At 61.6% G+C, this 57,671-nt stretch carries 48 protein-coding genes and 1 tRNA gene (2 of these 49 cut by a window edge); 35 read left to right on the top strand and 14 right to left on the bottom strand.

The genetic code is table 11. From position 1 onward, the window contains the following. Positions 1 to 557: the 5' end (the start) of a PAS-domain containing protein gene (locus tag IP85_RS04330; RefSeq protein WP_197277982.1), read on the bottom strand. Its footprint begins 3,430 nt before the window's first position; only the first 557 of its 3,987 coding nucleotides appear in the window; it begins with the start codon at positions 555 to 557; the stop codon falls past the left edge of the window. A gap of 242 nt (positions 558 to 799) precedes the next feature. Here IP85_RS04330 and IP85_RS04325 point away from each other — a divergent pair, with 242 nt between their 5' ends. Next, positions 800 to 2,386 (top strand): trimethylamine methyltransferase family protein, encoded by a 1,587-nt coding sequence (locus IP85_RS04325; RefSeq protein ID WP_054148418.1) that lies wholly within the window; start codon positions 800 to 802, stop codon positions 2,384 to 2,386. Between the two features lie 124 nt (positions 2,387 to 2,510). Here the strand turns inward: IP85_RS04325 and IP85_RS04320 are convergent, their stop codons facing one another. Together IP85_RS04320 and IP85_RS04315 are read right to left on the bottom strand one after the other, a co-directional pair. Then, positions 2,511 to 4,334: a methyl-accepting chemotaxis protein gene (locus IP85_RS04320; RefSeq protein WP_054148417.1), complete on the bottom strand. Its 1,824-nt coding sequence runs from the start codon at positions 4,332 to 4,334 to the stop codon at positions 2,511 to 2,513. A gap of 107 nt (positions 4,335 to 4,441) precedes the next feature. Beyond that, positions 4,442 to 5,119, bottom strand: coding sequence for a YafY family protein (locus IP85_RS04315; RefSeq protein ID WP_054148416.1), 678 nt, complete (start codon positions 5,117 to 5,119; stop codon positions 4,442 to 4,444). Positions 5,120 to 5,204: 85 nt separating this feature from the next. Between IP85_RS04315 and IP85_RS04310 the strand changes: the two genes are divergently transcribed. From IP85_RS04310 to IP85_RS04295, 4 genes are all read left to right on the top strand, one after another. Further along, complete coding sequence (locus tag IP85_RS04310; RefSeq protein ID WP_054148415.1) at positions 5,205 to 5,504, top strand: hypothetical protein; 300 nt, start codon at positions 5,205 to 5,207, stop codon at positions 5,502 to 5,504. 6 nt (positions 5,505 to 5,510) lie between these two features. Beyond that, the gene (locus IP85_RS04305; protein WP_054148414.1) at positions 5,511 to 6,626 is read left to right on the top strand and encodes a DNA alkylation repair protein; all 1,116 of its coding nucleotides are present in this window, start codon (positions 5,511 to 5,513) and stop codon (positions 6,624 to 6,626) included. Continuing rightward, positions 6,623 to 6,925, top strand: coding sequence for a DUF1905 domain-containing protein (locus IP85_RS04300; protein WP_054148413.1), 303 nt, complete (start codon positions 6,623 to 6,625; stop codon positions 6,923 to 6,925). The genes IP85_RS04305 and IP85_RS04300 overlap by 4 nt, the downstream gene beginning before the upstream one ends. A 294-nt stretch (positions 6,926 to 7,219) precedes the next feature. Continuing rightward, positions 7,220 to 8,632 (top strand): DEAD/DEAH box helicase, encoded by a 1,413-nt coding sequence (locus IP85_RS04295; RefSeq protein ID WP_054148412.1) that lies wholly within the window; start codon positions 7,220 to 7,222, stop codon positions 8,630 to 8,632. A 64-nt stretch (positions 8,633 to 8,696) separates the two neighbouring features. Here the strand turns inward: IP85_RS04295 and IP85_RS04290 are convergent, their stop codons facing one another. Further along, positions 8,697 to 9,593 (bottom strand): DMT family transporter, encoded by an 897-nt coding sequence (locus IP85_RS04290; RefSeq protein ID WP_054148411.1) that lies wholly within the window; start codon positions 9,591 to 9,593, stop codon positions 8,697 to 8,699. Between the two features lie 381 nt (positions 9,594 to 9,974). Between IP85_RS04290 and IP85_RS04285 the strand changes: the two genes are divergently transcribed. The 4 genes from IP85_RS04285 to IP85_RS04270 all read left to right on the top strand — a co-directional run bounded on the left by IP85_RS04285 (position 9,975) and on the right by IP85_RS04270 (position 13,782). Continuing rightward, on the top strand, positions 9,975 to 11,384 hold the full coding sequence (locus IP85_RS04285; protein WP_054148536.1) for a circularly permuted type 2 ATP-grasp protein: 1,410 nt from the start codon (positions 9,975 to 9,977) through the stop codon (positions 11,382 to 11,384). Between the two features lie 7 nt (positions 11,385 to 11,391). Then, the gene (locus IP85_RS04280; protein WP_054148535.1) at positions 11,392 to 12,333 is read left to right on the top strand and encodes an alpha-E domain-containing protein; all 942 of its coding nucleotides are present in this window, start codon (positions 11,392 to 11,394) and stop codon (positions 12,331 to 12,333) included. 14 nt (positions 12,334 to 12,347) lie between these two features. Continuing rightward, positions 12,348 to 13,169, top strand: coding sequence for a transglutaminase family protein (locus IP85_RS04275; protein WP_054148410.1), 822 nt, complete (start codon positions 12,348 to 12,350; stop codon positions 13,167 to 13,169). 112 nt (positions 13,170 to 13,281) lie between these two features. After that, positions 13,282 to 13,782, top strand: a complete 501-nt coding sequence (locus IP85_RS04270) for a hypothetical protein (RefSeq protein WP_054148409.1) — start codon at positions 13,282 to 13,284, stop codon at positions 13,780 to 13,782. Positions 13,783 to 13,785: 3 nt separating this feature from the next. On the opposite strand, the gene IP85_RS04265 is transcribed toward IP85_RS04270, so the two are convergent. Next, positions 13,786 to 14,193 carry a MarR family winged helix-turn-helix transcriptional regulator gene (locus IP85_RS04265; RefSeq protein ID WP_054148408.1) on the bottom strand — a complete coding sequence of 136 codons (408 nt, stop codon included), beginning with the start codon at positions 14,191 to 14,193 and terminating at the stop codon, positions 13,786 to 13,788. 398 nt (positions 14,194 to 14,591) lie between these two features. Between IP85_RS04265 and IP85_RS04260 the strand changes: the two genes are divergently transcribed. From IP85_RS04260 to IP85_RS04250, 3 genes are all read left to right on the top strand, one after another. Then, positions 14,592 to 14,668: transfer RNA gene (locus tag IP85_RS04260), tRNA-Arg, on the top strand. A gap of 264 nt (positions 14,669 to 14,932) precedes the next feature. Next, positions 14,933 to 16,669, top strand: coding sequence for an AMP-binding protein (locus tag IP85_RS04255; protein WP_054148407.1), 1,737 nt, complete (start codon positions 14,933 to 14,935; stop codon positions 16,667 to 16,669). Positions 16,670 to 16,681: 12 nt separating this feature from the next. Further along, positions 16,682 to 17,581 carry a bile acid:sodium symporter gene (locus IP85_RS04250; protein ID WP_054148406.1) on the top strand — a complete coding sequence of 300 codons (900 nt, stop codon included), beginning with the start codon at positions 16,682 to 16,684 and terminating at the stop codon, positions 17,579 to 17,581. A 267-nt stretch (positions 17,582 to 17,848) separates the two neighbouring features. Here the strand turns inward: IP85_RS04250 and IP85_RS04245 are convergent, their stop codons facing one another. Then, entirely contained in the window at positions 17,849 to 22,984 is a 5,136-nt protein-coding gene (locus tag IP85_RS04245; protein WP_054148405.1) for a hypothetical protein, read from the bottom strand. Between the two features lie 599 nt (positions 22,985 to 23,583). Here IP85_RS04245 and IP85_RS04240 point away from each other — a divergent pair. From IP85_RS04240 to IP85_RS04220, 5 genes are all read left to right on the top strand, one after another. Continuing rightward, positions 23,584 to 25,617: a glycosyl transferase gene (locus IP85_RS04240; RefSeq protein ID WP_054148534.1), complete on the top strand. Its 2,034-nt coding sequence runs from the start codon at positions 23,584 to 23,586 to the stop codon at positions 25,615 to 25,617. A gap of 97 nt (positions 25,618 to 25,714) precedes the next feature. Next, positions 25,715 to 26,923, top strand: coding sequence for a hypothetical protein (locus IP85_RS04235; RefSeq protein ID WP_082347577.1), 1,209 nt, complete (start codon positions 25,715 to 25,717; stop codon positions 26,921 to 26,923). A gap of 114 nt (positions 26,924 to 27,037) precedes the next feature. Next, positions 27,038 to 28,195, top strand: coding sequence for a UDP-galactopyranose mutase (gene glf, locus IP85_RS04230; protein WP_054148403.1), 1,158 nt, complete (start codon positions 27,038 to 27,040; stop codon positions 28,193 to 28,195). 13 nt (positions 28,196 to 28,208) lie between these two features. After that, on the top strand, positions 28,209 to 29,198 hold the full coding sequence (gene galE, locus IP85_RS04225; protein ID WP_054148533.1) for a UDP-glucose 4-epimerase GalE: 990 nt from the start codon (positions 28,209 to 28,211) through the stop codon (positions 29,196 to 29,198). A gap of 129 nt (positions 29,199 to 29,327) precedes the next feature. Continuing rightward, on the top strand, positions 29,328 to 30,128 hold the full coding sequence (locus IP85_RS04220; protein WP_054148402.1) for an ion transporter: 801 nt from the start codon (positions 29,328 to 29,330) through the stop codon (positions 30,126 to 30,128). 27 nt (positions 30,129 to 30,155) lie between these two features. On the opposite strand, the gene IP85_RS04215 is transcribed toward IP85_RS04220, so the two are convergent. Continuing rightward, positions 30,156 to 31,778 carry an ABC-F family ATP-binding cassette domain-containing protein gene (locus IP85_RS04215; protein WP_054148401.1) on the bottom strand — a complete coding sequence of 541 codons (1,623 nt, stop codon included), beginning with the start codon at positions 31,776 to 31,778 and terminating at the stop codon, positions 30,156 to 30,158. Positions 31,779 to 31,948: 170 nt separating this feature from the next. On the opposite strand from IP85_RS04215, the gene IP85_RS04210 reads away from it, so the two are divergent. Beyond that, positions 31,949 to 32,338, top strand: coding sequence for a globin (locus IP85_RS04210; RefSeq protein WP_054148532.1), 390 nt, complete (start codon positions 31,949 to 31,951; stop codon positions 32,336 to 32,338). 5 nt (positions 32,339 to 32,343) lie between these two features. Then, on the top strand, positions 32,344 to 32,709 hold the full coding sequence (locus tag IP85_RS04205) for a DUF423 domain-containing protein (RefSeq protein ID WP_054148400.1): 366 nt from the start codon (positions 32,344 to 32,346) through the stop codon (positions 32,707 to 32,709). A 45-nt stretch (positions 32,710 to 32,754) separates the two neighbouring features. On the opposite strand, the gene IP85_RS04200 is transcribed toward IP85_RS04205, so the two are convergent. Together IP85_RS04200 and IP85_RS04190 are read right to left on the bottom strand one after the other, a co-directional pair. Further along, a complete protein-coding gene (locus IP85_RS04200) occupies positions 32,755 to 33,150 on the bottom strand; it encodes a glyoxalase (protein WP_054148399.1) in 396 nt (131 codons plus the stop codon). A 308-nt stretch (positions 33,151 to 33,458) separates the two neighbouring features. Continuing rightward, the gene (locus IP85_RS04190; RefSeq protein ID WP_054148397.1) at positions 33,459 to 33,854 is read right to left on the bottom strand and encodes a DUF2325 domain-containing protein; all 396 of its coding nucleotides are present in this window, start codon (positions 33,852 to 33,854) and stop codon (positions 33,459 to 33,461) included. A gap of 289 nt (positions 33,855 to 34,143) precedes the next feature. Between IP85_RS04190 and IP85_RS04185 the strand changes: the two genes are divergently transcribed. The 3 genes from IP85_RS04185 (at position 34,144) to IP85_RS04175 (ending at position 39,707) form a co-directional block, all read left to right on the top strand. Beyond that, entirely contained in the window at positions 34,144 to 35,505 is a 1,362-nt protein-coding gene (locus tag IP85_RS04185) for an NAD(P)-dependent oxidoreductase (RefSeq protein WP_054148396.1), read from the top strand. A 27-nt stretch (positions 35,506 to 35,532) separates the two neighbouring features. Continuing rightward, on the top strand, positions 35,533 to 36,846 hold the full coding sequence (preA, locus tag IP85_RS04180; protein WP_054148395.1) for an NAD-dependent dihydropyrimidine dehydrogenase subunit PreA: 1,314 nt from the start codon (positions 35,533 to 35,535) through the stop codon (positions 36,844 to 36,846). Between the two features lie 167 nt (positions 36,847 to 37,013). After that, the gene (locus IP85_RS04175) at positions 37,014 to 39,707 is read left to right on the top strand and encodes an EAL domain-containing protein (protein WP_054148394.1); all 2,694 of its coding nucleotides are present in this window, start codon (positions 37,014 to 37,016) and stop codon (positions 39,705 to 39,707) included. Between the two features lie 19 nt (positions 39,708 to 39,726). Here the strand turns inward: IP85_RS04175 and IP85_RS04170 are convergent, their stop codons facing one another. After that, complete coding sequence (locus tag IP85_RS04170; RefSeq protein ID WP_054148393.1) at positions 39,727 to 40,359, bottom strand: exopolysaccharide biosynthesis protein; 633 nt, start codon at positions 40,357 to 40,359, stop codon at positions 39,727 to 39,729. Between the two features lie 139 nt (positions 40,360 to 40,498). On the opposite strand from IP85_RS04170, the gene IP85_RS04165 reads away from it, so the two are divergent. Then, the gene (locus IP85_RS04165; protein ID WP_054148392.1) at positions 40,499 to 41,440 is read left to right on the top strand and encodes a DMT family transporter; all 942 of its coding nucleotides are present in this window, start codon (positions 40,499 to 40,501) and stop codon (positions 41,438 to 41,440) included. Here the strand turns inward: IP85_RS04165 and IP85_RS04160 are convergent. After that, positions 41,430 to 42,083, bottom strand: a complete 654-nt coding sequence (locus tag IP85_RS04160) for a TetR family transcriptional regulator C-terminal domain-containing protein (RefSeq protein ID WP_054148391.1) — start codon at positions 42,081 to 42,083, stop codon at positions 41,430 to 41,432. The genes IP85_RS04165 and IP85_RS04160 overlap by 11 nt on opposite strands. Positions 42,084 to 42,368: 285 nt before the next feature. Between IP85_RS04160 and IP85_RS04150 the strand changes: the two genes are divergently transcribed. The 4 genes from IP85_RS04150 to IP85_RS04135 all read left to right on the top strand — a co-directional run bounded on the left by IP85_RS04150 (position 42,369) and on the right by IP85_RS04135 (position 46,523). Then, entirely contained in the window at positions 42,369 to 43,622 is a 1,254-nt protein-coding gene (locus tag IP85_RS04150) for a Zn-dependent hydrolase (RefSeq protein ID WP_054148389.1), read from the top strand. 219 nt (positions 43,623 to 43,841) lie between these two features. Further along, positions 43,842 to 44,261, top strand: coding sequence for an endonuclease domain-containing protein (locus tag IP85_RS04145; protein ID WP_054148388.1), 420 nt, complete (start codon positions 43,842 to 43,844; stop codon positions 44,259 to 44,261). 337 nt (positions 44,262 to 44,598) lie between these two features. After that, complete coding sequence (gene hydA / locus IP85_RS04140) at positions 44,599 to 46,056, top strand: dihydropyrimidinase (RefSeq protein WP_054148387.1); 1,458 nt, start codon at positions 44,599 to 44,601, stop codon at positions 46,054 to 46,056. Between the two features lie 26 nt (positions 46,057 to 46,082). Next, positions 46,083 to 46,523, top strand: a complete 441-nt coding sequence (locus IP85_RS04135; protein ID WP_054148386.1) for a hypothetical protein — start codon at positions 46,083 to 46,085, stop codon at positions 46,521 to 46,523. Between the two features lie 8 nt (positions 46,524 to 46,531). On the opposite strand, the gene IP85_RS04130 is transcribed toward IP85_RS04135, so the two are convergent. Beyond that, positions 46,532 to 46,945, bottom strand: coding sequence for a cupin domain-containing protein (locus IP85_RS04130; RefSeq protein ID WP_054148385.1), 414 nt, complete (start codon positions 46,943 to 46,945; stop codon positions 46,532 to 46,534). 124 nt (positions 46,946 to 47,069) lie between these two features. On the opposite strand from IP85_RS04130, the gene IP85_RS04125 reads away from it, so the two are divergent. From IP85_RS04125 to IP85_RS04090, 8 genes are all read left to right on the top strand, one after another. Next, positions 47,070 to 47,858, top strand: coding sequence for an ABC transporter ATP-binding protein (locus IP85_RS04125; RefSeq protein ID WP_054148384.1), 789 nt, complete (start codon positions 47,070 to 47,072; stop codon positions 47,856 to 47,858). Between the two features lie 24 nt (positions 47,859 to 47,882). After that, positions 47,883 to 48,218, top strand: coding sequence for a hypothetical protein (locus IP85_RS04120; RefSeq protein WP_054148383.1), 336 nt, complete (start codon positions 47,883 to 47,885; stop codon positions 48,216 to 48,218). Further along, complete coding sequence (locus IP85_RS04115; protein ID WP_054148382.1) at positions 48,218 to 49,105, top strand: ABC transporter permease; 888 nt, start codon at positions 48,218 to 48,220, stop codon at positions 49,103 to 49,105. The genes IP85_RS04120 and IP85_RS04115 overlap by 1 nt, the downstream gene beginning before the upstream one ends. Next, complete coding sequence (locus tag IP85_RS04110) at positions 49,102 to 49,968, top strand: ABC transporter permease (RefSeq protein ID WP_054148381.1); 867 nt, start codon at positions 49,102 to 49,104, stop codon at positions 49,966 to 49,968. Before IP85_RS04115 ends, IP85_RS04110 begins: the two co-directional genes overlap by 4 nt. Positions 49,969 to 49,998: 30 nt before the next feature. Next, complete coding sequence (locus tag IP85_RS04105) at positions 49,999 to 50,991, top strand: ABC transporter substrate-binding protein (RefSeq protein ID WP_054148380.1); 993 nt, start codon at positions 49,999 to 50,001, stop codon at positions 50,989 to 50,991. Positions 50,992 to 51,313: 322 nt separating this feature from the next. Next, the gene (locus tag IP85_RS04100; RefSeq protein WP_054148379.1) at positions 51,314 to 52,498 is read left to right on the top strand and encodes an efflux RND transporter periplasmic adaptor subunit; all 1,185 of its coding nucleotides are present in this window, start codon (positions 51,314 to 51,316) and stop codon (positions 52,496 to 52,498) included. A 14-nt stretch (positions 52,499 to 52,512) separates the two neighbouring features. Next, complete coding sequence (locus tag IP85_RS04095; protein WP_054148378.1) at positions 52,513 to 55,836, top strand: efflux RND transporter permease subunit; 3,324 nt, start codon at positions 52,513 to 52,515, stop codon at positions 55,834 to 55,836. A gap of 276 nt (positions 55,837 to 56,112) precedes the next feature. Beyond that, entirely contained in the window at positions 56,113 to 56,796 is a 684-nt protein-coding gene (locus tag IP85_RS04090) for a Crp/Fnr family transcriptional regulator (protein ID WP_054148531.1), read from the top strand. 32 nt (positions 56,797 to 56,828) lie between these two features. On the opposite strand, the gene ureG is transcribed toward IP85_RS04090, so the two are convergent. Then, positions 56,829 to 57,440, bottom strand: a complete 612-nt coding sequence (gene ureG / locus IP85_RS04085; protein ID WP_054148530.1) for an urease accessory protein UreG — start codon at positions 57,438 to 57,440, stop codon at positions 56,829 to 56,831. Positions 57,441 to 57,468: 28 nt separating this feature from the next. Continuing rightward, positions 57,469 to 57,671, bottom strand: the 3' portion of a protein-coding gene (locus IP85_RS04080; RefSeq protein ID WP_054148377.1) for an urease accessory protein UreF. It continues 493 nt past the right edge of the window; the window shows 203 of its 696 coding nt (coding positions 494–696); its start codon lies off the right edge, out of view; its stop codon occupies positions 57,469 to 57,471.

Below are 57,671 nucleotides of genomic sequence, written 5' to 3'. Positions count from 1 at the left end.
TCGAAATACTCCTGGCCGAGCTCGGGGAAATTTTCCTGCTCGGTCCGCCCCAGGAGATCCTGGATGGGCCGTCCTACCATCTGCGAATAGACGCTGTTGGCAAAGAGCAGCCGGTGGTCAGAGCTGCGCACATAGGTCGCAATGGGATATTGCTCGAGCACGGCCTGGAAGAGGGCAACAGAGGGCAGCGTCCCCAAGACCGATGGGTCGGACGGTGTTACCGTTCTTTGCTCCTCCATGAAACCGAAGAGATAGAGCCGGTCGTCGTCGTCGAAGAAACGTTCGATATGCAGGACCCGCGTCGGTCCGCCGGGCTCAGCCCGCAGCTGCAGCGCTTCCTCTTCCCCGAACACCAGGACCCGCCGCTCGCGATCGTCGCGCAAGGCGTCCAGATCGCTTCCAAGGATTTCGCGATCGCTGCGACCGACGAAGCTTTCGGCCGACAGGTTGTGCAGGTCGGCGAAGGCCGCATTGACGGCGACGTAACGAAGCTCGCTGTCCTTCACGTAGGAAGGCAGATCGAGCACCGCGATCTTGTCGCAGACCAAGTCCAGCAAGTCGCTTCCCCGGATCAAATCAGTTTCTCCCTCCTCCGATCAATGACGCGGAATGGTAAACAGCGGGTAAGCGAAGCACCATCCAAAGCTTTAAAAGCGAAGCAGAATGAACGCGTATCCCTGACGGATCACTCCAGCCGCACCACTGTTCCAGATGAGCCGGTTTTTCGTCGCAAACGGCAATGCCTTTTGGCTTCCGAACCTGCGAGACTTGATGTCGAGATTGACACAATGGATCGACCATGAGCGACATTACGACCTCCGCCTTGTCCGAGACTGAAACCCAATCCGGTGGCGGCGAGCGCCGCAGGCGCACGGGTGGTCGGGGAGCCGAACGTGTCCGCACCGGTGCGGCCGGCAAGTACCGCAATCTCGTCAATCGCCTGACCAAGACCGAGCTTCTCGACCCGTCGGCCCTCGACGACATGCATGAGGCATCGCTCACCATTCTCGAAGAGATCGGCATGGACATCATGCTGCCCGAGGCGCGCGCCATCATGAAGGCGCATGGCGCAGAGGTGACGGAGGGATCCGACCGCGTCCGCTTCGACCGCGGCCTGATCATGGACATGATCGCGTCGGCCCCGCGCGAATTCCAGATGTTCGCCCGCAATCCCGAGCGGAACGTCAAGATGGGCGGCAACAACCTGGTATTTGCCCAGATCGCCTCTGCCCCCTTTGTCGCAGACCGCGAGGGCGGCCGCCGCGCCGGCAACCAGGAAGACTTCCGCAAGCTGGTCAAGCTTGCTCAGTGCTACGACGTGATCCACACGACCGGCGGCTATCCGGTCGAGCCGATCGACATCCACGCCTCGGTGCGCCATCTCGACTGCCTCTCCGACATGGTGAAGCTGACCGACAAGGTCTTCCACTGCTACTCGCTCGGCAAGCAGCGCAATCTCGACGCGATCGAGATCGCCCGCATCGGCCGTGGTGTCTCCATGGAGCAGATGGAAAGCGAGCCCTCGCTCTTCACCATCATCAACTCGTCTTCGCCGCTCCGCCTCGATGGGCCGATGCTTCAGGGCATCATCGAAATGTCGTCGCGCGGCCAGGTCGTCGTCATGACGCCGTTCACGCTCGCAGGCGCCATGGCGCCCGTCACGATCGCCGGTGCGGTCGTGCAGCAGAATGCCGAAGCGCTGTGTGGCATCGCCTTCACCCAGATGGTCAAGCGCGGCGCCCCTGTCGTCTATGGCGGCTTCACCTCGAATGTCGACATGAAGACCGGTGCGCCTGCCTTCGGCACGCCCGAATACATGAAAGCCGTCATTGTCGGTGGCCAGCTCGCCCGCCGCTACGGCATCCCTTACCGTACCTCGAACACCAATGCAGCCAACACACTGGACGCCCAGGCAGCCTATGAGAGCGCCTTCTCGCTCTGGGCCCTGACGCAAGGGGGCGGCAATTTCATCATGCATTCGGCCGGCTGGTCAGAGGGTGGGCTGACTGCCTCCTTTGAAAAATTCATTCTCGACGTCGACATGCTGCAGATGGTCGCCGAGTTCCTGACGCCCCTCGACGTCAGCCAGGATGCGCTGGCGCTGGATGCCGTGCGCGAAGTCGGCCCTGGCGGCCACTTCTTCGGCACGGCTCATACGCTCGCCCGCTATGAGAGTGCCTTCTATTCGCCGATCCTCTCCGACTGGCGCAATTTCGAGACCTGGACGGAAGCCGGCCGCCCGACAACTTATGACCACGCCAATCGTGTCTTCAAGGAAAAGCTTGGCTCCTACGAGCGCCCGCCGATTGACCCGGCCGCCGAGGAAGAACTCGACGCCTTCGTGGCGAAACGCAAGGCCGAGGGCGGGGTTGCGACGGATTTCTGAGGAATGGAATCCGACCAGGAAACGCGGAGATCCCGACAGACAAAAGCCCCGACCCGTTAAGGTCGAGGCTGCATGGTTTTGAAGTTCGAAAACGGGCTTCCTCCTGACGGAGGTCGCCTGCCCGCTATGCGGAGCGACGCATCCCGGATGCATAGCCTCTGTCGACTTGGGCATTGCTGTTGACGGCACTGATCTCGAAACGCTGAACCAGTTGGCGCAGGCGCGTACTTTCAGTGGCAAGGCCTGCACTCGCAGCACTCGTCTCTTCGACCATGGCCGCGTTCTGCTGAGTGAACTGGTCCATTTGATTGACGGCCGTGTTTACTTCGGCCAGTCCGGTCGCCTGTTCCTTTGCAGATGTGGCAATGGCGTTCATCTGGACGTTGACGGTCGTGATGAAGCTCTCGATCGTCTTCAACGCGGCACCGGTGTCGCTGACCAGCTTCACGCCTTTGGACACTTCCTCCGTCGAAACCCGTATCAGGTCCTTGATTTCACGAGCAGCTTGCGCTGACCGCTGTGCAAGTTCGCGGACTTCCTGGGCGACAACCGCAAATCCCTTGCCGGCGTCGCCGGCACGGGCCGCTTCAACGCCCGCATTGAGGGCCAAGAGGTTGGTCTGAAAGGCGATCTCGTCAATCACACCGATGATGTTGGAAATCGACTGAGACGACTGCTCAATACGTCCCATGGCTTCAACGGCGCTGGCAACGACGGTGCCGGAAGTCTCGGCACTGTGTGCTGCATCCGATGCAGCGGCGCGCGCCTCCTCCACGCGGTTTGAAGCATGACGGACATTGACCGTAATTTCGTCGAGCGCTGCAGCTGTCTCTTCGAGCGATGCAGCCTGCTGCTCGGTGCGTCGTGACAGATCATTCGTGCTGCCACTGATCTCGCGGCTACCAGTGTCGATCGAGTTGGTGGTGTGAGCGACGGCGGAAAGTGTCTCGGCAAGCTGCGAGACAGCTTCATTGAAGTCATTGCGCAATGTCTCGAATTCCTCGGCGAAAGGCTGCTCCAGGCGGACCGTGAGATTGCCCTTTGCGAGTTCCGCCAGACCGCCTGCCAAGGTTGCGGTTGCCTGGGTCATCGTCTCGGAGCGAGCCTGATCCAGTCTTGCCCGCTCGGCGCGTTCGGCCTCGGTCAAGGATTGCTGCTGCTTCGAATCGGCCTCGAGTTTCCGGGCAGCGATTGCGTTGGCCCGGAATACTTCCACTGCGGCGGCCATGGAGCCAAGCTCATCACGACGCCCCATCGCAGGAGTGTCGATGGCGGTGTCACCTTCAGCCAGCTTGCGCATGGCGACAGTCATGCCGCGAAGCGGGGCTGCGAGGCTGCGCGTCAGGAGGATGCCCATGGCAACGGCGATGAGGGCAGCGGTCAACCCCCCGGCAATCAGGGTCTTGGTACCCGTCTCGAACGCCGCGTTCTGCATAGCTGTTCGCTCGTCGGCAACTTTCTGGCTCGCTTCGTCGAGAGCCGTGAGCGCCTTGCGGATATCGCTCAAGCGCGCGGTCGTCGCAATATTGCTGCGGGTCTCTTCAATCTTTGCCGGATCGCGTGCGTTGGCGACCGTCGCATCGAGCTGAGCGTAGAACGTCTGTATCGCCTGGCGTGCCGGGGGGAGATAGGTTTCGGCTTCCGCTTTGCTAAGCTTCTGCTCAAGTTCACTCATGAGCGGCGGCACGGCATCGCCATACTTTGCCATGCGCTCGATGAATTCCTCATTCAGACTGGCGACAAAGCCTCGCATGGCATTCTGGTGCTCGACCAGCGTCGCAAGTATCTGACCTGATAACTTCAGGACCGACTGCGTCTGCTGATTGGCCAGCGTCGCGTCATGGATCCGCTGCATCGACACAAATGCCACGGAGCAGAAGGCGATGACAACGAACAGGACAGAGGCGAATGCCAGGGTCAGCTTGCGGGATACTCGGAGGTTTTTCATAGCCGTCTTTCAGAAGTTGCTTTCATACCTCCACCTATCGCCTCGACCCCTTAATATTTATGGAATTTAGGAGAACGGCATAAAAAAAATCCGCTCCACAGCAAAACTCAGCTGAGCTGCTTCAGGTACGCCTGATAGGTCTGATGGGGCTCCGGCTCGAAACGGTCCGGCATGACTTTCCAGTCCTCGACCCGGTCGAGGCGGAAGTCGCGGAAGCCGGCGCGCATCTCGCACCAGGCGGTCATCACCCAGATCGCCCCGAACGCGGCGAGCCCCAGCGGCCAGACGACACGCTGGCTGCGCTCGCCGGGCAGCGAATGATAGGCGATCCAGACCTTGCGCTTGGCCGACAACGCAGAACGCACGTCGCCCAAACAATCCGGCACGACCGGTTGGGCCGATGAGCGGAAAGCGTGGATCGGCGCGGAGATCAGCCGCTCGGCATGATCCTTCGGCAGCATCGCCAGCATCTTGTCCTTCGCCTCGCGCGCCGCCTGGCCGAGCCTTGGATCCCCCAGCATCTCGACGGCGCGAAGCCCGAAGGCGAGCGCCTCCAGCTGCTCGAAGGTGAAAGTGAGCGGCGGGGCATCGAAGGCCTCGCGCAGCATGTAGCCGACGCCGCGCTCTCCTTCGATCGGGGCGCCCGAGGCGATCAGGTGATCCATGTCACGGTAGATGGTCCGCGGCGCAACCTCCATCTTCTCGGCAATCTCGGCGGCCGTCATGGCGCGGCCCGTCGAGCGCATCAACTGGATGATCCGGAAAAGGCGGTCTGCGGGGCGCATGCGATACCTCCGGCAATAGCTATGGCCACAAGGTTGTCAGTTGGGTCGTGGTAGGTCAAGCCGTCAACAGCAAAGGGAGACCCTCATGACCACCACCACCGTCCTCGAACTCGCCGTCTGCACCGTCACCGACAGGCCCGCAGCAGAACAGGCAAGACGTGCCGCCATGGCGGCGGTAAACACCTATCCGGGCTTCGTCAGCTGGCGGGCGCTGACCGCCATCGAACAGGGCGACATGATCGCCGATCTCGTCGAATGGGCAGACAAGGAAAGCGCCGACGCAGCAGCCGCGAAAGTTCAGGCCGACCCCGCCTTCGCACCTTACATGGCAGCAATCATGGGTGTTACCCTGATGCAGCACTTCGAAACCAACGGAACGATCTGAGCGATCATGGCCGAGCCACTGAAACACCTGATCGGCCTACACACCGCCCGCGATACGGCTGATGCCGTGGCGCGGGCCTGGGGAACCTTCGATCACGCCGCCTTTGTCGCGGACATCCTGCCCGTCATCGACGGGCTGGAACTGATGCAGCGCGGCCAATGCATCGCGGATGCGCTGCACCGCCATCTGCCGGACGATTTCGAGAACGCGGCTCCGATCCTGCACGCCTGCCTGCCGGCACCGGATCGGGCGGGCCTCAACGGTTGGGCACTCCTCTCTTTCAACCAGTATGTTGCCGCCCGTGGCCGCGGCCATCTGGAAACAGCTCTCCACCTCCTGAAGGCTCTCACCCCGCATTTCACCGCAGAATTTGGCATACGCCCGTTCATCGCCAAGGAGCAGGATGCAGCACTTGCCATCATCTCATCCTGGGCCCTCGACCCGAACCACCATGTCCGTCGCCTCGCCTCGGAAGGCACCCGCCCCCGCCTGCCCTGGGCCATGCGCCTGCCCGCCCTGGTGAAGAACCCGACACCGATCCTGCCGATTCTCGAAGCCCTCATCGACGACCCCGAGGACTACGTCCGACGCTCGGTCGCCAACAGCCTCAACGACATTGCCAAGGATCACCCGGATCTGGTCGCTGATTTCGTGGAGAGGCATTCCGCGGGCGCTTCGAAAAACCGGCTCTGGCTGCTCAAGCACGCCTCGCGCACGCTGATCAAGAAGGGCCACGGCAAGGCGCTCGCCAATTTCGGCTTTGCGCCGCTGGACGACGTGACGGCGACGCTCACGCTGGAGAGCCAACAGATCGACTTCCCCGGCGAACTCGAATTCGAGATTCTTCTCTCCAATACGGGCAAGGACTTGCGCACGGTGCTGGTCGACTACGCCATCCACCACCAGAAGAAGGATGGCTCGCTCTCACCGAAGGTTTTCAAGGGCAAGAGCCTTCAGCTCAAGCCGGATGAAAGCGTGACCATCGCAAAGCGCCATGCCTTTCGGCCGATCACGACGCGTGTCTATCATCCGGGCACTCATAGGCTGGAGATCATGGTGAACGGGACCAGCGCCGCGAGTGCCGATTTCGACCTCGCCACGCCCCGGGATGGGGCAGAATGAGCGAGGACGGGCACGCCATTCGCTTCGAGGCGAAGGTGGTCCGCTTTGACGGCCCCAGCGGATGGCACGGTGTCTTCCTGCCGGCGGAGGCTGCTGCCGAGGCGCGCTTCTTTGGCCGTGCCAATGCACTTGGGGCCATCGCCGTCCAGGCACGGATCGGCGAGAGCCGGGTGAAGACCTCCCTCTTCCCAGACAAGCGACGCGACAGCTTCCTCCTGCCCTTGAAGGCGGAGTTGCGGCGCCGCGAGGCGATCGCCGCCGGCAGCCAGATTCTGGTTCATCTTACGCTCGACACTTGAACCGCGCAGCTACGCCTTGACGCTGCACCGCAAACAAAGCCTTGACTTTCGGAACAAATAAGCCCATCTGCAGATCAGCTTTTACCTTCCGGCCGCCGCGTGAGCGTGCCCAGCGACATCTGAGACGCGACGAAGGATAAAGCGCATGACATCCGGGCGGACCTTCCGCCGATGCGCTTGGAAAGCTTTTTTCCAACTTACAAGTTCCCAAATCACGCGGGGTTCTTGACGCCAATGCCAACCGGCTCGCGAAGAACGCGTTCCGGGTTATGTGCATTTGGCGCCCCGAAAGGTATGACTTTGACAACTTTCGATGATCTTGGCCTCTCCAAGAATATCGTCGCGACGCTGACGACGCTTGGCTTCACGACCCCGACCCCGATCCAGGAAAAGGGCATCCCCGTCGTTCTCGGCGGCCGCGACCTCATTGGTCTCGCCCAGACCGGCACCGGCAAGACGGCCGCTTTCGGCCTGCCGATGATTGAGATGCTTCTCAAGGATGAGAAGCGCCCTGATAACCGCACCACCCGCGCCCTCATTCTTGCCCCGACCCGCGAACTGGTGAACCAGATCGGCGACAACCTGCGCTCTTACCTGCGCCGCCTGCCGCTGAAGATCAACCAGGTCGTCGGTGGCGCCTCCATCGGCAAGCAGCAGCTGCAGCTCGAAAAGGGCACCGACATCCTCGTCGCGACGCCTGGCCGCCTGCTTGACCTGATCGCCCGCAACGCGATCTCGCTGCGCGCCGTGCGTTACCTGGTTCTCGACGAAGCCGACCAGATGCTGGACCTCGGCTTCATCCACGACCTGCGCAAGATCTCGAAGATGGTCCCGCCGAAGCGTCAGACGCTTCTGTTCTCGGCCACCATGCCATCGGCAATCGCCGATCTCGCATCTAGCTTCCTGACCGACCCGCTCAAGGTTGCCGTCTCCCCTCCGGGCAAGGCTGCCGACAAGGTCGAACAGCACGTGCATTTCGTCGCCGGCCAGAACGCCAAGACGGAAATGCTCAAGAAGATCCTCAACGACAACCCGGATGGCCGCTCCATCGTCTTCCTGCGCACCAAGCACGGCGCGGAAAAGCTGATGAAGCACCTCGACGCCACCGGCTACTCGGTCGCCTCTATCCACGGCAACAAGAGCCAGGGCCAGCGCGAGCGGGCACTCAAGGGTTTCCGTGACGGCGAGATCAAGACGCTGATCGCCACCGACGTTGCCGCCCGCGGCATCGACATCCCGGCCGTCTCCCACGTCTTCAACTACGACCTGCCGGAAGTCCCGGACGCCTACGTCCACCGCATCGGCCGTACGGCCCGTGCCGGCCGTGACGGCATCGCGATCGCATTCTGCGGTCCCGATGAAGGTCGCCTGCTGCGCGACATCGAAAAGCTGATGAGCATCGACATTCCGGTCGCTTCTGGCGAACCGCCGGCAAACCTCGCACGCCCGGCCCGTCCGCAGCGTCGCGCTGGCGGCGGTGGCGGCGGCAACAACCGCAACCACCAGGCCCCGGGCCAGGGTCGCGGCAAGTCCGAAGGCGGCGCCAAGGCCGACGGTCGCCCCGCCAAGTCCGGTCACCGCAAGGGTGGCAATGGCGGCGGTCAGAACCGTAGCGCCAATGGCGGCCAGGGTCGTCCGGGCAATGGCAGCGGCCAGGGCCGTCCAGCCCGCTCGGGCACTGCCGGCGGACGCCGTCGCGAAGCCTGAGCCACGGCTCGAGTCTGTTTGAATTTGAAATGGCGCGGTACCCACCGCGCCATTTTTCATAGCGTCAGTCTTTGACGATGATCGGCTCGACCGCACTCTTGCGGTTGATCAGATAGACCCCGACCATGACGACGCAGGTGCCGACCATCATCGGCACGGTGAGCTCTTCGCCAAAGGCGATCGCCGCTTCTAGCGCCGCGAGCGGCGGCACGAGATAGATGAGCGACGCCGCCTTCGACACGTCCCCGCGGCGGATGAGGTAGAGCAGCAGCGCTACCGCCCCCATCGAGATGCCGACCACCGACCAGGCGAGCGTAGCGAAGAAACCGAGGCTCCAGTCGACTCGTAGGTTTTCCAGAGCGACTGCCGCCGGAATGGTGACGATCAGCGCACCGACATATTGCAGCGTCGCAACAGCCCTCAGATCGCCCTCGCGGACGAAACGTTTCTGGTAGAGCGTGCCGGCGGTCACGCAGGCCATAGCCAGCACGTTCACCGCAACCGCATAAGCCGGAATGCTCGTGGCATCGATGATCAACACCTTCGGCAGCACGGCGATTGCCACACCAAGGAAGCCGATGACGAGACCGACCCGCTGTCCGCTATTCAGATTTTCCCCGATCAGATAGGCCGCGGCAATCCCGGTCATCAACGGCTGCAGCCCTGCGATGATTCCGGACAAGGCGGCCGGCACTCCCTGCCCGATCGCCCACCAGACCATGCCGAGATAAAGCCCGTGCAAAAACATGCCGGATACGATGGCATGCAGCCACCCGGATCTCTGCTTCGGCCAGGAAACGCCGCCCAGCCGACAGACGACATAGAAGAGGACGACGGCCGTCCCGTAGCGCACCACGAGGAAGGTCAGCGGATCCGCGAAGAACGTCGCGTATTTGGCCGAGATCCAGCCGGTCGACCACAGGAGAACGAAGAGGACGGGCGCAAGCCGGGCAAGGGTCATGGAGAACTGTCTTTCATGGACCGGATCGCAGCAGCCGGCAGCAAGCTTCGATACTGCGGCACCGGGCGGCGGTCAAAAGAGTTTTCATGCAGGCTGCCGTCAACTCCATTCAAGCATGCCGCAAAAAATCTCGCAGGCTCATCTGCTCATTTTTTCAGCAATCGCGACCAGGTTACGCTTGCCGAATTTCAGAAGATGCCAAATCACGCGGGAGTAGAGCCGTCTGGAACTGCAAAACATCTATCATTCTGCACAGAGTTTGCGCGAATGCTCTGATTTCAATCACATTCGGCAGACTGCAATTCTGCGACCGAAGCCAGTGATCCAGCTTGCATTGCCCAATTGGTTGTATTCAAATGAACAAAAAAGGGGATGGCGCCATTGGCATTTGATGAAATGATCACTGCGGACAACGATCCGCGTGCACCGTACCAGAACTACTTCGATTGGTATTCCAGCCAGGATCCGGCAAGGCTTTTGGCGAAATCGCGAGATGCTGAGAACATCTTCCGCAAGACCGGCATCACCTTCGCCGTCTATGGGCATGCCGACAGCGCCGAAAAGCTGATACCCTTCGACATCATTCCGCGGATCATTTCCGGCCGTGAGTGGCGCAAGCTCGCCCAGGGCATCGAACAGCGCGTGCTGGCTCTCAATGCCTTTCTCGACGACATCTATCACAAGCAGGAAATCATCAAGGCCGGCCGCATTCCCCGCGAGCTGATCGAGAAAAACGTCGCCTTTCTGCCCGAGATGATCGGCTTCCGCCCGCCAGGTGGCGTCTACACCCATATCGTCGGCACCGATATCGTGCGCACCGGCGAAGACCAGTTCTACGTTCTCGAAGACAATGCCCGCACCCCCTCCGGCGTCTCCTACATGCTGGAGAACCGGGAAACCATGATGCAGATGTTCCCGGAGCTCTTCCAGCTCAACAAGGTGCAACGCGTCGAGGACTATCCCTATCTGCTGCGCCAGTCGCTGGCCTCGCTGGCCCCTCCCGGATGCAAGGGCAAGCCGCGCGTCGCGGTGCTGACGCCCGGCATCTATAACTCGGCCTATTACGAACACTCCTTCCTCGCCGACATGATGGGCGTCGAACTGGTCGAGGGCTCGGACCTGCGTGTCATCGATGGCAAGGTGAAGATGCGCACCACCCGCGGCTACGAGGCGATCGACGTGCTCTACCGTCGCGTCGACGACGACTTCCTCGATCCGCTCACCTTCCGCCCCGATTCGGCGCTAGGCATCCCTGGCATCATGGACGTCTACCGCGCCGGCAACATCACCATCGCCAATGCGCCGGGCACTGGCATTTCCGACGACAAGGCGATCTACTCGTACATGCCGGAGATCGTCGAATTCTACACCGGCCGCAAGGCCCTGCTGGAGAACGTGCCGACCTGGCGCTGCTCGGAAGCCGACAGCCTGAAATACGTGCTCGAGCACCTGGAAGAGCTCGTGGTCAAGGAAGTCCACGGCTCCGGCGGCTATGGCATGCTGGTCGGCCCGACGGCCACGAAGAAGGAGCGCGCTGACTTCGCCGAAAAACTCAAGGCGCGGCCCTCCAACTACATCGCCCAGCCGACGCTGTCGCTCTCGACGGTGCCGATTCTCGTCAACAAGGGGATCGCGCCCCGCCACGTCGACCTTCGTCCCTATGTCCTCGTCTCCGACAAGGTGCAGATCATTCCCGGCGGCCTGACCCGCGTGGCCCTCAAGCAGGGTTCGCTGGTGGTCAATTCCAGCCAGGGCGGCGGCACCAAGGACACCTGGGTACTGGAGGACTGACATGGTCATGCTCGGAAGAACTGCCAACGGCCTCTTTTGGATGTTCCGGTACATCGAGAGAGCCGAAAACATCGCCCGTCTCGTCGATGCGGGCCTTCGCATGTCGCTCACCCGATCCGGCGCCTCGGACGAGGACTGGGACGCCGTCCTGAAAAGCGCCGACGTCCGCCCGCTGTTTGCCGAACGGCACGGCAAGGTGACGGCCTCTGATGCCATCGACTTCATGCTGCGCGATCCAGCCAACCCGTCGAGCGTCATGTCCTGCATCGACGCCGGCCGCAACAATGCCCGCATGGTGCGAACCGCGCTCACTCGTGAGACCTGGGAAGCCACCAACGAATGCTGGATTGAATTGAAGCAGATGCTCGCCCGCAAGCTGAAGTCGGCAGACCTGCCCGAGGTCATCGACACCGTGAAGCGCCGCGCCGGTCTGATCCGTGGCGCCTTCCACGGCTCGATGCTGAGAAACGAGCTCTACAACTTCGCTCGCATCGGCACCTTCATCGAGCGGGCCGACAACACCAGCCGCATCCTCGATGTGAAATACTACGTGCTCCTGCCGGCGATCACCCATGTCGGCTCCTCGCTCGACAACATGCAGTGGGAATCGATCCTGCGCTCGGTCTCCGCCCATCGCTCCTATCGGTGGGTGTATGACGGGGAATACAAGGCGAGCAACATCGCCGACTTCCTGATCCTGAGCGGTCAGATGCCGCGCTCGCTTGCCTATTGCTACGAGAAGATCGTTTCCAATCTCGGCTACATCGGCAAGGACTACGGCGAGCGCCTCGCCGCACACGAAACCGCCGATACGGTCTTTGCAACTCTTCGGGCGACCAGCATCGATCAGATCATGGATCAGGGGCTGCACGAGTTCCTCGACAATTTCATTGCCCTCAACAACAAGCTGGGCAGCGAGATCACCGAGGGCTACAGGTTCTACAGTTGAGCAGGATTGAGCGCATGCGTCTCCGGATTACCCATACCACCGAGTATCGCTACGACGATCCCGTTCAGTATTCGCTGCAGCGCCTGCGACTGAGCCCCCAGGATAGCCCGGGCCAGAAAGTGCTGTCGTGGAACATCGTCGTCGATGGCGCGAAGGTCGAAGCGGGCTTCAACGATCAGTTCGGCAACCACACGCACCTCGTCTCCACCGAAGGCGATAGCCACAGCGTTCATATCGTCGCTTCGGGTGAAGTCGAGACGGAAGACCGGGCCGGAGTCTTCGGCCCGCATCAGGGCTATGTGCCGCTCTGGCTCTATCTGCGTGATACGCCCCTGACCAAGCCAGGCAAGCTCATCCGCGAGCTTGCGCGGAGCCTGTCGGGCGGCGATGAACTGGCGAAGATGCATGACCTGATGGGCAAGCTCAACGCACAGATCGCCTATGAAACCGGATCGACCGGCACGGAAACCACCGCCGAACAGGCGCTGGAAGCCGGCCACGGCGTCTGCCAGGACCATGCCCATGCCTTCATCGGCGCGGCAAGGGCCTTGAGCCTGCCGGCCCGCTATGTCTCAGGCTATCTCCTGATGGACGATCGGCTGGAGCAGACCGCAACCCATGCCTGGGCGGAAGTCTATCTACAGGGCCTCGGCTGGGTAGGTTTCGACGCCGCCAACAACCACTGCCCCGACACCCGATACGTCCGGATCGCAACAGGCCTGTCTTATGCAGATGCAGCTCCAGTCTCCGGCATGCGCATCGGGCTCGCCGGCGAGGACCTCACAGTCAAGCTGATGGTCGAGGCGACGCAGAGCCAGAGCCAGTCTCAAAGCTGATCCTTCCTCTGACGGGTTCCTGCTGACGTGCAACGCAAGCCCCACACCACGTCGGGCTGCTCTTGTGCCGAGAAAGCGCGGCGAGGTGACCGCAGCGGAGGTCTTGGCACGCATGCTGTTTGGAAAGTCGCTCTTCCAGTCGGTCGTTGACCGGCTCGACGCGGAAGCCGAGGAGCAGCCGCCGGCAGACGAACCCACCTTCCGGATCAACGGCCTGTCGACGAGCTTCCTGCCCGAAACGCCCGAGCAGGACCCGGGCCCTTCTCTGTCGGAATCGGGCGCAGATCCCAGGCTCGATGCCTATCTGTCCCTGATGTCTGATGAGATCCCGCCGGCAGAGCCTGAACCGCCTGCCGAACCCCTTGAGACCCTCCCTCCGCCACCACCGGTCTGGCTGGATCGGCTTTCTCCCGAGGAGGTCGTCGAAGATCTCGGCCTCGAGCCATCGGACGATCGCGAGCGACTTCAGGAGCGCAGGCGGGCATTCGCCCGCGACAATCATCCGGACCGTCTGCCCGCAGATTTCCGCGAACAGGCAACAATCCGGATGAAAATGGCGAATCGCCTGATCGACGAGGCGATCAAGCGATATGATCTGGGATTTGGACGCTGACTATCAGTCGTAGAGGCGCCTGAGGAGACGGTTCACCGTATCGCGCTCGGCAACGCCGCCAAGTTGCTCCAGCACCCAGCGCTCGTGATCGATCCAGATCGGCATCAGCTCTTCGAGATAGGCCTCGCCGGCCGGCGTCATGTAGAGCGACTGCACCCGACGGTCGGTTTCCGACTTGCGGCGCTCGATATAGCCCTTGTTCTCCAAACCATCGACAATCGCGACGAAGTTCGCCCGCTGGATGCCAAGCGCCTCAGCCACTTCGCTCTGCTTGGCGCCCTGGTTGTCGGTCAGAAGAAGCAGGGTTGCAAAATCGGTCGGCCGAAGACCTTTCGAAGAAAAGGCTTCGTTGAAATGCTGAAAGACGGCAAGCTGCGCACGCCGCAGTCGATACCCAACAGCATCGTCCATGACTGAAAAGTCTAGACCAGACGTGTTGGGTAACAATTCATCCATAGTAATTTCAGGCATTTCCCCGCCATTATCATTATTGCCCCTCGGGCGACCGCTGCCCCCGACAACGACCTTCCTGTAACGATACTAACCGTTTAAGCCGTTGCCACAAGGGCACAATCGGCTCCGGAACGGAGAGACGAGCAGTTTTTGAACGTCTAACGTTCATTCCCCCCAGGTTTGGTCTCGGTCACAAATGCTCGGGCGAGCATTTGACCGGCATTCGCCCATTTCGCCCGCCTTCAAGCCGGCGCGTCTTGATTTACCCTGAGCCGCCGGCTGTTTTTTCGGATTGATGCGCGCGAGCGACTGCGCTATGACCGCTTCTGGAACGGCGAGTCACATCGCCTTCGGATGCACCCGTAGCTCAGCTGGATAGAGTGTTGGATTCCGATTCCAAAGGTCACAGGTTCGAATCCTGTCGGGTGCGCCATTTTCCACAAGCCGCAAGCAGTGTGTCAGCATAGCCAGTTTCAAGCATGGCTTCATCAGCGGCATGCAGCTGAATAACGCGGACGTGATGGGAAATCGCTGTTCCATGCGGCACTCCCCGGCCCCATTACTTTGCCAAGCCCCCGAAAACGCTGGACTTTGACCAAGGAGAAATCCATCCTCGACCCGTTAAAGGGAGCCGGAATCGCATATGCACCCGGCCCCGAACAGTGAAGCGCCGAAGAGCGCTCCGGGGGGAGACGATATGGAACACATTTTCACGCCGCCACGACCGTGGCTGGCGGCTTACGGCACAGGCATCCCGCAGGAACTGGGCGATTTGCGCTACCGCAGCATCGCCGAACTGGTGGATCGGTCCTGCGCCGAGAACGGCCCGCGCAAGGCTTTCACCTGCGTGGTACCGAACGGCATGAATGGCAGCCTGACCTATGACCAGGTCGGCGAGATGTCGGATGCCTTCGCCGCCTTCCTGCACCACGATTGCGGCTTGCGTGCCGGCGACCGGGTCGCAGTGCAACTGCCGAACGGCCTGCCCTATCCCGTGGTCGCCTTCGGTGTGTTCAAGGCTGGCTGCATTCTGGTCAACACCAACCCGCTCTACACGCCGAGCGAAATGATCCATCAGTTCAACGATTCCGGGGCCAAGGCGCTGGTGATCGTCGACATGTTCGCCGACAAGCTGTCAGAAGTCGTGCCGAAGACGGGTATCAAGACCGTGGTTCTCGCCGGCGTGCCGGAATTCTTCCCCAAGCTACCCGAGATCATCATTCGAGGTGTCCAGAAGGTCTGGAACAAGGTTCTCCCGCCTATCCCGAACATCGGCGTTCCCGTTTTGCGGATCAAGGAAGCGCTCGCCAAGGGCCGGGTTCACGGCGCTGACGTGAAAGCCATGTGGGCCGCGTCGGGGCCCGATGACCTCGCCCTGTTGCAATACACGGGTGGCACCACCGGCGTCGCCAAGGGCGCCATGCTCACCCATGGCAATATTCTGACCAATCTCGACCAGGTGCGCGCGGTATCGGGCGGCGTGATGGCCCGCGAAGATCAGGTGCTGACGGCGCTTCCGCTCTATCACATCTTCGCCTTCACCGCGAACCTGATGACCTTCTTCGAACTTGGCGCACGCAACATTCTGATCCCCTCGCCCCGCCCGGTACAGAACCTGCAGCGGGCGATCGAAAACTATCCGATCACTTGGATCACCGGCGTCAACACGCTGTTCAACGGCCTGATGAACGAAGAATGGTTCGCAGCCTACCCGCCCAGGAAGTTGCGCGCAGCGATCGCCGGTGGCACGGCGCTGCATGAGGCAGTTGCAACCCGCTGGCGGGTGATGACGGGGACCCCCATCGCCGAAGGCTACGGGCTCAGCGAAACCTCGCCGCTGGTCAGCTTCAATCCCCTCGATGATCGTGCCAAATCCGGCAGCATCGGCATTCCTGTACCAGGCTGTGACGTCATTCTGGTGGATGGCGACGGCAAGCTCGTTTCATCAGGCGAGCCGGGTGAACTTCTGGTTCGCGGCCGCCAGGTCATGCTCGGCTACTGGCAACGTCCCGATGAGACGGCGACGGCCCTGCAGAATGGCTGGTTCGCGACTGGCGACATCGCCGTCATGGACGACGAGGGCTTCCTGAAAATCGTCGACCGCAAGAAGGATCTGGTTCTCGTCTCAGGCTTCAACGTCTACCCCAACGAGGTGGAGGACGCGCTCGCCAAGATGGATGCGGTCCTCGAGGCCGCCGTCGTCGCCATTCCAGACGCTAAGACCGGCGAAGCCGTCCGGGCCTATGTCGTCAAGAACCCGGATCACGACGGCGAGCTCACAGAGGAGGCGATCCGCAGCCACTGCAAGACCCTGCTCAGCGATTACAAGGTGCCGAAATCCATCGTCTTCCGGGACACGCTGCCAAAGACGCCCATCGGCAAGATCCTGCGCAAGGATCTGAAGGCCGAAGTGCAGAGCGAATTCAAGAAGTGAGGGGCAGACAGCATGTTGACGGAACTTGAAACCACCCTTCTCGGCATCATGATGATGGTGATCATGCTCGGCATGGGCGCCTCCATGACCTGGCGCGACTTCTTCATCGCCTTTCGCAAGCCCAAGGGCATTCTGGTCGGGCTGTTCAGCCAATACCTGATCATGCCCTTCCTGGGTTATGCCCTGGCACTCGCCCTCGGCCTGCCGGCCGGCATGGCGGCGGGCCTGATCCTGATCGCCTGCATGCCAGGCGGCACCACAAGCAACATCTTTGCCTATTTCTCCAAGGGCGTTCTGGCACTCTCGATCATGATGACGACGGTCTCGACGCTGGTTGCCGTGGTCACCGTCCCCTTCCTGCTCAGCTTCTACAGCGGCCTCGCCGGCCTCGGCGGGGACTATGTGATCCCGGCCGGCAATGTCGCCCAGGTACTCGTGGTGCTGCTCGTGCCAACCGTGCTTGGCATGTTCCTGCGCAAGATGAACGCCAATGTCGGCGCCACGATCGAGATGATCGGCTCGCTGCTCGGCGTTGTCGTCATCCTCTTCCTGATCGGCTCCTGGGTGCCGCGCAATTACCAGATGCTGCTCGACACCCCCTTCCCCGTCTATATCGCGGCAGTCGGGATCGGCTTGACGGGCATGTTGCTCGGCTACTGGCTGGCCAGGGCGCTCCGCCAGGACAGCAACCGTGCCCGCACGATCAGCCTTGAAACCGGGATCCAGAACGGACCGCTCGCAGCACTGATCGTGACACTCTCCTTCACCGGTATTCAGCAGCAGGAGGTTCTGTTCATCCCGATCCTCTACAGCCTGTTCATCGTCATCACCTCGTCGTTCATCACCATGTGGTATCGACGGAGCGCAACAGCCGAGGCTTTGGCCCGCGATGCCGCAAAGGTTCGCGTCTGATGGCATGAGGGCCGCTGGAGATACCGCCGACTGGGATACTACTTTCCCATAGATAGCATCCAGAGTGACGCCCGCCAGCTGTCCGAGTTGGCGGGCTTTTCCGTGCCGCGCGAATACACCTGTCTTCACAGGCACGGCGATATGGACGTCGCCCCCCAGGACCACCTCGGCCAAATCCGAGAGAGCAGCCCAAACGAAAAGCCCCACCGCAATGGGTGGGGCTTTCTAAAGCTATCTGTGAGAAGAGGCGCCGAGCGCCTCCCCCGATCAGAGCGACTGGTAGGCTGCGATGATCGCAACAACCTGCTCGTCGTTCAGCGCGTTGATCTGCGCTGTGGTGAACGATTGCAACTGATCGCTGCTCAGATCGTCGATGTCCTGTGTGGACAGACCGGCCAGCGCCGAGGTGCTGATCGCAGCAATGTCGTCGGTCGAGAATTCGGCCAGGTCTTCGCTCGCCAGGGCACTGATACCCGCCGAGTTCAGAGCCGCAACCTGCGTCGACGTCAGAGCTTCGATCTGGTCCGTCGTCATTGCAACCAGTTGGTCGGTCGTGAGGGCCGCAATGGCGCGGGTGCTCAGAGCCACCACCTGGTCGGTGCTGAACGAGGCGACATTATCGGTCGACAGCGAGCGGATCTGGCTCGAGGTCAGCGCCGCGATCTGGCCTGTTGAGAGACCGTCGATCTGGTCGGACGTCAGGGCACCCACTTGAGCGGAGCTAATCGCAGCCACCTGAGCGGCGCTGAGACCGGTCAGTTGAGCCGAGGTCAGTTCGGCAAAGTTGTCGGTCGACAGGGCCGCAATGGTCCGCGTGCTCAGAGCACCGAGTTCAGCCGACGAGAAGGTCGCCATGTCTGCCGTTTCAAGGCCACCAATCGCTGCGGTGCTCAGCAATGCCAGCTGACCGGACGACAAGACGTCGATCTGGGCGGTCGAGAGCGCCGTCACCTGCCCCGAGCTGAGGCTTGCGAAGACCCGGCTCGAGAGTGCCGCAATCTGATCCGTCGAGAAGGAGGCCAGATTGTCGGTGGACAAGGCAGCGATCTGGGCCGACGTCAACGCACCCACCTGCCCCGCAGTCAGACCGTCGATGTCATCCGTAGTCAGCACACCGATCTGGGCGGTCGTCAGGGAGGCAACCTGAGTGGTGGTCAACCCGGCGAGCTGCGTCGAATTGAGAGTAGCGAACTGATCGGTCGACATTGCGCCCAAGGCTCGGGTGTTGAGTGCCGCGACCTCCTCCGACGACAGACTGCTGATCGACGTTGTGGTCACACCGGCAATGCCCTGAGAGCTGATGGCGCCAAGCTGTGCCGTTGTAAGACTGGTAAACGGTATCGCGGGCATTGCGATAATCTGGTCCGAGCTCCAGCTAGCGATACCGCCTGTGGCCAGGCTTGGGATCTGCAAAGAGGTCAGAGCGTTAATCGCTGCAGTCGTCAGAGCCGCAACCTGTGTGGACCTGAGCGCCGCAAGCTGGGTCGAACCCAGGCCAGCTACCGTATCGCTTCTCAGCGTAGCAACCTGTGCAGTCGTAAGTGCAGCGATCTGGCCTGTCGTGAGACCCGAGAGCTGGGTCGAGGTGAGAGCCGCGAAGTTGTCGGTGCTGAGAGCTGCAATGGTGCGGCTCTGCAGGACAGCAAGCTCGGTGGAGTCGAGAGTTGCGAGGTCATCGGTTCCGAGACCGGCGACCGCGGCGGAGCTGATCTGGGCCAACTGTGCCGTCGAGAGGGCTGCAAACTGGTCCGTATCAAGTGCTCCGATCTGGGCCGAGCTGAGGGCACCGACCGAGCGGCTGTTGATCGCAGCGACCTGGGCCGTATCAAGACCTCCGATCGCATCTGCCGACAGGCCGGAGATTGCGGCCGAGCTGATCACCCCGATCTCGGCTGCCGAGAAGGTGGCGATATCGTCAGACGACAGGGCAGCGAGGTCGGCCGAGCTCAGCGCGGTGATCTGGGCCGAGGTCAGTGCTTCGACCTGGTCGGTGCTCATCGCGGCGAGCTGTGCCGATGTCAGGGCGCCGATGGCTCTGGAATTCAGCGCAGCAACCTGATCGGTCGACAACGATGCGATGTTGTCGGTCGACAGAGCGACGATCTGGGCGGATGTCAGTGCCGCAGCCTGGTTCGCCGAGAGACCATCGATCTGATCCGAGTCGAGGACACCAAGCTGGCCAGTGGTCAGGGCGACGATCTGGCCGGTCGTCAGACCGCTCAGCTGGAGCGAGTTGAGGGCGGCGATGTTGTCCGTCGACAGTGCAGCCAGAGCGCGAGAGTTAAGCGCCGCCAGATCGGTCGATTCGAAGACTGCCACGTCATCGGTCGCAAGCCCGGCAACAGCTGCGGATGTCAGGGCCGCAAGCTGGTTGGTCGTCAGCACACCGATCTGATCGGTGGACAGGGCAGCGATTGCGCCAGAGCCAAGGGCGCCGATGGCGCGGCTGCTGATCGAAGCCACCTGGTCCGTGTCAAGCGAGGCGAGGGCATCGGTGGTCAGCGCCCTGACCTGCGAGCTGGAGAGCATCCCGATGAGGGCGCTCGTCAGACCATCCAGCTGATCGCTGACGAGGGTCTCGATCTGAGCGGTGGTAAGGGCCGTCACCTGACCTGTCGTGAGGCCAGCCAACTGAGCCGAGTCGAGCAGTGCGAAGTTGTCGGTGGTCAGCGCCGCCAGAGCTCTGGAGTTGAGCGCCGCGAGTTCGACAGATGTCAGCGTATCGATGGCGGAGCTATCGAGACCGACGATGGCCGAAGACGTCAGGGCCGCAAGCTGACCGGTCCCAAGCGCGGCGAACTGGTCGGAGTCGAGCGCCCCAAGCTGGCTGGACGACAGGCTGGCGATGGCGCGTGAGCTGATAGCGCCGACCTGATCCGTGGAGAGGGAAGCAATCGCATCCGTATCGAGGGCGCGGATTTGTACACTGCTCAGTGTCGCGATCTGTCCGGCAGTCAGACCGTCGATCTGACCGGTCGAGAGGCTGCCGACCTGCGTGCTGGTCAGCGACGCCATCTGTCCGGTGGTCAGGCCAGCAATCTGGTCAGAGCTGATCAGGGCCAGATTGTCGGTCGACAGCGCGGAAATCGCACGGGAGTTAAGAACCGCGAGTTCAGCCGAAGTCAGGGTGCCGATGGCATCGGAGTTGAGGCCGCGGATGGCCGCAGACGACAGGACCGCCAACTGTCCGGTTCCAAGTGCCGCGAACTGGTCGGAGGTCAGCACGTTCAGCTGTTCCGACTTGAGCGAAGCGAGGGCGCGGGTGCTGAGGGCACCGATCTGGTCGGTGGTCATCGACGCGATGCCGGCCGTGCTGATGGAGGCGAGCTGCGAGGAGGAGAATGTGGCAACCTGCGCCGTTGTCAGACCGTCGATCTGGTCGCTGGTCAGCGAACCAACGAGCACGGTCGACAGGGCAGCGATCTGTGCGCTCGTCAGACCGACGATCTGATCCGATCCGAGGGTGGCGAAGTTGGCGCTCGACAGGGCAGCCAACGAACGCGACTGCAGGGCAGCGATTTCGGTGGAGGTAAAGGTGGCCACGTCCTCGGCTTCAAGAGCTGCGACGGCGACCGAGGTCAGCGATGCGAGCTGCCCGGTCGACAGGGCGGCGATCTGATCCGAGGTCATGGCGGCGACCTGGGCGGACGAGAGTGCGGCCACGGCGCGGGTGTTCATGACACCGATCAGGTCTGTCGACAGTTCACCGATCACGTCGGTAGATATGCCGCGGATGGCTGCCGAGTTGATGATCGCGAATTCATCCGTGCTGAAGGTGTTGATGTCTTCAGAGGAGAGCGCCTGCAGGTCGGCCGACGAAAGGGCGGCAATCTGCGCCGAGCCGAGGGCTTGGATCTGATCACTCGTCATCGCCGTGAGCTGGGCTGCCGTCAGCGCACCGACCGCGCGGCTGCTGAGTGCAGCGACCTGGTCGGTGGAGAGGGAGACCACATTATCCGTACCGAGCGCGATGACCTGTGCAGAGCTCAGGGCTCCGACCTGGGAGGCGCTGAGGCCGTCAATCTGATCGCTGTCGAGCGCAGCCACCTGCGCCGTCGTCAGCGAGGCGATCTGGCCGCTCGAAAGAGCCGTCAGCTGGGCGGAAGTGAGGCTCGCGATGTTTTCGGTGGAGAGGGCTGCAAGCGTACGCGAATTTAGGGCGGCAAGTTCCGTCGACGTGAATGTCGCCAGATCTTCCGTCTCCAGACCCTTTACGGCGGCCGAGCTGAGCGAAGCGAGCTGTTGTGTCGAGAGAGCCGCCACCTGGTCGCTGCTCAGGGCAGCCACCTTGGCAGAGTCGAGCACACCGATTGTACGGCTGCTGAGCGCGCCGACCTGATCGGTCGTGAACGACGCCAGCGTATCCGTGGTCAACGACTTCATCTGGGCGCTGGTCAGGCCGGCAATCTGGGTGGGAGTGAGACCATCAACCTGATCCGAGCTCAATACACCGATCTGTGCTGCCGTCAGACCAGCGATTTTCGCCGAGGTCAGGCCGGTCAGCTGGCCGGAGCCCAGAGCCGCGAAGTTCGCCGTAGAAAGGGCGGCCAGGGTTCGGGAGCTGAGAGCGGCCACGCCGTCCGAGGAGAGCACAGCGACGTCGTCGGTACCGAGACCGGCAACAGCCACGGAGGTCAATGACGCGAGCTGGCCGGTGGTCAGGACATCGATCTGGTCGGTCGAAAGTGCAGCAACCTGCGTCGATTTCAGTACCGCCACTGCCCGGCTGTTCAGGGCAACAATCTGGTCGGTCGAGAACGAAGCGAGCGCATCGGTCGTGAGTGCGGTGACCTGGCGCGAGCTGAGCGCCGAGATCTGCGTTGCGTCCAGGCCGTCGATCTGATCCGAAGTCAGCGTTGCGATGGCAGCGGTCGACAGCGCGGCGATCTGGCCGGTGGTCAGGCCGGAAAGCTGGGTGGAGCTGAGGGTCGCAAAGTTGGCGGTAGAGAGGCCGCCGAGAGCGCGTGTGCTGATGACGGCGAGTTCTGCCGAGGTCAGTGTCGCGACGTCGTCGGTCTGGATGCCGGAAAGGGCGACGCTGCTCAGCGAAGCGAGCTGCGTGGGGGTCAGCGCCGCGAACTGCTCCGACGTCAGGGCCGTCATCTGGGTAGAGTTCAGCGCACCCAGCTGCCGGCTGCTCAGCGCCGTCATCTTGGCACTGTCGATGACGGAAAGCTGATCCACTGTTAGACCGCGGATGGCGACGCTCGAGATCGCACTGAGCTGAGCGGAGTCGAACTGATCGATGTCATCGGTCTGGAAGGCTGAAATCTGCCCGGACGAGAGCGCGGCGACCTGAGCGGAGCTCAGCGCAGCAACGTCGTCGCTCGTGAAGGAAGCGATGGTCGCCGTAGACAGCGACTTGATCTGGGTGATGCTCAGAGAAGAGATAATCGAGGTCATTTGACGCGCGCCTTCAACGTTAGCGATTGGCCGTTGCATTCCTTTGCCACCGGTCGGGGGAGCACGTCGGGTGCCTCACCGCGCGACCCGGGGAGCATCCTGCACCCCGAATGGCCACAATCCGAACGCAAACGCAGATCGATCGCGCTTGGCGTGCGGTGTCCTTGCGGACAAAAGTCTTTTGGTGAAACATGGCTCGAGCGAGCCTGGCGTTGGAGAGGGCATCATGCAGCAGAGCTAATCTCTGCTTCCCACACCTTTTGGAACGTCTACCCCCGTACCCGGGAGACGACCTTGGCTCATCATTCTGCAAACACAGAAATACGATGAGACGAGTCTTGCCCAGATGATTAGGGCGCACCCTATAATTTTCTATTAACGGACGTTCCCGGAACTTACCTGTCTATTCTTGGCAGAAAGCTAAGCCGGCGCCTCTTAACCTCGGATGCTATCGTCAATAGCGAGTGATTTGGCAAGTCCTAAGATAAGGCGGCCTGCCCCCACGCAAGCCCAAAGCAAGCTAGGCTGATTAGGAGTTTTGTACACGCCGCTCCGCGGGAACGTAACCCGGCCCCTGGCCGATGAGAGATATCATGTCGATGGTGATACATACCGCATTCGCCCCGGAGCAGAACGCCCAGCTCGCAACAGCTCTGGAGAAATCACGACGCCAGCAGCTTTCGCTGCTCGACGCCCTGCAGCTGGCGGAGCGGTGGTCGGCAGCGGGTCAGTTCGCGCTTTCCGCCGAACTCTACAAGACCTGGACGGCATTCAACGATCAAAGTCCGCTGCTTCACCTCGCCTTCTTCAACTATTCTGTGACGCTCAAGCAACTCGGCGACACCGCAGGCGCGGTCAACGCGTTGAAGGCGGCGCTGAAGGCTCAACCCATGATGGGCCAGGCGCACATCAATCTGGGTCGAACCTATGAGGACAGCGGTCTGGGCGCTCAGGCGATCCAGCAGTGGCGGAGCTACGTGGACTCGACCGCCGAAATCACTCCCGACAAATCGGTTCATCGTCTGATGGCCCTGCAGCATATTGGCCGTGTCATGGAAGGCGCCGGCCTTCTGGAGGATGCCGAGAATGCTCTCTGGCAGGCAATCGAACTGCGCCCCGACAAGCCGGAAGCAGGCCAGCACTGGATCTCGGTCCGCCAGCACCAGTGCAAGTGGCCGGTGGTACAGGGATCGGAATATGTGACGAAGCGGCAGATGCTGGACTCTATCTCGCCGCTCCCGCTCGCCTGTTATGCGGACGATCCGCTCTACCAGATGGCCAAGGCCTTTCGTTACTTCAAGATGCTGGCCGGCCGCCCGGACGCAGCACATCTCAACAAGCCCGTCCCGCGCAAGAAGGTCGGCACCGGCCAGCGCCTGCGCATCGGCTACGTCTCCTCGGATCTGCGCGACCATGCCGTCGGCTTCGCCCTGAGTGAGGTTCTCGAACTGCACGACAAGGCGTCCGTCGAAGTCTACGCCTATTACATCGGCGAGCCGCGCACCAATGATGCGACTCAAAACCGGATGAAGGCCGTCATCGACGTCTGGCGCGACATCACCGCGCTTTCGGACCTCGATGCCGCCAAGCAGATCATGGCCGACGAGATCGACATCCTCATCGACGTCAACGGCTATACCAAGCTCGCCCGCACGAAGATCTTCTCCTACCGCCCTGCCCCCGTCATCGTGAACTTCTGCGGCTATCCCGGCACCATGGCGAGCCCGGTCCATCAGTACATCATTGCCGACGAGCAGATCATCCCGCCCGGCAATGAACTCTACTACACCGAAAAAGTGCTCCACATTCCCTGCAACCAGCCGGTCGACCGAAAGCGTGCAATCGGGCCCCGCCCGACCCGCACCGAAGCCGGCTTGCCGGAAAACGCCTTCGTCTTCGCCTGCTTCAACGGCATGCAGAAGATCACCGCACCCGTCTTCGCCCGCTGGATGGCAATCCTGACAGCCACCCCCGGCAGCATTCTCTGGCTGCTCGGTGGCTCGGATATCGTCAACCAGCGACTGCGCGACCTCGCAAAGTCGGCAGGCGTTGACCCGGCCCGCATCTACTTCGCCTCCAAGGTGGCCAATCCGAACCATCTGGCCCGCATTGCGATCGCCGATCTCTTCCTCGACACCTTCCCCTATGGCGCCCACTCGACGGCGTCGGATGCGCTGACGATGGGCCTGCCCGTGCTGACGCTTCCGGGCAAGGGCTTCGCCTCGCGCTTCTGCAGCAGCATCGTCAAATCGGCCGGCATTCCGGAACTGATCTGCGCAAGCCCTGAGGACTACGTCCGCAAGGCGGTGGCGCTGGCGAACGACAAGACCGAACTGGCAAGGATCCGTACCTCCCTGCAGGCCCAGCGTGACACCTGCGCACTTCGCGACATCCCGCGCCTCGTGCGCCGGCTGGAAGAACTTTACTGGCAGATGCAGGGCGAGCGCGAGCGCGGCGACACACCTGTTCCGGATCTCTCCAACATGGAGATGTATTACGAAATCGGCTCGGAAGTGATGATGACCGAGGTCGAGTTCGAAGACGAGGCAGCCTATCGCAAGCGCTATCGCGACCGGATCTCCGCCTGGCATGATTTCCACCCCGTCCCGACCGACACACGTCTGTGGACGTGACGGCAGTGACGAAAGACTGCGGGCAAAGACCGAACTGGGCTGGGAGATAACTGTGGCGCCTGTAATACTAGTAACCTTTGCCGGCCGGGAACACCGGATGCAGATCCTCAACAGCTATGTCCGCAGGGCCATGGCCGACGGTCTGATCGACGAATGGCATATCTGGGACTTCACCCGCGCGGCTGCCGATCACGAATGGGTCACGCGTGAGTTCGGCCCGCTTCGCTTCATGGGCGACGCAGTGGGCTACCAGGCATGCGGGACAGCATCCGCCCGGTCTCCGCTGCGGCTCGATGCGAGGATCAACAACGACCTGCATCTGGCGATTTTGCCAAAGCATGACCCGGACAATTTCTACGAGGTCGTTATCGGCGGCTGGAACAATCAGCAGTCCGTCATCCGCAAGGCGCCCCGCGCGCGGCTCAATGATGCAGACCGAAGCGACGCCCCGACTGTCTGGGCGAAGCTGACCCCGAGCGTGCTATCGCCAGGCCGCGCCAACGAGGTCGTCGTCTCGATCGACCAATCCGGCACACCCGAACTGATGGTCAATGGCGTCGTGCTCGGCCGCTGGCCGGACATCGCACTGCCTGCTGGGGCCGACGTGATGGCCCGCGGCGGCTGGGGCGCCACGCTCGAACTCTGCCATGTCGACGCGCCGGTACGCCGATACGTCGGGAACCCCGGCGAACAGATGCCTTATTTCCAAGCTTATCAGTATTACGCCCGCCGTCTGGCCGATTTCGCAGACGCACTCTTCCTGAAATGCGACGACGACATCGTCTACCTGGATCTCGACGGCCTCGCAGGCTTCATCGACCACCGCCGCAAGAACCCGCATTACTTCGTGACCTCGGCGAATGTCGTCAATAACGGGGTCTGCGCCTACTTCCAGCAGGTTTCCGGCGCGCTCCCCGCCTCGCTCGGCCATTTCGAGCGTCCGCCGGGCGGCTTTGGCGGCACCCTCTGGACCGATCCGGACAAGGCGAACAAGCTGCATGACTTCTTCTTGGCATCGCCCGAGAAAGAGTTGCCGCTTCCCACCAAGGTGGTCGACTGGCAGGAACGCCAGTCGATCAACTTCATCGCCTGGCTCGGCCGCGATCTGCAGCACATGGCGCTCGCCAAGGGCGACGATGAAAAGATGCTGACCGTCGACCTGCCGGCCTTCCTGGATCGCCCGACATGCATCTATTCCGACTTCACTGTCAGCCATCTGAGCTTCGGACCGCAGGAGAACGGCGTCGACGTCAACAGGCTGATCGCCGCTTATGACACGCTCATGCGCGAGAAACTCTCAGCCTGACCACTTCATGATTCGACCGGCGGGTAACCGCCGGTCTCTTTGCAATTGGGCGAGATGCGGCAGGCCTTGCGGCTGGAACCGCACCGCCCCTGAAAATCGAGGAACACCCACCGGATGGCACAGGGTCAGAAAATCGGAATTGTCGGCGCGGGTCTGTCCGGCGCCGTCATCGCACGCGAACTGGCAGAGGCCGGCTTCGAGGTCGAGGTCTTCGACACGCGTCCGCATATCGGCGGCAACTGCCACACGGAGCGCGATGCCGACACCGGTGTCATGGTCCACATCTACGGCCCGCACATCTTCCATACCGACGACGCGGAAGTCTGGGACTACGTGAACAGCTACCAGACCTTCCTGCCCTACAAGAACCGGGTGAAGACCACGAGCCAGGGCCAGGTCTACTCGCTTCCGGTCAACCTGCACACGATCAACCAGTTCTTCGGCAAGACCTTCCGCCCGGAAGAGGCGCGCGACTTCATCGAGGAACAGGCCGACAAGACCATCACCAATCCACAGACCTTCGAGGAGCAGGCGCTCCGCTTCGTCGGTCGCGATCTCTACGAGGCCTTCTTCAAGGGCTATACCGAAAAGCAATGGGGCTGCTCGCCGACCGACCTGCCGGCCTCGATCCTGAAGCGCCTGCCGGTGCGCTTCAACTACGACGACAACTACTTCTTCCACAAATTCCAGGGCATGCCGGAAAACGGCTATACCGACATGATCGAAAAGATCTTCGATCATCCGAAGATCAAGGTGACGCTGGGCCAGCACTTCGATCCCCGCGCGCGCCATGACTACGCGCACCTCTTCTATTCCGGTCCGCTCGACGGCTACTTCGCCTATGAGTTCGGGCGTCTGGGCTATCGCACGCTCGACTTCGAGCGCTTTACATATCAGGGCGACTATCAGGGCTGCGCCGTCATGAACTACGGCGATGCCTCCGTGCCCTATACCCGCATCACCGAGCACAAGCATTTCTCGCCATGGGAAAGCCATGAGGGATCGGTCTGCTACCGCGAATTCTCGCGCGCCTGCGGCGAAGACGACATCCCCTATTATCCGATCCGTCTCGTCGAGGAGAAGGCGCAGCTCGCGGACTACGTCGCTCGCGCCAATGAAGAGAAGGCCGTGACCTTCGTCGGCCGCCTCGCGACCTATCGCTATCTCGACATGGACGTGACGATCCGCGAAGCGCTCGACACTGCGCGTCTCTTCCTGGCCAAGACGAAGGATGAGGCCGCGATGCCGGCCTTTGTGCATTCCCCACTCTGATCAGAGAATGACCATGACTGCCACACCCATCCTCGTCGTCGGCGGTGCCGGCTATATCGGCTCGCACACATGCCTTGCGCTCTCCGAGCGCGGCTATCTGCCTGTCGTCTATGACAACTTCACCTCAGGCCATCCAGAATTTGTCAAATGGGGTCCTGCCGAACAGGGCGACATCCGAGACAAGGCGCGGCTGAAGGAGGTACTGGCAAAGTACCAGCCGAAGGCCGCCATGCATTTCGCCGGCCTGATCGAGGTCGGCCAGTCCTTCAAGGAGCCGGAACACTTCTACGACGTCAACGTCTCGGGCACGCTCAGCCTGCTGCAATGCTTGAGCGAAGCCGACATCCGCAACTTCGTCTTCTCCTCGACCTGCGCCACCTATGGAGCACCGGAATATCTGCCTCTGGACGAGAAACATGGCCAGAAGCCGATCAATCCTTACGGCCGCACGAAGCATATTGTCGAGCAGGCGCTGGGTGACCTCAACCTATGCGGACGCATGCGCTCGGTCATGCTGCGCTATTTCAACGCTGCCGGTGCCGACTTTGAAGGCCGCATCGGCGAATGGCATTCGCCGGAAACCCATGCCATTCCGCTCGCCATCGAAACGGCGCTCGGACGGCGCGAATTCTTCTCGATCTTCGGCGAAGACTACGACACCCGCGACGGCACCTGCATCCGTGACTACATCCACGTCAACGATCTTGCCGACGCCCATGTGCGAGCGGTCGACTATCTGCTGAACGGCGGCGAGACGATCGCCATCAACCTCGGCACCGGCAATGGCACGACCGTCAAGGAACTGATCGCATCGATCGAGAAGGTCTCCGGCCGCCCCATGCCTATCAAGCGCACGGAACGCCGCCCTGGCGATCCCCCGGGCCTTGTCGCCAGCAACGCGCTTGCCCGCGAGGTGCTCGGCTGGGATCCCAAGCACGGCATCGATGACATCATCCGCTCGGCCTGGACGTGGCATTCGACCTTCAACGGCCATTCCGATTGAGTACGGCTGCCTCGGGATCAAATTCTCCCTAAAAAAGGCGCGTCTGAGGCCAGTGTTGCAGCCGGGAACCCCTTGACGCGCTTTGTTCCTTCCGCTTTTCGTCCTGCAGATTTTGCAGGAACCAAAACTATGGCCGACAGACTAAAAACAATCCTCTCCTCGAGCGCGTGGGAGCGGTTTATTATAGCCGTCATTCTCATCAATTCGGTCACCTTGGGTCTCGAGACGTCACCCACTGTCATGCAGGTCATCGGACCGCTCCTGCATGCACTCGACCGCATCATTCTCGCGATTTTCGTCGTTGAGATCGTGGCCCGTCTCTACGCGTTCCGGCTTGCGTTCTTCCGCGATCCCTGGAGCATTTTCGACTTCGCCATCGTCGTCATTGCACTGATCCCGGCAACCGGCCCCTTCCAGGTGCTGCGCGCCCTGCGCGTGCTGCGTATCCTGCGACTGATATCTGTCGTGCCCTCGCTGCGGCGGGTGATCGGCGGGCTCATTGCCGCACTTCCCGGCATGGGCTCGATCATCGTTCTCTTGTTCATGCTGTTCTACGTCTCGGCGGTCATGGCAACCAAGCTCTATGGCGCGACCTTCCCCGATTGGTTCGGCAATCTTGGTGCGTCGACCTATTCGCTCTTCCAGATCATGACGCTCGAAAGCTGGTCCATGGGCATCGTCCGGCCAGTGATGGAAGTCCATCCCTATGCCTGGCTGTTCTTTGTGCCCTTCATCCTGCTCAGCACCTATTCGGTCCTGAACCTCTTCATCGGTGTCATCGTCTCCGCGATGCAGGAGCAGAGCATGGCCGACACTGACGCAGACTTGAAAACCCTGCATGTCGACAATGGCGACTTGCTGCGCGAAATGCAGGCGCTCCGATCCGAGATCGCTGCTCTGCGGGCCGAGAGAACGGCTGCTGGCGCCTAAATCGAAGTCGCTATTGGTTGCCGGGCTTCAGCTTCTGAGGCCCGGCGCCTCGTGGCCCGTGCGCTCGACATACTCAGTATAACCGCCCCCATACTGGAACACGCCTTCGGGCGTGATCTCCAGCACTCGGTTCGACAGCGCCGCCAGGAAGTGGCGGTCGTGGCTGACGAAGAGCATGGTGCCTTCGAACTGCGACAATGCCTTGATCAGCATTTCCTTGGTGTCCAGGTCGAGGTGGTTGGTCGGCTCGTCGAGGACGAGCAGGTTCGGCGGATCGAACAGCATCATCGCCATGACGAGCCGCGCCTTTTCACCGCCAGAGAGCACCCGCACGCGCTTGTCGATATCGTCGCCTGAGAAACCGAAGCAGCCGGCAAGCGCCCTAAGCGGCGCCTGACCAGCGCGCGGGAAACTCGTTTCCAGCATTTCGAAGATCGTCATGTCACCGTCGAGCACATCCATCGCATGCTGGGCGAAATAGCCCATCTTGACGCTGGCACCGATCGATACCGTGCCCTCGTCGGGCTTGGAATCACCGGCAACGAGCTTGAGAAGCGTCGACTTGCCGGCACCGTTGATCCCCATGATGCACCAGCGTTCGCGGCGGCGGACCATGAAATCGAAGCCGTCATAGATGACCTTGTCGCCGTAGCGCTTGGAGACGTTCTTGACGCTGACCACGTCTTCACCCGAACGCGGCGCCGGCTGGAATTCGAAGGCGACGACCTGGCGGCGCTTCGGCGGCTCGACACGGTCGATCTTTTCGAGCTTCTTCACCCGGCTCTGCACCTGCGAAGCGTGAGACGCCCGCGCCTTGAAGCGCTCGATGAACTTGATTTCCTTGGCGAGCATCGCCTGCTGGCGCTCGAACTGCGACTGCTGATGCTTCTCGTTCAAGGCACGCTGCCCCTCATAGAAGACATAGTCGCCGGAATAGCTGTTGAGCTGACCGGCATCGATCTCGATGATCTTGTTGACGATGCGGTTCATGAACTCGCGGTCATGCGAGGTCATCAGCAGTGCGCCTTCGTAACCTTTAAGGAACTGCTCGAGCCAGATCAGGCTCTCGAGGTCGAGATGGTTCGACGGTTCGTCGAGCAGCATCACGTCGGGGCGCATCAGCAGAATGCGGGCGAGCGCCACGCGCATCTTCCAGCCGCCCGAGAGAGCGCCGACATCGCCGTCCATCATGCTTTCCGAGAAGGAGAGACCGGCCAGCACTTCGCGGGCACGGCCATCCAACGCATAGCCGTCGAGCTCTTCGTAGCGCGCCTGCACTTCGCCGTAGCGTTCAATGATCGCGTCCATCTCGTCCATCCGGTCAGGATCGACCATGGCTGCCTCGAGTTCGCGCAGTTCGGCCGCAACTTCGCTGACCGGTCCTGCCCCGTCCATGACCTCAGCGACAGCCGAGCGGCCGGACATCTCGCCAACATCCTGGCTGAAATAGCCGATCGAGACCCCCTTATCGACGGAGACCTGGCCTTCGTCGGGCTGTTCATGCCCGATGATCATCCGGAAGAGCGAGGTCTTGCCCGCCCCGTTCGGTCCCACGAGACCGATCTTCTCCCCGCGATTGAGCGCGGCGGAGGCCTCGATAAAGAGGATACGGTGGCTGAGCTGCTTGGAGATGTTTTCGATACGGATCATGGACAAGGGCGCCTGCTGGAAATCGGCGCCCTTATGGCATGTCGAAGCCCCCCTGTCCCCTGCTTTTGTTGCAGGGCGGCATCGCGGCTGCGCCGGATTGCCACGGACCGGGCTCGCCGGTTGCCATGCGGCTGCAGACGGGCGAAAAGACGTCACGCAAGGACGACACCATGAGCGAAGACACAATTACCCTCTACGAAGCGATCGGCGGTGATCAGACCGTGAAGGCGCTGACCCGGCGCTTTTATGAGTTGATGGACACGCTGCCGGAGGCCGCCCATTGCCGGGCGGTACACCCGCCGGACTTGAGCGGCAGCGAAGAGAAGTTTTACGACTATATGACGGGCTACCTTGGCGGTCCGCCCATCTACATGCGAAAGCGCGGCCATCCGATGCTGCGGCGTCGTCATTTTGTGGCCGAGATCGGCCCGTTGGAACGGGACGAATGGCTCCTGTGCTTCCGCCGCGCGCTGGATGAAACAGTCGAGCATCCGAAGCTGCGCGAGATCATCTGGCCGCCCATCGAGAAGCTCGCCTTCCACATGCAGAACAAGGAATAACGGGGATGGCAAGCGTGCAGAGTTACCGCTGGGCGACCGTCGCGGCGGGACTGATCGGGGCGGCCGGTGTCGGGCTTGCCGCGGCCGCAAGCCATGCTGGCGGCGAAGCGCTCCTGCGCCCGGCATCGACGATTTGTCTCGCCCATGCTCCGGCACTCGCAGCACTGTCCATAGCTGGCGACCGGATCAGACTGTCGGCACTGGCAGCGCTCGGCATGATGCTCGGCACATTCCTGTTTGCGGGCGATCTGGTCGCCCGGCACTTCATTGGAAGCGGGCTGTTTCCGATGGCGGCCCCGACGGGCGGGATGACGCTCATTGTGTCATGGCTGCTGCTGAGCGCAGGAGCCCTGCTTCCGGGACGCGACTGACGCCGATCCCGACACCGACGCCTCGACATCACTCTGATGGCAAGTTCAATGGGCCATGCAGGCCGAAACGGTACCGCCGAACATCAGCAGGTTGCCGTGCGGGTCGCGGATGTGAAACCGTAGGCTTTCACCGCACTCTCCCGAGGTGTCCGATGGACGGATCGCCTCGATCCCGCGATCGCAAAAGTCGCGATACATCTCGGTCGGTGCCTCGGACCTGAAGAACACAGAACTGTTCTGGCACTGGAGCGGATCGTCGCTCAGCCAGAAATGCAATTCCATGCCACCACGACGGACCACGAGATAATCGAGACCGTCAAAGCCGACATCCTCGAAACCGAGCGTATCGACATAGAAATTGCGTGTTTCAGAGAAGTTCAGAGAGGGAAGGATAGGCACTGCGTTGAGGATCGTCTTCGCAACAGGTTGCTCAGCGTTCATGCGGAAAGTTCCTCTGCTTCCCACATGAGACTGACGACGAAACGGCTACGATCTGGCGTTGGCGTTTCGCTGCCATCTCGGCGCGGGAAAATCGATAATGAGGGCGGGGGCCCGGTTCAAGGTTGCGTACATGGTAGCAGGTTTGCGTTCATGCAAGCCCGGCAAAGTGACGATTTCGCAATTCGTCACTTCACTTTCCCGAGAGCGTTGCAACATTGCATCGGCGAGTTCCGGTAAAAGCCCCTCGCCGCGCTGCCGTGCAAGCTCGTGGAACGAGCTCATGCCACCCTTTTCGGATCCGTCCCTGCTCATGCTTCGGTGTTCCTTTCATTCAGTGTCTGCAACGCGCGCTCGAGACTGGATTTCGAGCCATTTCGCAGCGGAATGAAAGTCTTGCCGAACTTCTTGCAACCGCTCTTCACGCGCAGACACGCATCGTGACTGATACAGTCGATAGGGCAGAAGACGCAGTCGACGGAGGGTAGCACCGTGTCGATGCGCGATACCGCCTCCCGTAAACCCCCATCATGGTGAATTAGTTCCGCACCAAAATTGCTGGCGATCTGACGAAGATGGGCGACCTGGCAATCACGCCCGCCGACGTAAAGAAAGCTGCGGACCTCCGCTTGCGTCTTGGCGGTGGTCGCCGTGCCGGAAACCTCCGCACCCGGCTTCTTTGCAGCCTGCTTTTTCTTCTTCGCCATGACGTCCTGTCTCCTCGAATCCGATCAGAGGCAGCGGTTGCGAGCCTCATGACGACAGGCATACAAAACATGACAAAAAGAGTAAAGTATATAGTTGAAATTCTCAGTCATGTTTTCGCTGGGAAAGATCCGACCTGATCAGAGCATGGCGTCCGGGATTGACAGGGATCAACTTCCCTTGATTTTCAGGGGTTCCGCGGCGCCAAGAGCAATTTTTTACCGTTTGATAAAACTTTGATCCTGAGTTACGTTTCTCTGCATCGCTTCGAATATAAAAGAGGGAACTGCGATGCGAAGACTGGAACCAGGCCTCAAGGCCGGGCGGCTAGACGCTGCCGATTATGCAAAGAATTTCTCTGACCTGCATCCCCGCCTCGGCGGCCATGAGGCACTCGTCGCCTCCGACAGATGCTACTTCTGTCACGACGCGCCGTGCATGACGGCCTGTCCCACCGCCATCGATATCCCGATGTTCATCCGGCAGATATCGACTGGCAATCCGCTTGGCGCCGCCAAGACCATTTTCGACCAGAACATTCTCGGCGGCATGTGCGCCCGCGTCTGTCCCACCGAAACGCTCTGCGAGGAAGCCTGTGTGCGCAACACGGCCGAGGAGCGCCCGGTCGAAATCGGCCGCCTGCAACGTTACGCCACCGACATCGCGATCGAAGAAGGCCGCCAGTTCTATTCCCCGGCAGCGTCCTCCGGCCACACGGTGGGCATCGTCGGCGCAGGCCCCGCAGGCCTCGCCGCTGCTCATCGCCTTGCCATGCACGGCCACCAGGTCACCATCTACGAAGCGAAGGAAAAGGCCGGCGGTCTGAACGAATACGGCATCGCGGCCTACAAGACCCCCAACGACTTCGCCCAGAAGGAAGTCGATTACATCCTGTCGCTCGGCAATATCGATGTGCTGGACGGCCAGATGATGGGCCGCGATTTCACCCTCGCCGACCTCCAGGCGAAACACGACGCCGTTTTCCTCGGTGCCGGTCTCGGCAACGTCAACGGGCTGAACATCCCCGGCGCCGGGATCAATGGTGTGCTCGACGCCGTCGAGTTCATCGCCAACCTGCGCCAGGCCGACGACAAGGCCGACGTGCCCGTCGGTCGTGACATCGTCGTCATCGGTGGCGGCATGACCGCGATCGATGCTGCCGTTCAGGCAAAGCTCCTCGGCGCCGAAAACGTCACGATCTGCTACCGCCGCGGCAAGGAGCACATGAACGCCTCAGTGTTCGAGCAGGATCTCGCGACCTCCAAGGGCGTCCATATCCGCCACTGGCTCCAGCCGAAAGAAGTCGCCCACCATGCGGGTCACTGTTCGTCGATCACCTTCGAATACACCCACCTCGAAAACGGCATGATGAAGGGCACCGGCCACACGACCGAGATCAAGGCCGACCAGATCCTCGTCGCAATCGGCCAGAAACTCGATGGCCAGGGTCTGGACGGACTGAAGCTCGAAGGCGGCAAGATCGCCATCGACGCCGAGGGCCGGACATCGATCCCGGGGGTCTGGGCTGGCGGCGACTGTGCCTTCGGTGGCCAGGACCTGACGGTCTCCGCCGTCGCCATGGGCCGCGACGCGGCCGAAAGCATCAACCGCTCTCTCGCCGTCATGACGGCGGGCGCAACCGCAGTCGCATGACGCACCGCTCTCGAGAGGATTTGAAACATGGCTGATCTTCGCAATAACTTCGTCGGCATCAAATCGCCCAACCCCTTCTGGCTGGCCTCGGCGCCGCCGACCGACAAGGCCTACAATGTCGAGCGCGCCTTCAAGGCGGGCTGGGGCGGCGTCGTGTGGAAGACGCTCGGCTCGGAAGGACCACCGGTCGTCAACGTCAACGGCCCGCGCTATGGCGCAATCTGGGGCGCCGACCGCAGGCTTCTGGGCCTCAACAACATCGAACTGATCACCGACCGTCCTCTGCAGGTGAACCTGCAGGAGATGAAACAGGTCAAGATGAACTGGCCGGACCGGGCGCTCGTCGCCTCGATCATGGTCCCTTGCGTCGAGGAAGAGTGGAAGGCGATCTTGCCGCTGGTCGAAGAGACCGGGGCTGATGGCATCGAGCTCAACTTCGGCTGTCCGCACGGCATGTCGGAGCGCGGCATGGGGGCTGCCGTCGGGCAGGTGCCGGAATACATCGAAATGGTCGTGCGCTGGTGCAAGCAATACACCCGCATGCCTGTTATCACCAAGCTGACGCCCAACATTGCCGATATCCGCAAGCCGGCGCGCGCAGCCAAGGCGGGCGGCACCGATGCCGTGTCCCTGATCAACACGATCAACTCGATCGTTTCGGTCGATCTCGACAGCTTTGCCCCCTCGCCCACCGTCGGCGGCAAGGGCACCCATGGCGGCTATTGCGGCCCGGCCGTCAAGCCGATCGCGCTCAATATGGTCGCCGAGATCGCCCGTGATCCGGAAACCTATGGTCTACCGATCTCCGGTATCGGCGGTGTCACCACCTGGCGCGATGCGGCTGAATTCCTGGCGCTCGGGGCCGGCAATGTGCAGGTCTGCACGGCGGCCATGACCTATGGCTTCAAGATCGTCGAGGAGATGATCACGGGCCTCAACGACTGGATGGATGCCAAGGGTCACCAGAGCCTTGACGACATCTGCGGTCGCGCGGTGCCCAACGTTACCGACTGGCAGTATCTCAACCTCAACTACATCGCCAAGGCCCATATCGATCAGGATGCTTGCATCAAATGCGGTCGCTGCCACATCGCCTGCGAGGATACGTCCCACCAGGCGATCACCAGCATGGTCGACGGCATCAGGAAGTTCGAGGTGATGGAGGACGAATGCGTCGGCTGCAATCTCTGCGTCAACGTCTGTCCCGTCGAGAACTGCATCACCATGGTCGAACTACCAACCGGCGCTCTCGACCAGCGGACCGGCCGGCCTGTCGACCCGAATTACGCCAACTGGACGACCCATCCGAACAATCCTATGGCTGTGCAGGCGGCAGAATAGTCTCGGTCAAGCAAGTCCGGCCCGCTTGCGGGCCGGATACCTTGCAGCACAAGAAAAACTCGAATTTTCGCCCACACCTTCAGAAATTATTCAGCGCTATACTCCACCATCCCGCCATCGGGACTGACAGCATTTTCGTCAGGCCGGGCCAGCCGGGCAAGGAGACCATGGCGATAAAGAGCAAGAATACGGATGGTGGATCGAGCCTGCGATCGCGCCTGCAGATCCTCATTCCGAGCGCCATCGTTCTGGCAGGTGTTGCCGTCTCCGCCTTATATGCCGACCTTCAGCAGCAACGATTGAGCCGCGAGGCGGCCCGCAATGCGGTCGGGGAAAACCTTGGCCTGATCCGCACCAAGCTCGAAGCCAACATCAACGCCAATATCAAGCTTTTGCAGGGCATGGTCGCGGTGATCGGGACCGAGCCCTATGTCACGCAGAAGCGTTTCGAGGCGTTGGCATCAAGCCTCCTGTCGACGCCCTCCCAGATCGGCAACATCGTTGCAGCACCCAATCTCATCACGAGTTTCGTCCACCCCTACGAGGACAACAAGTCCTTCATCGGGAACTGGATACTCCCGCCACCGAATGGCGAGGAAGCGGTGCGCCAGTTGCGCGAAGAGGGCAAGACAATCATCAGCGGCCCGTTGCCGCTCAAGAATGGCGCCATGGGCCTGATCATCACGCTGCCCGTGGAGATGACCAATGACGACGGCAAGCGGGTCTTTTGGGGTGGCTTGGCGGGGGTCGTCGATGTCACGAGGCTCTATGACGACAGCGGCCTGCGAGCCCCGGATTCGCCGCTCGCCATCACCATTACCGACGACAGTCAACAGACGGGAAACCAGGCCGTGATCTACGGCGACAGTCACGTCCTGACCGACGACCCGGTCACCATGATTGTGGATCTCGGCAACGAGAAATGGTCCATTTCGGCGGTGCCCAAGGGTGGCTGGCACGCGATGAGCCGCCCCGACGTCCTGATCCGCAGCATGATCGCCGCCATGTCCGCGCTGATCGCCGGAAGCGTCATCTGGGTCGCCGGGCTGATGCGGGAGCGGCAGCGTAACTATGCGGCTCTCCGGCAACGCGAGGAAGAGCTTCGCGCCATGTCGTATCGTCTTGGCGTCGCACTCGAATCCTCCCGCATTGGCGTCTGGGAGATGGATGTCGGCAGCGATCACCTCATCTGGGACGAACGACTCTATAATCTCTACGGACTGACACCTGACACACCGATTACCGGCGAAACCTGGCGGTCAATGGTCGATCCCGAAGATGTCGATGCCATCGAGGAGGGCATGCGGCAAGCCATCGAAAACCAATCCTCCTATACGGGCCGCTTCCGGGTGATCCGCCCGGACGGGAAAATCGTGCATTTCCGCACGGTCGGCACTGCCTTCGGCGACCAGAAAAACAAGATGCTCTTGCTCGGCGTCAACTGGGATGTCAGCGCTGACGTGCTTCTGCAGGAAGAACTCAGCCAAGCACAGCGCGAGACGGCACAGCGCAACGAGGAGCTGGAAACCGCACGGCAGCGCATGGAGTACAACTCGCTGCACGATGCGCTGACCGGCCTGCCCAATCGCCGCTATCTGGACCAGCGCCTCGAGGCACTGGCTGCAGCCCCCGATCGGCCCGAGGCAAGGCTGACCGTACTCCACATGGATCTGGACCGCTTCAAGGAAATCAACGACACGCTTGGCCATGGTGCCGGCGACGCCATTCTTCGCCATGTCGCGCAGGAACTGCAGAGCATGGTCGGTGAATGCGATTTCGTCGCCCGGATCGGCGGCGATGAATTCGTCATCGTCTGCCAGGGTTGCGATATCTCCGAAGGCTACGAGGCCATGGGCTCGAACCTGATCTCGGCCGTCAACCGGCCCATCGTCTACAACGGACACGAATGCCGTGTCGGCGCATCGATCGGTATCGCCGACAGGATCGAGCCCGAACTGACCGCCGAACAGCTCCTCGTCAATGCGGACATCGCCCTCTACGAGGCAAAACGCCGTGGCCGAAACCGCGTCGAGCGTTTCAACGACCAGCTGCGCGCTCGTACGATCAACATCAAGCGCACCGCCGACGCCATTCTTCGGTCTTTGGGCGACGACGATTTCATCGCCTGGTATCAGCCGCAATTCGATGCCCGAACGCTTGCGATCAACGGTGTGGAGGCGCTCGCGCGCTGGCACCATCCGCAAAAGGGCATCCTCGCACCCAACGCATTCCTCGAAACGGCCGAGAACCTGAATGTCGTGTCCCAGATCGACGCGAGCATTCTCGATCAGGCACTCGAGCAACTAGAGCGCTGGAAGACCGAGGGTCTCGGCATCGAGCATGTCTCAGTCAACATTTCTGCCCAGAGGTTGTTCGAGGACAAGCTGCTCGACCACCTGGCCAAGCTCGATTTCAAGCCGGGCAGCCTATCATTCGAATTGCTGGAATCGATTTCCTTCGACGACAAGGCTGATGCCGTGGCGGAAAGCCTCGAGCGCATCCGCACACGGGGCATTGCCATCGAAATCGACGATTTCGGCACCGGTTACGCCTCGATCCTCTCGCTGATCAAGCTCTCGCCGAGCCGCTTGAAGATCGATCGGCAACTGGTGGCCCCGATCGTCACCAGCCCGGCGCAGCGCAAGCTGATCAGTTCGATCGTCGATATCGGCCGCTCCTACGGGATCGGCATCGTCGCAGAGGGCGTGGAAACCATGGAGCATGCGGCGATCCTGCGCGATCTCGGTTGCCAGACGCTGCAGGGCTACGCGCTGGCGCGGCCGATGAGCCCGGACAATTTCATCGATTTTGCAAGGAAACATGCCTTGCAGCGCGAAGACCTGCTGCGGCGGAGCGCCTGAACCGCGCTTCGGAGATGGATCAGCTGAGCAGGCTCTGGCCAGCGGCGAACCCGGCATAGGCCAGCGCCGAGAAATAGACGAGCGTCAGCAGCACCATCAGGTGTCCCATCGCAACGACCATGCCGTCCCTTTGGGAAATACCGGTCGACAGAAGCAGGATCGCCACACCGGGTAGTGTGTTCGAGAACGGAATGAAGCCAAGCGGCATCATCAAGAGCACGCCGGCGGCCGTCAGAACGGCACCGTTGATACGGTTGACCAGCGCCCCGTGCGTCAGGCCCAGCAAGCGGGGACGGACATAACGGTCAACCTTTCTCAGGATCTTGAGACCTCGTTGCAGAACCGGGACAAGGCGCGCCCGTTCGAGCTTGCGGTCGGCCACCTTCTCCGGCAACCACGGAAAGCGGTTGAAGGTGATCGCAATCCCGATCAGCACGATGCCGGCACCGAAGACGGTAGAGACACCCGGAATCGAAACCGGCACCAGGAAGGGTAGAGACAACAGGCCGCAAAGCAGCAGTAGCCCGCTTTCACCCATCTTCTGAAGGATCTGTCGCAGCGTTACGTGATCCTCATCCATCGAGTCGATCACATCCTGCAGCACCGCACTTGTGCTCTTGTCGGTATCACTGAAGCCGATCGTCGTTGTCATCAGGTCCGCTTTCGATTAACTGCCGGAAGAATGTCCTCGGACGACGCAGTGACGCGCGTCCCGGATCGCAGATGAATGAGAAAGCCGGTCGGGTCAAGTGACGCGAACGGAGAGACCAGTTCCGGTCGAAAGACATGCCATGACAGAGCAAGCGTCAACAGCAGACAGGCCCGTCAATCAGCATACGGTGCATGCCAAGGGTCGTGAAAAGCTGAAGGCGCATGCGGCAATGCTGCTCTTTGCTGCCCTGATCGCCGGCTCCTTCTCCTTCGGCGGCATGGCGGCACAGCACATGGATGCCGGCCCACTGACACTGTGGCGCTACCTGATGACCGTGGTCGTGATGGGTGTCCTGACCTTCGGCATCCTGCGCGTTCCTTTCCGGGCTCCCCAGCGGATCTGGCGCTTTGCCCTGCTCGGCGGTCTGATCGCCGTCTACATGCTGACCATGTTCGTGGCGTTGGAATTCACCAGCCCTGTGCAGACGGGCGCCGTCTTCACCCTGATGCCATTGATCAGCGCCGGCTTTGCGCTCGTCTTCATCGGGCAGAAAACCCGCCCGGATGTGTTCATTGCACTCGTGATTGCAGCCCTTGGCGCAATTTGGGTCATCTTCCGCGCCGACATCCAGGCGATCCTCTCCTTCGACGTTGGGCGTGGGGAACTGATCTATTTCATTGGCGTCATCTGCCACGGCGCCTACGTGCCGCTGATCCGCAAGTTCAATCAGGGAGACAACCCGGTCGCCTTCGGTTTCTGGGTTGTGGTCTTCACCATCCCCTGGCTCCTGCCGACCGGCGCTGTCCCGCTCGCGATCACGGATTTTGCGAGCCTACCACCCATGGTCTGGGCGACGATCGCCTATCTCTCGATCGTGACGACAGCACTCACCTTCATGTTGCTGCAATACGCCTCGATGCGCCTGCCAGCACCCAAGGTGCTGGGCTACGGCTATCTGACGCCGACCTTCATCATCCTCCTGGAAGGCATGCTCGGCCACGGCTGGGCAAGCCCGGCCGTTTTTCTCGGTGCGCTCGTCACGGCCGCCGGTCTTCTGGTGATGGGTCTGCTCAGGGACTGACGACCGGCTTCACAATCAGGCCATGCACGAAAAGACCTTCGAGGAAGGACGCGGCCGCCTCGAAGCGATCCTCGCCTTCTCGGCTCGCCCCCAGCACGGAACGGACCTGGACGTCGAAGTCGGCATAGTGCTGTGTGGTCGACCAGATCGAGAAGATCATGTGATGCGGGTCGCATTCCCGGATCTTGGCCGCAGCGATCCAGGCCCTGATGACCTCGGCCTTCTCGTCCACAAGCTCCTTTAGCGGTCCTTCGAGCACGCCGGCGATATGCGGCGCACCCTGCAGGATCTCGTTGGCAAACAGCCGACTTTCGCGCGGAAACTCCCGCGCCATCTCCAGCTTGCGGCGTATGTAGGACCTGATCTCGTGTTCGGGATCGCCGTCCGCGTCGAAGGCCTGCAGTGGCTCCAGCCAGTTCTCCAGCACTCGGTCGATCAAGGCCCGGTGCATGGCTTCCTTGGTGCGGAAATAGTAGAGCAGATTGGGCTTCGACATGCCCGCGACCTCGGCGATCTGGTCGATCGTCGAGCCATGGAATCCCCGCTGCGAGAACACCTCCAGCGCCGCCTCCAGGATGAGCTCCTCCTTCTCCTCCTGGATCCGCGTCCGCCTCTGGGTTTGCGCCGCTCTCGGTATTGCCATCTTAGAGTTGTTCCCCGCCTAAGATACTGAACTCACTCAGCAATATTGAAGCCCAAAATCTGGGCATCTGCTTGAATTTTTGTCGCAGAATTTTGCCGATTTCGTCTTGAGTGCCGTGATGGAAGTTGTAATGTTTTACCAGTCGGTCAAATTATTGGACAGATGTCAAATAAAGGCAACTGCCGATACGACAGCGGAAAAAACAACACAAGCCGCTGCTGCTGACCCGGGGAACATGGGAATCGGGCGGAAGATCCGGTTCTGACAAACAGGTGAGGATCTGCAATGACGGCGCAACCCGGCAACAACCTTCGCGTGAACGGCGATCGTCTGTGGGACATGCTCATGGAGATGGCGAAGATCGGCCCCGGCATTGCCGGCGGCAACAATCGCCAGACCCTGACGGACGAGGACGCGGAAGGCCGCCGCCTCTTTCAGCGCTGGTGCGAGGACGCTGGCCTCACGATGGGCGTCGATACCATGGGCAACATGTTCATGACCCGCCCCGGCACCGACGCCGACGCCCTGCCCGTCTATATCGGCAGCCATCTCGACACCCAGCCGACCGGCGGCAAGTATGACGGGGTGCTCGGCGTCCTCGCCGGTCTGGAAGTGATCAGGTCGATGAACGACCTCAACATCAAGACGAAGCACCCCATCGTCGTTACCAACTGGACGAACGAGGAAGGCGCCCGCTTCGCTCCCGCCATGTTGGCATCCGGCGTGTTTGCCGGCGTGCTCACCCAGGATTACGCCTATGCCCGCAAGGACATGGACGGCAAGACCTTCGACAACGAGCTGAAGCGCATCGGCTGGCTGGGCGACGAAGTGGTCGGCGCCAGAAAGATGCACGCCTATTTCGAATACCATATCGAACAGGGTCCCATCCTCGAAGCAGAGGACAAGCAGATCGGCGTCGTCACACACTGTCAGGGCCTGTGGTGGCTGGAATTTACCCTGACCGGCCGCGAAGCCCATACCGGCTCCACACCGATGAACCTGCGCGTCAATGCCGGCCTTGCCATGGCCCGGATCATGGAGATGGTCCAGAACGTCGCGATGAGTGAACAGCCCGGTGCCGTCGGCGGTGTCGGCCAGGTGAAGTTCTCGCCCAATTCCCGCAACGTCCTGCCCGGCACCGTCGTCTTCACCGTAGACATTCGCACGCCCAGCCAGGAGAAGCTCGACCGCATGCGCGCGACGATCGAGGCCAAGGCCGCCGAGATCTGCGCGGCGCTGGGCGTCGGCTGCGCGGTCGAGGCCGTCGGCCATTTCGATCCGGTGACCTTCGATCCGAAACTCGTCGCCTCCGTCCGTAAGGCGGCGGAAGACTTGGGCTATAGCCACATGAACATCATCTCCGGCGCCGGCCACGACGCCTGCTGGGCCGCCAAGGTCGCGCCCTCGACCATGATCATGTGCCCTTGCGTCGGCGGCTTGAGCCACAATGAGGCGGAGGAGATTTCCAAGGAATGGGCAAGTGCTGGCTGCGACGTGCTGCTCAGGGCGGTTCTGGAGACGGCGGAGATTGTCGGGTGATGATGCCCTCGCTCCGCGCCCCCCTCATCCGGCCCTTCGTGCCACCGTCTCCCCGCTGGGGAGAAGAGGGAGCGCGTTGTGATGTCTGAGGTGACCATTGACCTTAAGCCCCGCTGGATCGCATCATGGAATGGATGGAGCGCACGACGCCAGCGTCACCTCTTCTCCCCAGCGGGGAGAAGGTGGCGCGTAGCGCCGGATGAGGGGGGCCGAACGGCCATGACACACCCGCAAGATCCGACAAAACGGCTGCCCGACAGGACCAGCAAAGCACGCGAACTGAGAGCCAACGACACAGAAGCCGAATACCGTCTCTGGGGCGACCTCCGCAATCGTCAGCTGAATGGTTACAAGTTCAGCCGCCAGATCCCCATCGGGGTCTATATCGTTGATTTTGTTTGCCGCGAACAGCGGCTCGTGGTGGAACTCGACGGCAGCCAGCATGCGGAGAACGAACGCGACGAACGGCGAACCGAATGGCTGAACGGACAGGGTTACTCTGTCCTCCGGTTTTGGAACGCCGAGGTCCTGCAGGAGCGCAACGCCGTCCTCGATACAATTCTCGCAGTTCTGCAGGGCCAGATCGTCGAGCGCTGCGACGCGATCCGTTTCTCGCCCGCAGCAGGAGAGGACCGGTGACCGTCATGCTATTTCAGCCTTCGCTTCGCGCCCCCTCATCCGGTCCTTCGGACCACCTTCTCCCCGCTGGGGAGAAGAGGGAGCGCGCGGTGGCCTCGTCGGACCCCAGTATTCGCTCACGTCGCCGCAGCGTCCGAACAGAAGATCGGGGCGCACGACGTCAGCGTGACCTCTTCTCCCCAGAGGGGAGAAGGTGGCGCGTAGCGCCGGATGAGGGGGCGCCGCAGGCGAAGGCACAAACGCGGGAACTATCGGCAAGCGACAAGCCCGACATGCTGAGAGGACAAACGCGAACCAACCGCGCAAGCATCAAGAACACCACACGGGGAGAGAGCACATGACCACCACAGTCATCAAGGGCGGCACGATCGTCACCGCCGATCTGAGCTACAAGGCAGACATCAAGATCGAAGGCGGCGTGATCGTCGAGATCGGGCCAGACCTCTCCGGGGACACCGTGCTGGATGCGGCCGGCTGTTATGTTATGCCCGGCGGCATCGACCCGCACGTGCATCTGGAAATGCCCTTCATGGGCACCTACTCGGCGGATGATTTCGAAAGCGGCACGCGCGCCGGCCTCTCCGGCGGCACGACCATGGTCGTCGATTTCTGTCTGCCGGGCCCGGATCAGTCGCTGCTCGAAGCGCTCCAGATGTGGGACAACAAGACCTCGCGCGCCACGGCTGACTATTCTTTCCACATGGCGATCACCGGCTGGAACGAACGTATCTTCGACGAGATGAAAACGGTCGTCCAGGATCGCGGCATCAACACCTTCAAGCACTTCATGGCCTACAAGGGCGCACTGATGGTGAATGACGACGAGATGTTCGCCTCCTTCCAGCGCTGCGCCGAGCTTGGCGCCCTGCCGATGGTGCATGCCGAAAACGGCGACGTCGTCGCCTCGATGACCGCAAAACTGCTGGCCGAAGGCAATAACGGTCCCGAGGCCCATGCCTATTCCCGTCCGCCTGAGGTCGAGGGCGAGGCCACCAACCGCGCGATCATGCTGGCCGACATGGCCGGTGTTCCCCTTTATGTCGTGCACACGTCATGCGAACAGGCGCATGAGGCCATCCGCCGCGCCCGGCAAAAGGGCATGCGCGTCTATGGCGAGCCGCTGATCCAGCACCTGACGCTCGACGAAAGCGAATACTTCAACAAGGACTGGGACCACGCCGCCCGCCGCGTCATGTCGCCCCCCTTCCGTAACAAGCAGCACCAGGACAGTCTCTGGGCGGGCCTGCAGTCCGGTTCGCTCTCGGTTGTCGCCACCGACCACTGCGCCTTTACCAGCGAACAGAAGCGCTTCGGCGTCGGCAACTTCGCTAAGATCCCGAACGGCACCGGGGGTCTCGAAGACCGCATGCCGATGCTCTGGACCTATGGTGTTGCGACCGGTCGCCTGACGATGAACGAATTCGTCGCAGTCACCTCGACCAACATTGCCAAGATCCTCAACATCTACCCGAAGAAGGGCGCCGTCCTTGTCGGCGCCGATGCCGACCTCGTGGTCTGGGATCCCAAGCGCTCCAAAACCATCTCCGCCAAGACCCAGCAGTCCTCGATCGATTACAATGTCTTCGAGGGCAAGACCGTCACTGGCCTGCCGCGCTACACGCTGACCCGCGGTTATGTCGCGATCGAGGAAAATGCAGTGAAGACCCGCGAGGGCCACGGAAAGTTCGTCAAGCGCGAGCCCTTCCCCGCCGTATCCAAGGCACTGTCGACCTGGAAGGAACTCGTGGCGCCGCGCAAGGTGGAACGCACGGGCATTCCGGCGACGGGGGTGTGAGGGTGAGGCCAGCAAACAGGACATGGTTGCTTAAGACTGCCCGCTTCGGCGCAGGCTATGCAGCCGCCGTGTTTCTCGGCGTCATGGGCATCTGGGCAACATTTGAAGTGACAGATGCGTTCACTTACGGCCGCCTGCCGCGCTTCATGCTCTTTCCGGGTTCGATACTGCCGGTCCTTAGGCTGACCCTGGAGATCCTGCCGGTTGCCTTGTTGCTGGCTGCCCCCTTCACCTTGCTGGCGACCTGGGTGCTGCTGCGAATGCGTTGGAACCGCTGGTGGCATTTCGCCATCGCGGGTGCCGCCTGCCCCCTCTCCGGCATCGCCCTTTTGCAACTGGCAACCCGGGGCCGCTTCTTCAATCAGAACGAAGCATCAATGGCGATGTCGCTCGCTCCGACAGGCATGATCTGCGCGATCATCTACAGGTGGATCGCCCGGCCCCAGACAGAAGGTCTGGCCAGATGAACCCTGCGCTACACCTCGACCAAGCCATCCAGCTCCGGCAGCAACACGACGCTCTCCTGCTCGTTCGGGTCGGTGCGTGCGATGATCGCCGTGCAGGGCGTGTTCGACAGGTTCGCCGGCAGATGCGGCACGCCGGCCGGAATGTAAAACAGCTCGCCCGCGTGAACCACCACATGGTTCTCCAGCCGGTCGCCATACCAGGTATGCGCCTGACCGGAGAGCATATAGATCGCCGTCTCGTGGCTCTCGTGCAGATGCGCCTTGGCGCGCGCGCCGGGCGGCATGGTCAGCACATGCATGCAGATGCCCTTGGCGCCGACCGTCTCGGCGGCAATGCCCTCGAAATAACTCAGTCCCTGCTTGCCCTCATAGGTATGGCCGGGCTTCACGATCCGGCAGGTGGGCTTTGCTGATGTGTCCATGGTCTGATCCTCATCCCTTCTGCGGCGAGGCCGCCCCTCCTTCTCCGCTGCTCCCGAGCGGCCGCATGTCAAAAGAATGCAAGAGGCAGGCTGCCTTTGCAACAAACCCGATTGGTCCTAGCGCATGAATGCACCCTACTCCGTTGTCTCGGCCAGGAACCTGAGCCTCACCTTCGAGACCAATGACGGCCCCGTCCACGCCCTGTCGAACGTCGATCTCGAGGTGAAGAAGGGCGATTTCGTCTCCTTCATCGGCCCCTCCGGCTGCGGCAAGACCACCTTCCTGCGCGTCATCGCCGATCTCGAAAAGCACACCGCCGGCGAGATCACGGTCAATGGCATGACACCGGAAGAAGCACGCAAGGCGCGCTCCTACGGCTATGTCTTCCAGGCAGCGGCCCTCTATCCCTGGCGCACGATCGAAAACAACATCGCGCTCCCGCTCGAAATCATGGGCTACAGTGCGGCGGAAAAGAAGAAGCGCATCGAACAGACGCTGGAGCTGGTCAACCTCTCGGGCTTTGCCAAGAAATATCCCTGGCAGCTGTCAGGCGGGATGCAGCAGCGTGCCTCGATCGCCCGCGCGCTCGCCTTCGACGCCGACCTCCTGCTGATGGACGAACCCTTTGGCGCGCTCGACGAAATCGTCCGCGACCACCTGAACTCCGAGCTCCTGAAGCTCTGGGACCGCACCAACAAGACGATATGCTTCGTCACCCATTCGATCCCCGAGGCCGTCTACCTCTCGACCAAGATCGTCGTCATGAGCCCGCGGCCTGGCCGGGTTACCGATATCATCGAGTCGACGTTGCCCAAGGAACGCCCGCTCGACATCCGCGAGACCCCGGAGTTTCTCGAGATCGCGCACCGGGTGCGCGAGGGCCTGAAGGCGGGGCACAGCTATGAGGAATAGTTCCGTGATTAAGGGGAACACCCCATGAACCCCACCTTCCTCCTCTGGCTCGGTGGTGCCATGGCGACCTTCCTGGGTGCCGCCACCGTCAGCCGCGCCTATGTCGACAACGGCAAGCTCTGGGTACTCGTGGCCTCTCTCGCCCTCTACTGCGTCGGCAATCTGATGATGGTGAAGCTGATGCGTGAGGGTGGCCTTGGCCTTGCCATCTCCGCGTCCGCCGTGGCCCAGCTGGTACTCATCAATGTCATCGCCTTTCTCCTCTTCGGTGAACGGCTGAGCGCAGTTCAGATGGCGGGCGTTGCGCTCGGTGTCGTCTCCATGGCCCTGATGCTCTTTCCTGCAAAAGGAGGCGCCTGATGACCTCGGCTCCTTCCGCCTTCCGAGATCGAATCCTGCCGGTCCTGACAGTCCTCCTGGCGATCCTCGTGATCTGGCATGTCTTCGTCGTCTATCTGAACGCGCCCTTCGTGCGCGACCAGGCGGCACGTGCCGGCGAGACGATAACCTTCTCCCAGATCGTCGAGCGAACCTTCGCCCAGGAGCGCCCGGTCTTGCCGGCTCCGCACCAGATCGTCGCCGAACTCTGGGATACGGTGTTCAACAAGGCCGTCACCTCCAAGCGCAGCCTCGTTTACCACGCCTGGATCACGCTTTCGGCGACGCTTGCCGGCTTTGCCATGGGCACCGTGCTTGGAATCGTACTTGCCATCGCCATCGTTCATAACAGGGCTATGGACAAGTCGCTGATGCCCTGGGTCATCGCCTCCCAGACGATCCCGATCCTCGCCATTGCGCCGATGATTATCGTCGTTCTGAATTCCATCGGCATCTCAGGCCTCATGCCCAAGGCGCTGATTTCCACCTATCTTTCCTTCTTCCCAATCGTCGTCGGCATGGTGAAGGGCCTGCGCAGTCCGGACATCCTGCTCCTCGACCTGATGCACACCTATAATGCCAGCCAGTCTCAGACCTTCTGGAAGCTCCGCTGGCCGGCGTCGATGCCCTACCTCTTCACCTCGCTGAAGGTGGCAATCGCCATTTCGCTGGTCGGAGCCATCGTCGGAGAGCTGCCGACAGGTGCCGTCGCCGGTCTCGGTGCCCGACTGCTGTCTGGTTCCTATTACGGCCAGACCATCCAGATCTGGGCAGCGCTCTTCATGGCGGCGGGGCTCGCGGCCCTGCTCGTCTCGATCGTCGGCATGGCCCACACACGGGTGCTGGCACGCATGGGGGTCAAGCCATGAACGGTTATCTCGTCTTCGCTATCCTCTTCTGGCTCGGCGCCTGGGGTCTCAACGAGTGGCTTGTCCGCCGCCGTCCAAAGGACCAGACGACGAAACGCGCGATCGGCCTGGCCGTACCCCTGATCTTCGGCGTGACCCTGCTGGTCATCTGGGAATGCATGGTGCGCGGCTTCGAGATCCCCTCGATCCTGCTCCCAGCCCCCTCGATGATCTGGGCCCGTATCCTCACCTCCACCCATATCCTCTGGGCAGATTTCAAGCAGACCTTCCTGAAGTCGGTGATAACAGGTTATGTCGCCGGCTGCGGCCTCGGCTTCCTCGTCGCGATCCTGATCGACCGCTCGCCCTTCCTGCAGAAGGGCCTGCTACCGATCGGCAATTTCGTGTCCGCACTCCCGGTTGTCGGCATCGCCCCGATCATGGTCATGTGGTTCGGCTTCGACTGGCAGTCCAAGGTCGCGGTCGTCGTCATCATGACCTTCTTCCCTATGCTGGTGAACACCGTGCAGGGACTGGCCGCCGCCAGCCACATGGAGCGTGACCTGATGCACACCTATGCCGCCTCCTGGTGGCAGACGCTGGTGCGGCTGCGGCTTCCCGCCGCCTGGCCTTTCATCTTCAATGCGCTGAAGATCAATTCCACCCTCGCGCTGATCGGTGCGATCGTGGCAGAATTCTTCGGCACCCCGATTGTCGGCATGGGCTTCCGTATCTCGACCGAGGTCGGACGCTCGAATGTCGACATGGTCTGGGCCGAGATTGCGGTTGCCGCACTCGCCGGCTCGGTCTTCTACGGATTGGTGGCACTGGCAGAACGCCGGGTCACCTTCTGGCATCCGTCCGTCCGTGGTGGGCGGTCGTGAACTGAACCAACAAAAAAAGAGGGAACTGAAATGACTGTCAAACTCGCATCCATGCTGCTGGCTGCTGCGGTCTCGCTGACCGCCATGCAGGCCGCCGCTGCCGACAAGGTGACCCTCCAGCTGAAGTGGGTAACTCAGGCCCAGTTCGCCGGCTATTACGTCGCCAAGGACAAGGGCTTCTACGAAGAAGAAGGGCTCGACGTCGAAATCAAGCCGGGCGGCCCGGATATTGCTCCTCCGCAGGTACTGGCTGGCGGCGGCGCAGACGTGATCGTCGACTGGATGCCGTCGGCGCTCGCAACCCGCGAAAAGGGCGTTCCGCTCGTCAACATCGCCCAGCCCTTCAAGTCCTCGGGCATGATGCTCACCTGCCTCAAGGAAACCGGCATCACCAAGCCTGAGGATTTCAAGGGCAAGACGCTCGGCGTCTGGTTCTTCGGCAACGAATACCCGTTCCTGTCCTGGATGAGCACGCTCGGCATCAAGACCGACGGTTCGGAAGGTGGCGTCACCGTCCTGAAGCAGGGCTTCAACGTCGACCCGCTGCTCCAGAAGCAGGCCGCCTGCATCTCGACCATGACCTACAACGAATACTGGCAGGTCATCGACGCCGGCATCAAGCCGGAGGAGCTAGTGACCTTCAAGTATGAAGACGAAGGCGTGGCCACCCTCGAAGACGGTCTTTATGTCCTCGAAGACAAGCTCGCTGATCCGGCCTTCAAGGAAAAGATGGTCAAGTTCGTCCGCGCTTCGATGAAGGGCTGGAAGTATGCAGAAGCCAATTCGGACGAAGCTGCTGAAATCGTGCTCGAAAACGACGCCTCCGGCGCTCAGACCGAAGCCCACCAAAAGCGCATGATGAGCGAAGTCGCAAAGCTGACCGCTGGCTCCAACGGCGCGCTCGACAAGGCCGACTATGACCGCACGGTCAAGACCCTGCTCGGCGGCGGTTCGGATCCCGTGATCTCCAAGGAGCCGACCGGCGCCTTCACGACCGAGATCACCGACGCGGCCCTTAAATAGTCTTGGCGGACCACAGCGAATAAAGGACACGGGGAGCAATCCCCGTGTCTATTTGTAGGTTTTACTGATCAATTTCTGCGGCCGAAACTGGCAAATCGGCAACACCATCGTTCTATATTGAACTATTTTCACGCCCATATCGCAAATGGCCTTTAAGGCTCTTGCAAGGGGTTTTGCGATCCCCCACCTCTTCATCTGGGTTCAGATGCCGAAAAGTTGAAAACAGCGTATGAATGTCGGTAGCATCGACGCTGTGAGCCGATCCGGCTGACAAGACGTAATGCTTTCATAGTTGCTTTTATCATCCTCTGGGAAGGGTCTCATGTTTCGAAACGCGAGCGCGAAGTCCGTGCTGATGGCTGCCACTCTGTCATTGGCGGCCTCGGTTGCCATTGGCCAGGAACAGCCAGCAGCACCAGCGCAGAACCTTCCTGCCATCATCGTCACGACGGCTGAGAGCCGTGACCTCGTCGACAGGGTCGTCTCAACCGGCACGCTCCGCGCCGAGGAAGAGGTGCAGATCCAGCCCCAGGTCGAGGGTCTGCAGATCCAGTCCCTGAACGTCGATGTGGGCGACACGGTCCAGGCTGACGCGGTCGTCGCGAAACTGAGCGAAGACATTCTCCTGCTTCAGCGCAGCCAGTCTCTCGCCAACCGTGCGAAGGCAGAAGCCGCCCTTGCCCAGTATCAGGCGCAGCTGGTGGAAGCCGAAGCGAGCCTGAACGACGCCCAGCGCCAATTTGAACGTGCAACGCGCCTGGTCTCATCAGGTTCCGTATCAACGTCACAAAAAGAGCAGGCGGAAACAGCGCTCGCCAGCGCCACGGCCCGGGTCGAGACTGCCCGCCAGGCAATCACCGTGGCGGAAGCCGACATCAAGGTTGTCGACACCCAGATTGCAGACACCGACCTTCGGCTTGCCCGCACAGAGATCAAGTCGCCCGTCACAGGCACGATCTCCGTTCGCAATGCCCGGATCGGCGCCATCGCATCCGGCGCCGGTCAGCCGCTGTTCACGGTCATCCGCGATGGGCAGATCGAACTGGTGGCGGATGTCACGGAAAGTGATATTCTGCGCCTCAAGCCGGGCCAGAAGGCGGCCGTTACGATTGCCGGCAGCACCGAACCCCTGACGGGTTCCGTGCGCCTGATCTCTCCGGTCGTTGATCCCGTCACCCGTTTGGGCGCGGTTCATATCGCACTCGACGACGATCTGGCCGCCCGGTCGGGCATGTATGGCAGTGCGGCGATCATTGTCAGCGAAGCAAAGGGGATCGCCCTTCCGCTGTCGGCGATCACCACCGAAGGCGGCAAGACGACGGTACGCAAGGTTTCCGATGGCACCGTCCAGATGGTGGAGATCCGCACCGGCATTCAGGACGGCGCTTATGTCGAGGTGACCGAAGGCCTGAGCGAAGGGGACAAGGTGGTTGCCAAGGCGGGCGTCTTCGTCCGTGACGGCGACCGCATCAATCCCGTGGAAGAAACCAGCAGCGTTTCCAACTGAGAGGCGACGACGCCATGAACTTCTCCGCATGGTCCATCCGCAATCCGATTGCGCCGATCCTGGGCTTCTTCCTGCTGATGGTCGTCGGCATCCAGTCGTTTTATGCGCTGCCGATCACCCGCTTCCCGAACATCGACGTGCCGCTTGTGGCAATCACCGTGGGCCAGAGTGGTGCCTCCCCGGCTGAACTCGAAAGCCAGGTGACGAAGGAAGTCGAAGACGCGGTGGCCTCGATCACCGGCGTCGACGAAATCAATTCGACCGTCACCGACGGGATGTCCCAGACGGTCGTCATGTTCCGCATGGAAGTGCCCACCGAACAGGCGGTGCAGGACGTCAAGGACGCAATCGATCAGATCCGTGGCGATCTTCCGGCCTCCGTCGAGGAGCCGATCGTCACCAAGATCGACGTCGAGGGTCAGGCAATCCAGAGCTTCGCCGTCTCCTCGCCGAACATGAACCTTGCCGAACTTTCCTGGTTCGTCGATGACAGCGTCAAGCGCGCCCTGCAGGGCCAGCCCGGCATCGGTCGCGTCGACCGCTATGGCGGCGCCGATCGCGAGGTGCGCGTCGAACTCGATCCCAACCGCCTTGATGCCTTGGGCGTCACCGCCTCCGACATCTCGGGCCAGTTGAAGGGCACGAACGTCGATCTGGGCTCGGGCCGTGGCCAGGTGGCAGGCGCCGAGCAGTCGATCCGCACGCTCGGTGACAACCGCGACGTCGAGAGCCTTGCCAACACCACAATCGCGCTCCCCGGCGGCCGTTTCGTCAAGCTTTCCGACCTCGGTCGTGTCTACGACACGTACGAGGAACAGAGATCCTTCGCCCGTCACGACGGCAAGCCGGTCGTGTCCTTCGCCGTCTTCCGCGCCAAGGGGGCGAGTGAAGTGACGGTGGCAGAAACCGTGGCCGAGAGCCTCGCCACGGTTCGCGCCGAGAACCCCGACGTCCAGATCGAGATGATCGACGACTCGGTCTACTTCACCTACGGCAACTATGAAGCCGCGATGCATACCCTCGTCGAGGGTGCGATCCTCGCCGTCATCGTGGTTCTGCTCTTCCTGCGCAACTGGCGTGCAACACTGATCTCTGCCGTAGCGCTGCCCCTCTCGGCCATCCCGACCTTCTGGGTCATGGACATGATGGGCTTCTCGCTGAACCTCGTGTCGTTCCTGGCGCTGACGCTGGCCACCGGTATTCTCGTCGACGACGCGATCGTCGAGGTGGAAAACATCGCCCGCCACATCAAGATGGGCAAGACGCCCTATCGCGCGGCCATCGAGGCGGCGGACGAAATCGGCCTCGCGGTCATCGCGACGACGTTTACGATCATCGCGGTCTTCGTGCCGGTGTCCTTCATGCCGGGCATCCCGGGCCAGTACTTCATCCAGTTCGGCCTGACGGTGGCCTTCTCCGTCTTCTTCTCGCTACTTGTGGCGCGTCTCATCACGCCGATGATGGCCGCCTATCTCATGCGGCCGGAAGACGCGATGGACGACCATCACGATAACGACAGTCTGCCCCTCAAGATGTATACCAAGCTCGTGCGTTTCACGACGCGTCGCTGGTATTCGCGCCTTGGCACGCTGGCTGCTGCCATCGCCTTTCTGATCGGCTCGATCATGCTTCTCGCAGGCGTCCCCGGCAGCTTCATTCCGCCGGAAGATGCAGGCCGTATCGTGCTCTCCGTCGAGCTTCCGCCAAATGCGACGCTCGATGAAACGGAACGCAAGACGGACGAGATCTACGCGGCCATCCAGGACGTGCCCGATGTCGCCAGCATCTTCATCCTGGGCGGCTCCTCGCCGCGCGGCGATCTGGAGCTGCGCCGTGCCAGCGTGACGATGAACCTCGACCGGATCGAGCATTCGCTTGCCAAGACCCTCGTCAATGGCGGTCTCGGCAACATTCCGCTGATCGGCCAATATATGCCGAAGCTTCCCGAAAACGGCCGTATCCGTCCGCAATGGGATGTCGAGGAAGAGGTCTTCGCCAAGCTTGCCGGCATTCCGGATATCCGGGTCACCAAGCTCAATGATCGGGGTGAGCGCGACATCACCTTCAACTTCCTCTCCAAGAACGAGGAAGAGTTGAACCAGGCTGTCGGCATCCTCGAAGCCAAGCTTCGCCAGGTGCCGGAACTCGCCAATGTCAGCGCCGACGGCGCCCTGCCCCGTCCGGAGCTGCAGATCCGCCCTCGCGCCGATGAGGCAGCTCGCCTCGGCATCACCGCGCAGCAGATCGCCCAGACGGTTCGCGTCGCCACCATAGGCGACGTCGATGCAGCCCTGCCGAAGATCTCGCTCGACAACCGCCAGATCCCGATCCGCGTCCAGGCTTCACTGGACCTGCGCACGGATCTGGCCGCCATCCGGTCGCTGAAGGTGCGCACGGCAAGCGGCGCGACCGTACCGCTCTCCAGCGTCGCCGACATCGACTACGCCGAAGGCGTCTCGTCGATCAAGCGCAACGACCGCAACCGTGTCGTGTCGATTGGTGCCGGCCTGCCGCAGGGTGTCGCCCTCGACACCGCAACGGCCGCCTTCCGCACGACGGTGGAGAATGCCGAGATCCCGGAAAGCGTTCGCCTCGCCGAAAGCGGCGACGCCAAGATCCAGGCAGAGATGCAGCAGAGCTTCGTCAACGCGATGATCCTCGGCCTGCTCCTGGTACTAACGGTGCTGATCCTGCTCTTCAAGGACGTGATCCAGCCCTTCACCATCCTGTTCTCGCTGCCGCTTGCCATCGGCGGCGTGGCGGTCGCGCTGATCATCACCAACAACGCGCTCTCTATGCCGGTCCTGATCGGCATCCTGATGCTGATGGGCATCGTGACGAAGAACGCCATCCTGCTCGTGGACTTCGCCATCGAAATGCGTCGTCAGGGCATGCACCGGCTTGAGGCCATGGTCGAAGCGGGCCGCAAGCGCGCCCGGCCGATCATCATGACCTCGATCGCCATGTCGGCGGGCATGTTGCCCTCGGCGCTCGGCGTCGGCGAAGGTGGCTCGTTCCGCGCGCCGATGGCGATCGCCGTCATCGGCGGCATCATCGTTTCGACGGTATTGAGCCTTGTGGTTGTGCCGGCCTTCTTCCTGATCCTCGACGACGTCTCCCGCCTCTTGGGCTGGATCTTCAGCCGTTTCGTCGGCAAGAAGGAAGAAGAGGAAGAGCCGTTGACACCGGAAGTCCTTTCCTTCCTGGCGCGTCAGAACGTTCAGGCGCTGGAAGCCATAGATCGCCGTGTCGCGGCTGTCGAACGCAGCCAGCCGGTTACGCGCAAGGGCGATGGCAACGGCAACGTCATCAACCTGCCGCCGCTCGCCGCAGAGTAGGACCGACGCTGGGTGATCACGAAAGGCCGGGCCCAGCGCCCGGCCTTTCGCGTTTTTGCAAGCCGCCGGATCAGATTAGACAAACCTGATTTGCCGTTGCGCGATTGATCGAAATCAATCGGATCTGCCCCCGCTCGCGATATTGTGACTACCAATGGAAAGGGCACGACCACCCGGACCTGCAGGCGGCGTGCACATCCGACGAGGCGGACTTGAGCACGACGACGGCAGCGGTGCATGCCCTGATACCGCGATGGATGGGGAGCCGTGAAGACCGTGAACAAGATCCTGAGACTGAACCCGCGCGACAAGAACACGCTATTGCGGACGTCGTTCTTGTCACAATTGGGCCCCACGGCGATGGCCTCGATGATGGAAATCGCCAACATCTCCACCTACGAGGCACGCGAAGTCCTGTTCCGCGAAGGAGAGCCCGCCGACAGCTTCTACAGCGTGCTGAGCGGCTATGTGCGCCTTTACCGCCTGAACAAGGACGGTCGCGAAGCCGATATCCGAATCTGCGGTCCCGGAGATACCTTTGCCGAATGCCTGCTGGCGATCGGCGACAAGTATCTCTACAACGCCCAGGCGGCTGAAACGGTGACGCTCGCACGCTTCGACCTGCAGCGCGTCCGGGCACTCTCCGAACAGGAGAAGGATGTCGCAAAGGCGGTCATCCGCTGCCTCTCCGACCATCTGCGCACGACAATGGACTGCATTGCCAATGACCGCCTGCAGACCGCCCCGCAGCGCGTCGCGCATTATCTCCTGACCCATTGTGAAGCCGAGGGCGGCCCAGCCTCTATTCGCCTGCCCTTCCAGAAGAGCCTGCTCGCGGGCAAGCTCGGTCTGGCACCCGAAGCACTGTCACGAGCCTTCTCGACGCTCAAGCGCGTCGGCGTCGTGGTGCGCGGACGCACGATCCAGATCAGCGACGTCAACGCCCTCAGACAGATCTGAGGGCATCGGCACTCTGGCCCCTTGGCTTCTGCTCAGAGCCCCCCACTCTGCCGCAGGAAGCTGACGATCTGTTCGACACCGGCACCCCGCTTCAGATCGGTGAAGACGAAGGGGCGCTCAGAGCGCATCTTTCCAGCATCCCGCTCCATCACCTCGAGATCGACACCGACATGCGGCGCGAGATCCGTCTTGTTGATCACAAGCAGATCCGACCGCGTGATGCCCGGCCCGCCCTTGCGCGGGATCTCCTCGCCCTGGCAGACCGAAATCACATAGAGGGTGATGTCGGCGAGATCGGGCGAGAAGGTTGCCGCGAGATTGTCGCCGCCCGATTCGATGAAGACCACCTCGAGATCCGGGATGCGTGCATTGAGATCGGCAATGGCTTTCAGGTTGATCGAGGCATCCTCACGGATTGCCGTATGCGGACATCCCCCGGTTTCGACGCCGACGACGCGATCCGAACTCAGAGCCTGCATGCGGATCAACGCATCGGCATCCTCGCGCGTATAGATATCGTTGGTCACCACCGCGACCGAATAGTCGTCACGCATGGCCTTGCAGAGTTTTTCCGTCAGCGCCGTCTTGCCGGATCCGACAGGCCCGCCGATACCGACGCGGAGAGGACCATTCTTCGATTTCATCATCTTCGTCCTGTGTAAGCGCTTTCGCCTAGGATTGGAAAAGCCGTGAGTATTGCGTCTCGTGGCGCATGCTGAGCGTATCGGCAATGACGGTCGCCGATCCGAGATCGTCGAGGCCGAGCTCGGACAATCGGGAGGCGGCATCGAGAATGCGGCTTTCCGATGCAGCGAGGATCGCCACTCCGCGCGTCTGTCCGATCACGCCGAGGCGGATCGCGACCGAAACATATT

The organism is Rhizobium sp. AAP116, assembly GCF_001295785.1.
GTDB lineage: Bacteria > Pseudomonadota > Alphaproteobacteria > Rhizobiales > Rhizobiaceae > Allorhizobium.
Note: the sequence above shows the minus strand (reverse complement) of the source record. Positions and strands in the feature narration are given on the sequence as shown.

Coding starts and splice junctions, on each gene's coding strand:
- IP85_RS04270 (WP_054148409.1), top strand. CDS start 13,282: ATGCTGTTTGGAAAGTCGCTCTTCCAGTCGGTCGTTGACCGGCTCGAC.
- IP85_RS04100 (WP_054148379.1), top strand. CDS start 51,314: ATGTTTCGAAACGCGAGCGCGAAGTCCGTGCTGATGGCTGCCACTCTG.
- IP85_RS04200 (WP_054148399.1), bottom strand. CDS start 33,150: ATGAACGCTGAGCAACCTGTTGCGAAGACGATCCTCAACGCAGTGCCT.
- IP85_RS04265 (WP_054148408.1), bottom strand. CDS start 14,193: ATGGACGATGCTGTTGGGTATCGACTGCGGCGTGCGCAGCTTGCCGTC.
- IP85_RS04145 (WP_054148388.1), top strand. CDS start 43,842: ATGACACACCCGCAAGATCCGACAAAACGGCTGCCCGACAGGACCAGC.
- IP85_RS04320 (WP_054148417.1), bottom strand. CDS start 4,334: ATGAAAAACCTCCGAGTATCCCGCAAGCTGACCCTGGCATTCGCCTCT.
- IP85_RS04250 (WP_054148406.1), top strand. CDS start 16,682: ATGTTGACGGAACTTGAAACCACCCTTCTCGGCATCATGATGATGGTG.
- ureG (WP_054148530.1), bottom strand. CDS start 57,440: ATGAAATCGAAGAATGGTCCTCTCCGCGTCGGTATCGGCGGGCCTGTC.
- IP85_RS04240 (WP_054148534.1), top strand. CDS start 23,584: ATGGTGATACATACCGCATTCGCCCCGGAGCAGAACGCCCAGCTCGCA.
- IP85_RS04125 (WP_054148384.1), top strand. CDS start 47,070: ATGAATGCACCCTACTCCGTTGTCTCGGCCAGGAACCTGAGCCTCACC.
- IP85_RS04290 (WP_054148411.1), bottom strand. CDS start 9,593: ATGACCCTTGCCCGGCTTGCGCCCGTCCTCTTCGTTCTCCTGTGGTCG.
- IP85_RS04150 (WP_054148389.1), top strand. CDS start 42,369: ATGACGGCGCAACCCGGCAACAACCTTCGCGTGAACGGCGATCGTCTG.
- IP85_RS04130 (WP_054148385.1), bottom strand. CDS start 46,945: ATGGACACATCAGCAAAGCCCACCTGCCGGATCGTGAAGCCCGGCCAT.
- IP85_RS04280 (WP_054148535.1), top strand. CDS start 11,392: ATGCTCGGAAGAACTGCCAACGGCCTCTTTTGGATGTTCCGGTACATC.
- IP85_RS04165 (WP_054148392.1), top strand. CDS start 40,499: ATGACAGAGCAAGCGTCAACAGCAGACAGGCCCGTCAATCAGCATACG.
- IP85_RS04325 (WP_054148418.1), top strand. CDS start 800: ATGAGCGACATTACGACCTCCGCCTTGTCCGAGACTGAAACCCAATCC.
- IP85_RS04300 (WP_054148413.1), top strand. CDS start 6,623: ATGAGCGAGGACGGGCACGCCATTCGCTTCGAGGCGAAGGTGGTCCGC.
- glf (WP_054148403.1), top strand. CDS start 27,038: ATGGCACAGGGTCAGAAAATCGGAATTGTCGGCGCGGGTCTGTCCGGC.
- IP85_RS04190 (WP_054148397.1), bottom strand. CDS start 33,854: ATGGCGAAGAAGAAAAAGCAGGCTGCAAAGAAGCCGGGTGCGGAGGTT.
- IP85_RS04110 (WP_054148381.1), top strand. CDS start 49,102: ATGAACGGTTATCTCGTCTTCGCTATCCTCTTCTGGCTCGGCGCCTGG.
- IP85_RS04095 (WP_054148378.1), top strand. CDS start 52,513: ATGAACTTCTCCGCATGGTCCATCCGCAATCCGATTGCGCCGATCCTG.
- IP85_RS04275 (WP_054148410.1), top strand. CDS start 12,348: ATGCGTCTCCGGATTACCCATACCACCGAGTATCGCTACGACGATCCC.
- IP85_RS04310 (WP_054148415.1), top strand. CDS start 5,205: ATGACCACCACCACCGTCCTCGAACTCGCCGTCTGCACCGTCACCGAC.
- preA (WP_054148395.1), top strand. CDS start 35,533: ATGGCTGATCTTCGCAATAACTTCGTCGGCATCAAATCGCCCAACCCC.
- IP85_RS04205 (WP_054148400.1), top strand. CDS start 32,344: ATGGCAAGCGTGCAGAGTTACCGCTGGGCGACCGTCGCGGCGGGACTG.
- IP85_RS04175 (WP_054148394.1), top strand. CDS start 37,014: ATGGCGATAAAGAGCAAGAATACGGATGGTGGATCGAGCCTGCGATCG.
- galE (WP_054148533.1), top strand. CDS start 28,209: ATGACTGCCACACCCATCCTCGTCGTCGGCGGTGCCGGCTATATCGGC.
- IP85_RS04245 (WP_054148405.1), bottom strand. CDS start 22,984: ATGACCTCGATTATCTCTTCTCTGAGCATCACCCAGATCAAGTCGCTG.
- IP85_RS04210 (WP_054148532.1), top strand. CDS start 31,949: ATGAGCGAAGACACAATTACCCTCTACGAAGCGATCGGCGGTGATCAG.
- IP85_RS04105 (WP_054148380.1), top strand. CDS start 49,999: ATGACTGTCAAACTCGCATCCATGCTGCTGGCTGCTGCGGTCTCGCTG.
- IP85_RS04170 (WP_054148393.1), bottom strand. CDS start 40,359: ATGACAACGACGATCGGCTTCAGTGATACCGACAAGAGCACAAGTGCG.
- IP85_RS04185 (WP_054148396.1), top strand. CDS start 34,144: ATGCGAAGACTGGAACCAGGCCTCAAGGCCGGGCGGCTAGACGCTGCC.
- IP85_RS04160 (WP_054148391.1), bottom strand. CDS start 42,083: ATGGCAATACCGAGAGCGGCGCAAACCCAGAGGCGGACGCGGATCCAG.
- IP85_RS04115 (WP_054148382.1), top strand. CDS start 48,218: ATGACCTCGGCTCCTTCCGCCTTCCGAGATCGAATCCTGCCGGTCCTG.
- IP85_RS04220 (WP_054148402.1), top strand. CDS start 29,328: ATGGCCGACAGACTAAAAACAATCCTCTCCTCGAGCGCGTGGGAGCGG.
- IP85_RS04305 (WP_054148414.1), top strand. CDS start 5,511: ATGGCCGAGCCACTGAAACACCTGATCGGCCTACACACCGCCCGCGAT.
- IP85_RS04295 (WP_054148412.1), top strand. CDS start 7,220: ATGACTTTGACAACTTTCGATGATCTTGGCCTCTCCAAGAATATCGTC.
- IP85_RS04215 (WP_054148401.1), bottom strand. CDS start 31,778: ATGATCCGTATCGAAAACATCTCCAAGCAGCTCAGCCACCGTATCCTC.
- IP85_RS04255 (WP_054148407.1), top strand. CDS start 14,933: ATGGAACACATTTTCACGCCGCCACGACCGTGGCTGGCGGCTTACGGC.
- IP85_RS04315 (WP_054148416.1), bottom strand. CDS start 5,119: ATGCGCCCCGCAGACCGCCTTTTCCGGATCATCCAGTTGATGCGCTCG.
- IP85_RS04120 (WP_054148383.1), top strand. CDS start 47,883: ATGAACCCCACCTTCCTCCTCTGGCTCGGTGGTGCCATGGCGACCTTC.
- hydA (WP_054148387.1), top strand. CDS start 44,599: ATGACCACCACAGTCATCAAGGGCGGCACGATCGTCACCGCCGATCTG.
- IP85_RS04235 (WP_082347577.1), top strand. CDS start 25,715: ATGCAGATCCTCAACAGCTATGTCCGCAGGGCCATGGCCGACGGTCTG.